A 57671-nucleotide genomic window follows, 5' to 3' on the forward strand; every position below is an offset into this window, starting at 1 on the left:
TTACTGGAATCCGCCAAGGGAGATGTTCTCCCAGAATCTGGCGATGAGCTTCTTATTTATATTGAAGCGGTCGAAAGCTCAACTGAGCCCTTGAGCACCGAGCCACCTGTACGACCGTTTGCCGGCAATCAAGGGCTAGCGGATCTGGTCATTGCAGTGGATCGGTTAAAAAAAAGGGAAGTAGCTGCCCCGGTTATTATCTACGATTATGAATTCGGAGGAGGCTGCCATGCTATTAAACTCAATCGATAAGCAAGCATTCTATCAGGCGTTGATTTCAAACTCAGCTGAGCCCTCTCAATTGGCAATGAAATTCTCTTCTTCCGTAACGTACGGGCAGCTTTTCGAGGAAATCGAAAGTGGGCGGCTGCAGCTAGCGGAAGCAGGCGTCAAGGAAGGGGATCTCGTTGCGCTGCAAATCAAAAGCTCCCTGACTTTTGTTTTTTTGTTATTTGCCGTATGGAAACAAGGAGCTCAGGCGATGCTGCTGGACAGCCGTTTGAAACAGACGGAAACCGAGGCGTTGCTGCAGGAATATGGGCCACACTATTATATTTGCTCAACCGATCAGAGTCATCCGCTAGCAAGCTTTGCCGAAAAAGTTTCCTTCGAAATCGTGAAGCTCCAGCAAAGCAAAGGCTGCGAGCCCGAATGCGTGCTTCATTTGTTCACATCGGGCTCTACGGGCAAGCCGAAAGCAATCGGCAGAACGGCAGAAGCGATCCTTGGCGATCTGCACAAATTGACAGCTGTACCTTTATTATCACGCGATGATCGTGTTTTGGCCTTGTCTCCGCTTACGCATACATTCGGTTTACTTAATGGACTACTGCTCACCTTATTCACGGGAGCTTGCTTATATTTTCCACGAAATCACCAGAGCCTATCTATCCTTCAGACACTCCGGGAGGAAAGGATTACGGTGATGTATGGCGTTCCGTTCCACTATCAATTATTGGGACAAGCGCCTGGGCCTGAGCCGCTCCCTGAGCTTAAGCATGCGATTTCTGCAGGGGAGGCTCTTTCTCTAGAGGTGTATCAAGCTTTTTACGAGAGATATGGCGTCACGATCGGTCAGCAGTACGGGACAAGCGAGACCGGAGTTCTGACCATGGATTGGGACGGCAAATATCCGGAGAGCGTCGGTCGTCCGTTACCGGGAGTAAGCTTGCGAATTGAGAACGATGAGGTGCTGGCAGAATTGCTGGAATCTCCTTATCTGCCTCGCACCGTGAACGAAAGATGGAGCAAGGGATGGTTCAACACATCGGATACCGGTTCCATCAACGAGGAGCAGATTTTATATTTAGCCGGGCGTTCAGACAGTATCAAGATTATCGGCGGACTTAAAGTGAATCTCCAGGAGATCGAGCTTAAGCTGAAGAACCACCCCGAAATCCGTGATGTGCTTGTCTGTTTGTCAGAGGACAACCAGATTATTGAAGCTCATGTCGAGCGGCAAGAATCATTGCTGGAGTCCAGCTTGCTGGAATGGTGCCGAGAACACATGGCCGATTATAAAGTGCCTAGAAGGTTTTATTGGGCAAGGAAGCTTCCAAGAACATCGACTGGCAAGTTGATTCGGATGAATCCCCATTCGCTGAATCGTGAGGAGGAACGGTTGCAGAAGCAGCTGTACCAAGAACCTCAAAAGGTGTCCCTGCTGCTGGATCTCGGATCCGTGTTCGAAAAGCAAGGCCGGCTGCTGGAAGCCAATGATCTCTATAGGAGAGCGAAACGTTTTTCAGTCTCTAATGAAGATTTGTTGAAGATTGAGAAAGAGCTTGCGCGTATTCACATCCTTATGGAGCACGCTGCATTCACGAAGAAAGACTATGCGGCTTCATTAAATAAAATGGTTAGTGTTTATTGCTACGGGAGAAGCGGCACGCATTTGATGAAAAGTCTGCTGGACGGCCATCCGAATATTATATTAACGATGTTGAACGGCGTGGAAATTTTCAAGCTGTGGCAATCAACGATCAAACCGCGTGAAGGGCGCATGGACCACCAGGAAATCGTTGATGCCATATTCAAAACGTTCCCTGGCGAGTTCAACGAAGGCTGCATACTCGAAGAACCGAAGCAGAACGGGATGTGCGCCTTAGGTGAAGGCAGAGATCAAATTTTCGCGATTGATCGAGCCCGATTTAAGACGGCATTCCTGGAAATTACGGAGACGGCTGATCTGATGGACATGACTTTTTTCTATCAAGCCGTACAGCTAGCGGCATCCTGCGCGTTGGGAAGAACCTATGATTTTAACTCAGAGCTTCCGGTCATTATTGAAGGGGGCATTCACTTCGGCACGAGCGTCGCGGAGACCGAGCAGTTCATTGAGCTTTTTCCCTACGCTAAATTATTTCATATGATTCGAAATCCTGTTATTGCGTTTGCTTCCGCATTGAACTACCAATTGCATGCAGGCAAAGCGAGTGTCTACAACTTATGCTTTCAACTGCAAGCTTTGTTCCATGGTGTCCCTGTAACGGAACGCTGGACAGACCGGACGTATTTGGTGAAGCTAGAGGATTTGCATGTAAAGCCAAAGGCTACTCTTGAGCTGATATGCAAGCATCTGGGCATTGATTGGGATGAAAGTTTGCTTCACAGCACGTTTGGCGGGATGAAATGGTGGAATTCATTAACATCCGAGGTTGTATCCGGATTTAATACACGCACCATCTCGAAATCTTATGATGAGTTATTGTCTTCTTTCGACAAATTCAGGCTTGAGAGCATGCTTCGGATTAAATACCGGGCATGGGGATATCCCGGACACGACTATTACAACTACGATAACCTGATGGAGCTTTTGGCATTCCCGTTTAAGTTTGAGAAGCAATATGGAGAGTTCGTAGAGAACTCTGCCATTCTTCGTACGATGGTCCATCGTCTATGTATGAAATTACTCGCAGAAGAGCATGAGCTTGGCGACACCGACAGATTGGAATATCAAGTCCAATTATTGTCTGAGCGTCAAGCGGACCATGCAGTGCGATAAGGGAGCTGGGTGAGAGTGGGTTGATCCTATTCGGTACAAAATCAGAAACGTTGGAGAGGCTTGAGAGACTAGTCAAGTGTGCAATCGTTCTGCCCCAGCTTCAATTTACCGCATATGAGTGGCGTTATCGCCAATCGGATATTTTAAACAGCCTTAAGCAGCTTTCATGGTCGGGGGCGCCACTCATTGTACGAAGCAGTGCGGCTTGGGAGGATGGGATTGCCGCTTCCTATGCAGGGCGTTATGATTCCGTTCTTGATGTGAATGGAGAAAGCGAAGCCATACAGGCCGTTAACAGGGTGCTTGCATCCTATCAAGACGAGGATCCTATCCATCATGTATTCATACAGCCGATGCTTCCATATGTCGCGATAAGCGGCGTCGCTTTTGGCGTCAACCCTAATAATGGCGGCAATTATATCGTCATCAACTACGATGATGTCAGCGGCGCAACCGATGCTGTCACCTCGGGCACTACCAATCATCTCAAAACCTATCATTATTTCAAAGGCTCGCCACTGCCTGCAGTGAGGCCATTGGATCAAATTATTGATTTGATGGATGAACTGGAGCACATATTCGAAACACCAAGGCTGGATATTGAGTTTGCAGTGGACAAGTCGGGCAAGCTGTACCTTTTTCAAGTTCGGCCCTTGTTATTATCCTGCGACTTGGCAAGCCTTGACCATCAATCCGCGATACTAAAACGGATCTATGACAAAGTAGGGCAAGGTCAAGCGAGGCAGCCTTACCTTTATGGTCACAAAACGGTCTATGGTGTCATGCCAGACTGGAATCCAGCTGAAATCATCGGCATTCGGCCTCGGCCGCTCGCACTATCGCTGTATAAAGAATTAGTGACGGACAGCATATGGGCCTATCAGAGGAGCCGATACGGATATAAGAATGTCAGGAGCTTTCCTCTGCTCATCGATCTGGGAGGATTTCCATATATCGATGTAAGAGTCAGCTTTAACTCCTTTTTGCCAAAGGAGCTGGATGCCGAATTAAGCGAGAAGCTCCTGAATTATTATATGCAAAGCTTGATTGATAACCCCCAGAATCATGACAAGGTCGAGTTTGAGATCATATTTTCTTGTTTCACCTTCGATCTGGATATCAGGTTGGAGATACTCTATGAGCATGGATTCACAAAGCCGGAATTGAAGCAGCTTAGTCTTTGTCTGAAGGATCTCACGAATCATATCGTATGTACGGAAAATGGCTTATTACAAAATGATCTGAGTAAAATCAATGAGCTGGAAGCAAGGCGGTCGGAATTGCTGGACAGCTCAATCGACAAGGTTTCGAAAATTTATTGGCTGCTGGAGGACTGCAAGCGTTATGGTACGCTGCCATTCGCCGGGCTGGCAAGAGGAGGATTCGTAGCGGTACAAATGCTTCGATCCCTCGTCTCCATTGGTATTCTGTCGGAAAGCGACTACCATCATTATATGAGCAGTCTGGAGACGGTCAGTACACAAATCAGTATAGATTACGCTCAGCTAGACATGGAGGAATTTCTAGCGAAGTATGGACATTTACGGCCTGGAACCTATGAAATCTGCTCGCCTCGTTATGACGAAGCGCCGGATCAGTATTTTGAATTTTCTTCTTCGCGCGAGCTTAACCGTGTAATAGAGAAGCCATCGTTCTTTCTTTCGCTTGCTCAATATAAACGGATTCAAGCTTTGCTGACCGAGCACGGTCTGTTAGAAGGCAATGTGCTTGGACTATTCGACTTTTTTAAGACCGCGATTGAGGGAAGGGAATATTCCAAGTTTGTATTTACAAAAAGCTTGAGCGAGGCGATTCGGCTATTCGGCCAATTGGCGGAGGAATACGGTATCTCGAAGGAGGAGGCTTCCTTTGCCAATATCGAGGTGATCAAACGGGCTTACGAGTCAGATTGCGATATACAGGGCTTGCTGCTGGATAGTGTTAAGGCTGGCAAACAACGATATGAGGCGACCTTGCAGCTGGAGCTGCCGCCATTGATTACCGAGCCCGCTAATGTATGGTTTTTCAGTCAACCGGAGCTTGAGCCGAATTTTATTACTATGAATCAGGTAACCAGCAAGATTGCATTCTCGCATGAAGATCATGAAAGCTTGCGGGGAAGCATTTTATTCCTTCCGAGTGCCGATCCCGGTTATGACTGGATTTTTTCCAAAGGAATCGCTGGCCTTGTAACGATGTACGGAGGCGTCAATTCACATATGGCTATTCGTGCTGGCGAGCTGTCGATTCCCGCGGTAATTGGAGTAGGAGAAAATTTATATAACCACTACGGCAATGCCAAGATGCTTGCCATCGATTGCGCGGGAAAAAACATGAGGATCATCCAATGATTATGATTGGCCTTACGATGCGTGTCGAAGAGGTAGCGAGCCATGGTGAGCGAAGAGACGCTATTGACCAAAGCTGGATCAACCTTTTAACCGCCTGCGGCTATACGCCGATTCTGCTGCCGAATCATTTGCCAACCGTTCAGGAAATGCTGCGTCGTCTGCCGATCAGAGGCATGATTATGACGGGAGGCAACGATCTTCTGAAGTATGGCGGGCGGGCAGCGGAGAGGGATGAGGTAGAGCGATTTCTCATTCAATATGCATGCGACAGCGGCATGCCTTTGCTGGGCGTGTGTAGAGGCATGCAAATGCTTCAGGATTTCTGGGGCATTGAACTTGCGAGAATGGACGGCCACGTGGCGGTGCATCATGCTGTGCACACGAACGAAGGCAGCTTGAGCAAAAACAGCTATCACCGCTACGGAGCCCTAAGGTCTGTGGAGGAGCTCGTTGTAACCGCAAGGGCTGCCGACGGGACCATTGAGGCGGTAATGCACAAGCATGCCAGCATCAAAGGAATTATGTGGCATCCAGAACGGGAAATGCCGTTCGAGCCAAACGATATGAGCATGATAAAACAATTATTTGGAGGAGAATGAAAATGAATACGATGATGCACGGTGATTTTACTTTGCTGGCCAAACAATATGTCAACCGACCAGGTTATTCGGAGGATATTCTCCAGGCGCTGATGTCGCATACGGGAGCAGCTAGCGAGGGTTTTGTGGCAGCAGACGTAGGTGCGGGAACGGGGAAGCTAACCGAAATACTGGCCAAGCTCGGGATGAGGGGTATAGCGGTCGAGCCTAACGATGCGATGCGGGAGGAAGGGATTCGTCTGGATACTTGCAATAAGCAGTTTGCTTGGCAAAAAGGTTTTGCGGAGGAAACAGGCCTAGCGAATGATTCGGTAAACTGGGTGTTTATGGCCTCCTCCTTTCATTGGACTGATCAAAAGCAAGCGTTAAGCGAGTTTCATCGTATCTTGAAAGATGGGGGACATTTTACAGCTTTATGGAATCCGCGGGATGTAGAGCGAAATGAACTGCAACAGCAGATTGAAAGCATAATAAGACACTATGTCCCTAATTTAAAGCGTGTTTCATCAGGCTCGCAGAGCCACATGAGCGGCGTCGAGGATGTGCTGTTATCTACGGGGCAGTTCGATCGCTTAATATTTATGGAGGCTCCACATACCGTTGTTATGACAAAAGAACGTTATTTAAACGCTTGGCGTTCGGTAAATGATATTCAAGTGCAAGCGGGGCAGATTCTGTTCGAGAAAATTATGGATGAGATTAGCCTATGCCTAAGCCATATGGATGAAATTGAGGTGCCTTACAAGACAAGAGCTTGGACAGTCCAAGCGATATAGGAAGCGGGTTGCATGAGATGAAAGCTATTTTATTGGCGGCAGGACGTGGAAGCAGATTAGGCTCCCATACCCTGCATGAGCCGAAATGCCGTACTATGCTGCTAGGCAAACGATTAATTGATCGACAGCTTGAAGCGTTCCGCGAGGCATCCATCCGCGATATCGCGATCGTCCGCGGATATATGGCGGGTAGGATACAAGTGGCTGGAGCAACCTACTTCGAGAATAGGGCTTGGGAACGGACGAATATGCTTGCCAGTCTGTGCTGTGCTTCCGATTGGCTGGAGCGCGAGCCTTGCATCGTCAGCTATACCGATATTGTCTATACGTCTGATGTTATTGAGCTTATGCTGGGCGCAGATGAAGATGACGATATTGTCATTCCTTACAATACCAACTGGCTTCCCTTATGGGAAGCCCGATTCCCTAATCCGTTAAGCGATGCCGAAACGTTCAGGCTGGGGAGCGACAGCCGAGTGTTTGAAATCGGCGGTAGGCCAACTACTCTTCAGGAGGTGGAGGGGCAATTCATGGGGCTGCTCCGTATTTCGCCAAAGGGGTGGCGGATGATTCAGCAATTTCTCTCCATACAGGATCAAAGCCTAGTGGAGCGCATGGATTTGACGGCTTTGCTAGCCGGATTAATCGAACAGGGGGTTGCCATTAAGGCAATTCCTTATAACGGACTATGGTTAGAAGTTGATCACGAATCAGACCTGCTGCTCTATGAGAACGAGTATGGAGACAGGCTATAAAAAAGGAAGGAGGGAATTACGGTGTTCAAACTGGATTTTGTACCCTATAACACGAACCGAATTGATTGTTACTGGAATAATGTGATCGCCATTTTAATGACGAGGGATTCGGCATTCGAATGCCTGGTCCCTCTCATTACATCGCAATACGAAATAGAGATCCCGAGGCGTGAATTAATAACGGACGCAGCTTACAAGGAAAAACAAGAGAATGGGGAACTTGTCCCGTATATGACAAGGAATTTGCCAGACGAACTATACGATGAATATTTTCAGAAAGAAGAATTGTCACTCTATAGAGATACCGATGTAGTCGAACTCGTCAAAGGTTATTTGAATGAGGGCATGTATTGTATACTGCGATTGAATCGTTTCCATTTTCCCTTCTGCCTGGAATGCCGTAAAACGAATTTGATTCATCCCGTATTGATCTATGGGTATAGCGACGAGCTATCTACTTTCTATATGGTGGAAGACTGCATTCCACCAGGAAATATCATTAAGCATGAATTAAGCTACCAGGAATTTCAGCTTTCCTACGACTCGATTCCCGCAGATCAGTTGTTTGGATTGGGGCTGCGCGTTATTAAGGAGCAGCTGGATCCGCAATTTCCTTACAAAATCATCCAGTCGAACATCGAAAAACAGCTTTACGGCGAAACTGTCGTAACGGAGGAAAAGACGATAAAGAGAGGATTAGGTGTACTGGAATACCTTCGCGACCATTTTAGTGAGATTACTCTCTCTGCCAATGCTCTGAACTCCAGTGTGACTCATCGACTGACATACTCGTTATTTTATCAGGAACGCAATTTAATGCTTATTGACTATTTGCAAAAGCAAGGGATATTCGGTCGCAATGTTTATGAAGAATTGCATAAGGGCTTCACTGATCTGTACAACAATTGGACGTTAATCCGAACCAAGGTCGTTCAATATTATGTCAAGCCGGATCGGCCTGATGCGCAAGCCTATGCTATGGCTATGCGGCCTTATTTTGATGCTTGCATGAAAGAAAGAGAGCTTCTCATGCAGCTGCTCTATAACTTGAATAGAGCCGAGGAGGGAACAAGTTGAACGAAGCGGGCCGCGTTTATTGGATTACGGGACTTGCGGGCTCAGGGAAAACCACAATAGGCAAACAAGTGTATACTCGGTTGAAGGCACAAAGCGATGCGGTTGTTTTTCTTGACGGTGATATGCTACGAGAGGCTTTCGGCCATGATCTTGGCTACTCTATCGCTGACCGATATGCAAGTGCCATGCGTAATGCAAGGATGTGCCGGATGCTGGCTTTGCAAGGGTTGGATGTGGTATGCGCGACGATCTCTATGTTCCATTCCTGTCGGGCCTGGAACAAGGCGAATATTTCGCATTATTATGAAATCTACTTGCGTGTATCCAAAGATACGTTAATTACTCGTAATCAGAAGGAGCTGTATACTGGAGCTTTGAACGGACAGGTACAGGAGGTTGTTGGTATGGATATGGATTTTGAAGAACCATCGCAACCTGATCTAATTGTCGTTAATGAGGCATCTGCTTCTTTAGACGCGATTGTTAATCAAATCTTGAAGCTGCCTGAATAATCGGGATTTGGCGGAGAGACGGAGGAACAAGGTTATGTCGAAGATTCAATTCTATTCCTTAATATCTCAACAGTCGATTACGATAAACAGGAAGTCGCAACGTCCATTGCAGCTGATCCAAGGGGATCAAATTATGCTGCTGCTGGCGCTTAATCCAATGGAGCTTATGCAGGAGCAGCGATCCATTTCTTTAGGTAGAGAGGAGATTTTGCTTGCCGCCGGACCACTGTGTATCGCGCCGCAGCATGATCTTACGATTAGCTATAAAGGGATTGTCTACAATATAGAAGGTGATCCCTCAGACGAGAAAGCGGAGTGGACGATTTCAATTACCAAACCGGCTGATCGGGAACTGGCACAGCAGCTATTGAAAAAGCCTGTTCAGACTGAACAGGATATCCATGCATTAGAGCGGTATCTTCGATTATTTATCCAGTCGAATCCGGTAAGAAAAGTATGCGGAATGGAATCAGCCCGCAGGTCATATGAACAGGTCGACAAACGAATAAGTTTCGTTTATCGCTATATGCTGCTGCATTATGAGAAGCCGCTTACGCTTCACGATCTTTCGAAATTAGTAGGCTGCCATCCAGTCTATTTGAGCAGTGTGTATACGAGAGTGTATCAGGTATCCCCGATGCAGCATTTGCAGCAGATTCGTATGAGAAAGGCTAGCGTGTTTGTTCGAAGCACGACTATGAAAATGAAAGAAATCGCGCATTCGATAGGTTATGTATCCAGCTCCCAATTTGGCTCCATTTACAAACGTTACTATGGCGTTTCGCCGAATCGGGATCGCGTAGCAGCCATGATGAAGACGAATTGGATAGAACCCCATTATTGAGCCTTGCCATACGTCCCATGCCTATGGGGCGTTTTTTGTTGGAGCTATAATTTACAAAGCATAAACTATAGGCACTCATCTTTTCTTTATTTTCCATATTATATATAATTGATAAGGAGATTGGACGATATGTTAGACTGTCCGCAGAATGGGAGTGTTTTCTGTGAAGAAGATGAATTGGTATTACCGTATGATATTATCCTATACCTCTATTTTTTTTGTCGTCATTTCTTCCCTCCTATTTATTTTTTTTATGGTGCTGCATCATGATTCGGATAATAAATATATCGAGACTAATCAAGCCATTCTGGAACGGATGGTATCTAACACGGACGCCAGCTTAAAGCTGATCGAACGAAATATGGCCAGCGAGCTCTTATCGGATAAATGGCTGCAGAAATTTTACTCAGAACGTCCAAAGACAGCCTTTGACGATTTTGAGATTCAGAAAAAATTAACGGAGATGAAAGCATCCTTTCCATTACCTAATTCGATATACATCTATAATGAAGCTGAACAGCGAATCATTTCCGATTCAGGTACATACTCCCTCCAATCATTCGGAGACCGCTCCTTCATTCAGGCTAATTATGCGCAATCCACGACTGAGAAATGGACAGTTCCGCGATTAGTAGATAAATGGGGCTTCGACGAGAACTCGCAGAAGGTTGTTTCGCTCATGAAGCATTATTATCATGGGAATAAGAAGCAGGGCGCGATCGTTGTTAACGTGAAGGTTAACTCTATCTTGGATCATTTAAACAGCATAAGTGAAAGCGATTACAATTCGTTTGGATTAATCGTTAAAAGAAATTATGAGCTTGCAAATTCGAAGAAGGAGATAGCGGACTCCGCGAATATTGTTTATTCTGAATATACAGGCTGGGAGTACTATTCGAGTAGCGCAGCTGATAGAAGTTATGCAACGCTATCTGTTTTTTCCGGCAGATGGATGTTAATCGTGGTCATTATTATCGTATTGGCCCTCGTTGGTTTTACTCTAGTAACACATCTTTTATATAAACCGATTCAAGCCATCCTCAATAAGATGGGGCAATGCTTTATTAGAAAAAGTGAAGAGGTCGGCGTTAATCATGTGAAAAACGAATTCACGTTCATTGAAATGGCATTGGATCAGCTGCTTAAGAAGTCCTCAGACTATGAAAGCTTGTATAGGGAAGATAGTCTGCTTCGCCAGCAACGTCTATTCTACGATTTGCTGGCAGGGCATCAGACCTTGAGCGACAAGCAGTTCGAGACCCAAATGACTGTTCTTAACATGCCGTATCTATTCGATCGCCTCGGTGTCATCATCGTTGAAATGGATTATTATACGCGTTTCACGGAAAAGTATAAACCAAGTGATCAGCAATTACTCAAATTTATTATAGAAAACGCTTTTCACGATTTAGGACAGCAGTATAAGCTTTTTGTTTGGCATGCTTGGATGGAGCCGAATCGTATTGCGTTTGTTGTTCATCAATGCAAGTCAGAAGCATCGGTTTTGAAATCTACAGCAGAGCTTGCGAGTGAATTTCAAGCCTGGATTGGGCACAATCTGGAGTTGACGGTAACGATAGGAATTGGTGCCGATTCAGATAGCATTGAGACAATCGCGGAATCGTATCGCAATGCGAGGGAGAATGTTTCTTTAAAACCGGTTATTGGAACGAATACGGTGATTGATAATCGTGTGAGCTCAGGAAAAGTTAGTATCGACAATTATGCCTATTTGCAGGCTATAGAGAGTATTGTACATTCGTTCCGAAAGAATGAATGCGATTGGAATGAAAAACTGATACAGCTGTTCAAGCAGCTAAGAGAGATGAGATTTGACAAACCGGAGATGTCTGCATTCGTTCAAAGCTTTGTGTTGCAAATGGAGAAAGAAATCAACGTATTGTACCCGGGAATTCAACAAATATGGAAGAATGAATTTCTGTATAAGTTCACAGAGCTTTGTAATCAGCCGGAAACGCTGGACGAGCTTGAGAAAGACCTTATGGGCACAATGTCGGCATTCGAAGCGATTGCAGCTCAAGATCGTCAAGCTAGAAGGCATCATAGTATCGCTTTCCAAGCCAAAAGCTATATCGATACGCATTTCGCTGATCCCGTTCTTTCTCTTTCGGGGGTCAGCGCCTATCTTAAACTTCAGCCCAGTTCATTAAGCCAGCTTTTTAAGGAAGAGCTAGGCGAGAAGTTTATTGATTACGTTCTGAGAGTCAGGCTTGAATATGCGAAACGTTTATTATCGGAGACGGATGAACCGATTCAATCCATTGCGGAGCAAATTGGCTATCAGAACGTCATTTCATTCTATAGAGCATTCAAAAAAATTCAAGAAATTCCTCCAGGAGAATATCGAAACATACATCGAGCCCAATCGAAATAATGGAGAAAGCAATCTACTCTTCAAAAGAATTTAGCGGTCTGACGAAGCTATTTGCCTAAGAAATAGACAAAGTTGGACCAAATGGTTCACTTGTTCCCTAGTTCTGCCGATATAGGTATAAGAGCCTAATTTTGGGGTTGAATAGGGAGGACTAGAAACAGCAATGAAATCATTAAACCAGTCATCATGGAAAAAAAACATGCAGCGCACAGCCTTGGTCGGCGGAGCGGCAATTTTGCTGCTTAGCTCGGCGGGCGGAGAGACGGCCTACAATTTGGGCGGAGCGGCTTATGCTGCTGAAGCGCAATCGACAGTGAAAAATGTTGCAATCACATACCCGGCATCCGCCGTAACGGTTGCGCTGAATGAAAGGCTGCCGCTGCTCGCGAAGCTGAAGCTGTCAGAGCCGGTGGCGCTGCGGTATGAATCAGGCAACGGCGCGGTAGCGCGCGTGAACAGCGATGGCGTTATTATCCCTGTTGCTGCAGGGAAAACTAAAATCCGCGTTCATGTGACTTCCGCTTCCTATAAGGGAAAGCTTGAGCTTCCGGTAACGATCCGCGGAGCATCGGCTTCTTACAAGGCTGTGGCGGCTTCGAAGCGCGTATCCGCAGGGGGACGCTCCTTCAACGTTCAAACCGTAGCGATTCCGAAAGGGATGCCCGTAACAGCAGGATTGCCTAGCAGAACGGTCGGGTTAACGCAGGGCCTATCTGGAATTGCTTCATTGTACAATGCAGCGGCCGCAATTAATGGCACGTATTTTGAATCCTATGGCGGCATTCCTGAGCCTTATGGCAACATTATTAGCGATGGCGTTGTCGAGCATATTGGCAATACGGGAACGAGCATTGGTTTTCAATGGGACGGGTCGGCGCTAATGGACACGCTGCAGGTGAAGATAAGCGGCAAAGTAAGCAGTGCCGGGAAATCCTCGCAAAGCTGGTACGTGTATTTCGTTAATCGTACGCCTACTCCAGGCAGAACGGCAGCCATCATGTATACGCCGAAGCGCGGAAGCAAAATCGGCATGACCACAGGTTCTGCCGTAACGGTGAGCAAAGGTGTCGTCACGAAGGTCAGCAAAAATACAAATGCCGAAATTCCGAAGGACGGATATGTCCTCTTCTTTACAGGGGAGGAGGAGCATTTGGCGAGCCGTTTCCAAAAGGGCAGCTACGTTGATTACACCGTCAGCTATAACGATGTTTCCGGCAAAGCGATTGACTGGAGCGAGGTGCATACCGCAATTGGTGCGGGCCCACGACTAGTGAAGGATGGCAAGCTGGCTGTTGATCCAGCGAACGAAGGTTTCGTCAGCCCGAAAATTTTGACCGACTCTGGTGCTCGCAGTGGCATTGCGATTATGAATGACGGTTCGATTTTGCTAGTTACGGTTCCGGCTGCGACGATGAAGCAATGGGGACAAATTATGGTCAGCTTAGGCGCTAAGCAAGCGATGAACTTGGACGGCGGCGCATCTTCCGGCCTGTATGCGAACGGCAAGCAAATTACGCCAGCCGGACGCGAGCTCAGCAATGCGCTTGTATTCAGCTCCTTGCCGAAATGGTAACGACAGCTTCCAGGTAGTTTAATGGACAGCTTGACAGCACAACTATGGCAGCATAGTGTGAAATAAACTATGGCCTGTATTGAAGCGGCAATAGCCAAAAAAAGCGTTCAGCGAGACGAAGTCTCGCTGAACGCTTTTTTTTAGTTGCTCGTTGCTTGCCGGTTGTACGTAGAACTTATTGAACAGGCTTGAGCACAAATTAGCCGTCTCTAGCTCTGCTCTTCTTCTTCTGCCTCGGAGGAGAGCACAAATGCATCATCCGCTCCGGGATATTCACGTTTCAAATCGGCATGCAGCGAGCGGTTTTCATAGCTGAAACGGTTGTTAGGGCGCTGGTCTTGGCGCCATGGCGAGCTTTTGCCAAGCGGAAGGCCTGGCCGCTCCGCTGCGTAAGGCCCTTCCGGAAATTCCTCCGGAACGAGGTCATTTCGCTGTGATTCTACGGTAGAGACGTCGGTGGAGCGCTTGCGGTCTTCTTCGGTAAAACCGTCCATGTAGATCATCCTTTCCTAGTCCAACTTGCAATTGCAACTCCCGCGCTTTCATTGTTCCCTGTTCACAGGGCATCATGCAAAACATAAGGTTGCCGCCGTATATAAAAGCTTGTCAGATTGAAAATCATATGATACTATACTGCTAATCGAATATTTGAACGTGAGGAAGCACCTCTCTATTGCTCTGGTTGAGCTATGGGGAGGTGCTTTTTTTTATGTCCTTTTATTTGAAATTGAAGCAGACTGGGAGAGATGAGAAGATGCAAATTTTCTTTTTGAACACATTTGAAAAATCCTCGATGGAGGAGGGGGTACAAACTGCGCAATTGTCAATTTGTGAACATGAAGGCATTTGGTCGGTGCTATGGGCCGATGGCGAGCATACGGCAACTGCACCTGATGTCTGGTTTGAAGGCATCTCCTGGGAGGACATGCTGCTCGCCTTCCGCCATGGCGTGGCAGTACGAATGGGAGAGGGCTATACGCCCGTCATTGAATCTATGCTGGAAGGCCGGCGCAATACGGGAATGGGAAGCCTGCAAGCTATGGTGCAGTGTTATGGCGAGCTGAATGCGGATCAAGCCTTGTTTGAGCAATTAAGAGATTGGCGCAGAGCTAAAGCAGGAGGGGAGAAGAGGTCGGCTTACCTTATTGCAACGAACCGGATGTTATGGATGTTCAGCACATTTGTTCCGCATACGGCTGAGGAGCTGCTGCAAATTCCCGGCTGGGGAGAGAGCAAGCAAAATCGGTATGGGGCTGAAATTTTGGCCATTACAGAGAATCATGCCCGTGAAGCGGGCTTCCCGCTTGACTGGGTAGAGCAGCAGCTGGACAAGGCAGATTTTACGAGGTGGCTGTACAAACAGAAGGAAGTAAAATTCAAAAACGAGATGGACAAGCAGCTGCAGAAAAAACGGATTCTCAGCTGTTTGAACAGCGAGGAAACATTGGAGCAGCTCGGCGCAGGCCTTGAGCTGTCGCGCAGGGAAGTGATGGACAGAATCGAGCAGCTTGAGGCTGAAGGCTATGATGTTGAGCCGCTTATTGCACGAGAGCTTCTGCATATGCCAGAATCCGAGCAGCAGCTTGTCTGGGAAACGTTCGAGCAGTCGGGCGACCGTTACTTGAAGCCCGTGCTTCAGCAAGTATACGGGGCTGAGGGCATGAAGCATGAACAGGTGGATATGCTGTATGAACGGCTGCGGCTGCTTAGAATCCGTTACCGCAAAGCTCATGCAAACCAGGCGCAAGCTATATAAATTCAGTTTGTCCAAGGATGGCGGGAGAGAGCACCACCGAATGGGATTAATCAACGGGTGACGTGTTATTCGTTATTTGTCCGAAGGAGTCGGGAGCCCGCCATCTGGCCAAATGGGCTGCGCATAACGCATATGACCATTACGATCCAGAAAATAGCGCAAAGTAAAACCAATTACATAGCTTTCAGCAAGACGTTTGCTTCAGCCACGGCCAAAATCAATGAAAAACGAGGAAATCCGGGCCCCGGCAGCCCATGTTCAAACTATATCGCAGCGGCTTGGAAGCGATGAGCTCTTTTACCTCGTTCATCTAGTACTTTATGTCCGAAAATAATAGAGGTCCATTCGTTTCGCACGAAAAAACCTCCAAATTGGATTGTAAAGCATTTGAAAATGATCATAAACTCATAGGTCTTAAGGTTCAAAAATGATAAAAATAGTATACTTGTCCTATTTATGAAAGTATAATGAGGTATACAATAAATCGCGATCTTTGTCGAAAAGGAGCGTATTCCCGTTATGAAGGCAGAGTATATTAATCCGTTTCTTGAAGCGGCAAAAAGTGTAATTGAGCAGGTCATCCAGATAAAGCCGTCGACAGGGCAATTAGGCTTGAAAGATGTTAAATTCGTTGAAAATTACATTTGGATACAAATCGGCCTGAACGGACAAATGAATGCTGACATCGTTTTTGGACTAAGCGAATCGGTAGCGATGAAGATGATTTCGGCTATGATGGGCGGCTTCTCGATTTCTGAAATTGATGAAATGGGCAGAAGCGCAATTTCCGAGCTTGGCAACATGATTAGCGGCAATGCGAGCACAATGTTATCGAATCAAGGCGTCCATGTAGATATTACACCGCCGAAGGTCATTCAATCTGCTGCAGCTGCTGGCTTTACAACACAGAAGGCATTAACCGTTCCGCTCATTATGGAGGGAATTGGCGAACTGGACATACAGGTGCTGGTAGCATCGTAATTGGAATGACGAAAAACTCCTGCGGGAGTTTTTTTGTTTTTCATTTATAAGAACTGAATTTATCTTTTCATCTTATAGGAAGCAAAAGCTTTTATGGCTGGGGTAGGGGATTTAATGATTTGCCCATTTCCTGATGCAGCTCATAAAGCTCGAGTACGCTTACCGGCTTTTTGGATGCTTGCTCAATATTTTGCCCTTCGGCCGTCCATAGGTAGGGGAATATGGAGAAGGCCTGATCGCCTTGTATCGTTTGGGAGTCCACAATCCAGCTGTCCCAGCGCATCGTCTTGTAAAATAATTGGAGATCGCCATTCAACGCCCAGCCTATGAACTCGGAATAAGTACATTCGGTATCTTCCCATTCAAGCGTATCAGGCGCCATATAAAATACGGTTTTAAAATTGGAATGAATGGCGAAGAAGCCGCCAACTAAATCATAGGCCACGACTAAAATATTTTGAATGGGACTGTTCCAAGTTGCTAAAGAGCCTGAAAGCCGCTCATTTCCTGCACCTAATATTTTTAACCAGCCATAATCGACAAGTATTCCCCCGCATTCCAAGGCAATCGCGCCCAAATAGGAGCGATTCGTAACTTGCAGGTGCTCCAGCGTTTTTCTGCCATCATCGATCGAGCAGCTTGCTATAGTAATGGGATTGACGGCTTCGGCTACAAGGCTTTGAATTTCTCCCCATGCGTCCTCCGGCACCATTAATTCCTTGTAGGATTTCATTTTGTTTAACCTCCCTTTCCCTATTATTGTACGGAGGTAGAGGCCTATTGTCCAAAATCAAAAAATAGCGCAAGCCTATGCAATGTTTTGCAAAGGTTTCTTTGCTTAAAATGCCCTGATCAAGTAGAATTAGCTTTAGGTGATGACGGATGTTAAATGGCAAAGTTGTGCTTATTTCCGGCGCTTCCAGCGGGATTGGAGCGCTTGCTGCAAAGCAGCTTGCGCGGCGCGGCGCCATTGTGGTGCTGACCGGACGAAATGTGGAGAAGCTGAAAGCGCATGTGGCAGAAATCGGCAGCAATAGCTCCTATTTTCAGATGGATGTAACGAGCATGGAAGATGTGCAGCAGGTCATTCAATCAGTTGTGCAAAAGCATGGGCGTCTCGATATTTTGATTAATAATGCTGGATATGGACAGTTCGAATATTTTGAGACGATGCCGGTCGAGGCATTTGACCAGATGATGGATACGAATTATATGGGTATCGTTCGCTGCACGAAGGCAGTGCTGCCATATATGCTTTCCCAAGGCAGCGGCCATATCGTAAATATTGCCTCCCTCGCAGGCAAGATCGGCTCAGCCAAGTCAACGGCCTATACAGCAACGAAGCATGCGGTGCTCGGCTTTACCAATTCGCTGCGGATGGAGCTGCGGGGCAAAGGGATTGTCGTATCGGCGGTTAATCCCGGACCGATTGACACGCCTTTTTTCTCGCTGGCAGATCCGTCAGGCAATTATGTGAAAAATGTCAGCTTCTTTATGATGAAGCCCGACTATGTCGTCAAAGCCATCGTGCGGCTTATTGAGCGCAGGAAGGCGGAAATTAATTTGCCGAAATCGGCGGCGTTTGGCATTAAGCTGTATCAGCTTTTTCCACGTCTAATTGACCGAGTATTCGGCGGTATGCTGGATCGAAAATAGTGTTTTGAACAAGAGAGGACTCGAACATGAGTAAGCAAAATTGGTTGGATTTAGGTTTGAATGAACAGCTGGCGGAAGCGCTAGTTGAAGAAGGTATCCAGGAGCCTACTGCAGTGCAAGCAGAGGCCATTCCTGTCCTGCTCGGAGGGCAGGACGTTTCTGCGCGTTCGCAGACAGGAACAGGCAAGACGCTGGCGTATTTGCTGCCGTTGCTCCAGAAGCTAAATGCCTCGTCGAAAGAAATTCAAGGCGTCGTTATTGCTCCTACGCAGGAACTGGCTATGCAGATCGTACGTGTAGCTGAATTTTATGCGAAGCCGCTGGGCCTACGTGTGCAGCAGCTAATTGGCGGCGCAGCGCTCAAGCGTCAAGTAGAGAAGCTCAAGCTGCATCCGCAAATTGTCATCGGTACGCCAGGACGTATTCACGAGCTGCTTAAGCTGCGCAAAATCAAGCTGCATGCGGTCAATCAGGTCGTTATTGATGAAGTGGACCAAGTTTTCCAGCTGAGCTCGACGCGTGAAGTAGAGACGATTCTTTTTGCAATGGGACAAAATCGTCAGATCGCTTTTTTCTCGGCAACTTATCCCGAGCAGATGGCCCGCTTTGAAGGCCGCTGGATGAATGAGCCATACCGCATTCAGGTTGCCCCTGAGCATCGCGTATCCGAGACCATTACGAATTATTATTTCGTATGCGACAAACGGGACAAGCCGGATATCGCCCGTCGCATCATTCGGATGCTCAAGCCCAAATCGGCATTGCTGTTTCTGAATGAGACGGATACGATTTCAAACTGGGAAGCGAAGCTCAGCTATGAGGGTTTTACGGTAGAGGCGCTTTACGGCGATGCTGACAAGCAGCGTCGTGCTGCTACGCTTGCGCGCTTCCGCGAAGGCGCATGCCAGCTATTGCTTGCGACCGACGTTGCCGCGAGGGGACTCGATATTGAAGGCTTGCCGCTCGTTATCAATCTGGAGCCTGCGCTTGATGCCGATCATTATGTGCACCGGGCCGGCCGGACGGGCCGTATGGGCCGCACGGGAACGGTTATTTCCATTGTCACGCCGCAGGAGCATTTTATTATGGACAAGTTCCGCAAGCAGCTCGGCATTGATCTTCCAGAGAAGGCGATGTTAAGAGGCAAGTTGGTTACACCTGAGGAAGCGCGGAACGATAAAGCCTCATTCAAACGCTCGGATTATACGGGAGCACCGAAGAGCCGTCAGGCGTCGGGCAGCGACTACGCGCAAGGAGAGGCTGCGCGAAGCGAGAGGCCGCGTGGCGAGTTCAGACAAGGAGCCGGCGGGAAAGCGCCGCAAGGTGAGAGACGCCTAGGCGATGTTCAGCCAGGCAGCCGCAGAACGGATGCAGCAGGCTCAGCAGCGCAGGCAAGAACAGCGGGAAGCGGCGCTGCCGCAGCTAACGAGCCGCAGAAAGCGGCTGTTCAGGCAAAACCGAAGGCGAAGGTGCTGTCCAAGCAGGAGCGCCAGAAGAAGAGCAAGGACAAAGGTGCGCCGAAATGGCTGAAAGCGAAGCGCGAGTCGGGCGATACGAAGGAATAAGCCTTTAAGCAAAAATAATTTTTTAATGCAAGCCCCATTTCCAGCACAATGGAAGGAAGAGGCAAGCGAGCGTCCAACCATTATTTATGGGCGCTCTGCAAGCCGTTTTAGCTTCTGCCATTAGCGGAAGCAGGGGCTTTTTTTAATTATAAGCAAAGATCTGAAACGATTCTGAGACGGTACGAATGGGAAATTTTGAATTTTGCCTTGAAATTCGGTATGCTGAATAAGCGATATTAATTTTATAGTTATGAAGGTGAATGGATAATGATAGAGCCTGTATTGGAAGTTGCCGATTTGACAGGAGGATATAGCCCGCGCCGTCCTGTCCTGCATAATGTGTCGTTCCAGCTGCATCCGGGCGAAATGGTCGGCTTAATTGGCCTTAATGGCGCAGGCAAAAGCACGACGATTAAACATATTCTCGGCTTGATGAAGCCGCAGCAGGGTGAGGTTAAGGTTAGCGGCGTCAAGCTGGAGGATGATCCGGACCGCTACCGCTCCGCCTTTGCGTATGTGCCGGAAACGCCGGTGCTGTTCGACGAGCTTACGGTTGAGGAGCATTTGCGCCTGACTGGAATGGCCTACGGCGTTTCAGTTCAGGAATTTGATAAGAAGCGAATGGATTTATTGAACGAATTCCAAATGAATGCGAAAAAAGGAGCTTTTGCTGCCCATCTGTCCAAAGGGATGAAGCAGAAGGTCATGATTATGAATGCGCTGCTGTCCGAGCCGCCATTATATATTATTGACGAGCCGTTTCTAGGGCTGGACCCGCTCGGCATTCGCTCCTTGCTGGAACGGCTTGTAGAAGTGAAGCAGAATGGCTCGGCTATTTTGATGAGCTCGCATATTTTGGCTACGGTCGAAGCTTATTGCGACAAGTTTATTGTGATGCATCATGGGCGCATCGTTGCCAGCGGAACGCTTGCCGATGTATGTGAAGCGGCGGGCATGGCGATGCGCGGCGGAACGCTGGAGGATGCGTTCTATAAGCTCGTTGCAGGAGACAAGCTATGATGGCGAAATCGCAAGCAGCTAATCCAGAGCAGCATCGGCTGAAGGAACAGGCGATGCAGCAGTTGTGGAAAAAACGTGCGCGAAGCTTCCGCCAGGAGACGCTGCCGTATTTTCGCTATATGGGACAAAGCGGCTTCCCGCTGTTTCTCTCGTTGTTTGTCATTACCGGAGTGCTTAGCTATTTTAAGCTGATTCGGGACGTTCCTGCTGATTTTCCAACCACGCTGGTTGGCATAGCCGCACTAGTGCCCGTGCTTTGCTGGAGCCCCTTCCGCACCTTTCTGCAAGCGGCAGATGTCGTCTTCCATATGCCGCAGGAATCGGCGATGCGCCGTTATTGGGGGCTTTCCTTTAAGCGAAGCATAATCGCTATGCTCGCTTTATGCGCCTTCTTGCTGCTTGCTTATTGGCCTATATACAGGCAGGGTACCGCTCCAGCGGATATGTGGCTGCTGGTATTGGCTGCGGCTGTGCTTCGTTTTGCCAATACAGCCGCTGCATGGCGCGAGCGCCAGCTGGCCTGGAGCGGCATGAGGGTGCTGTTTCGAGTAGCTCGCTGGGGAGCGACGGCGCTTGCTTGGACGGGAATGCTCACCCGTGCGCCGTTGTATGCGGGAGGCTTTATTATTTTGCTTATCCTGCTATTTGCCTTGCTGTACAAGCTTCCGAGCCGATTTGTCATCCCTTGGGAACGGCTAGTCGAAGAAGAGTCGGCGACGAGAAGAAGGTATTACGTCTTTTTCGGTTTGTTTATTGATGTCCCTACGATGCCATCGCGAACAGCCGGCCGAAAATATCTTTCCTGGATCATGAACTTTATTCCGTATCGCCGCCGCTTTACTTACGATTATTTATATGCGGCTTCCATGCTGCGAATGGAAATGGGAGGCATTTTGCTAAGGCTGCTCGTTCTGTTCGCGCTTATTGCCTATTGGATGGCGGAAGCGGTCTGGTTGTCCGGTTGGGGGGCTGCCTGTGCCTATGCGGTATTTATGCTCATTGTCGGGGCCCAGCTCGGCGGACTTCGCCATACGCATCGTTATACGGTATGGCGGCATGTTTATCCGCTTCCTGATGCCCAAAGGCTGGAAAGCCTCATCCGGCTGGACCGCTGGACGATGCTCATCATTGCCCTGCTTATGTGGCTTCCTGCGTGCATTATGCTGCTGCGTGCCAATTGCCTGCTGGCTGCTGCTGCAGCGCCGATTGCAGCACTCGTCTATGTGCTTGCGATTCGCCCGCTGAGGCTGCGCCGCGCTTTTGCTGCTGATGCGGAAGAAGATTAGGGCGCTGCAATGGCCAGATGGTCCTATGGCATCTGGCTGCCTGCACTCTATAGATGGCAGCCCCGCTATAGCGGTGACAAAGCTGGCAAAAAACGTCCAAATCCACGAATAAAGGTGGGTTTGGACGTTTTTTAATGGTCATTTTCTGTTCGCTTAAGAGGTCAAGACGGCTGCACAAGAACAATCAGCAGTGGCAGCACGATAAAGGAGGCGAGCGTCGTCCATAAAATACAGCGGGAAACGAGCTTTGGCGATGCTTCGAACTGCTCCGCCATAATGACGGCGTTGACTGCCGTCGGCATAGAGGCGAGTATAAGCAGGACGGCGAACAGCATGCCCTTTACTTGCAGCAGCCAGAGCAGCAGTGCTGCAATGAGCGGAGAAAGCAGCAGCCGGATCGCGATAGCTGTCCAGAGCGGCTTGCTCAGGACCGAATCTGCTTGCTTGTTGCTGCTGCGCGCTCCGGCCATCTGTGCCCCTAGCAAAATCAGCACGACAGGCGCATAGGCGCTCGACAGCATCGATAGGCCTTCTGCGACAGCCGCAGGCATAATCATGCCGGTGAACCGGATAATGACGGCGAGCACAACAGCGTATAAAGCAGGAAGCTTGCATACCGATTGGACCGCTTTTTTCACCGAGAAATGGGAGCGGGCAGCGAAATAAACACCGACGGTATTGACAAGAATCATTTGCGAGATGACGTAGACGGATGCTTTGGCTAGCCCGAGCTGACCGAAGGCGAGCAGCACGAGCGGCAGTCCATAGTTGACACAGTTCGTAAATACAGACACAAGCGTGAGGCCGGCTTGATCTGCTGGAGAAAGCCGCAGCAGCCTAGAGGCAAGAATGGCGACGAGCCAGAGAGCGACCAGATTAATGATGCTGAATGCGCTCGTCTGAATAATATCAGCCATTGACAGCTTGGCGCTGATCAGCGTCTCCAAAATTAGAGCCGGACTGAGCAAATAAAGGGCAATGGCCGATAAGGGCTTCGTCTCAAGTCCCCGCCAGCGCTTCAAGGCTGCTCCTCCAAGCACAGGCAGCGAAATCGGCAGAAACACGCCATATACGATAAGCAAAAATGAATGCAGCATACGAATCAGTCCTTTGCCAAAATCAATATGCCTTATTTTTGCATAAAGCTTCTGTTAGCGTCCAAGACCCTTTTCCTATATACTCATAAGCTTTGGCTATATGCGCCTTTCCCCCTCGCCTACGTCAGCTTGAGATGCATATGGCGCAAATACCGCCAGCGAATCATGAGGAAATAGGTTAGCTGGAGGAGGAAAAAGCTAATATAGATCAGGAGTGCTGCCTTCAGCATTGAAATATCGAGCAGCAGCGCAATATTTATAAAAGCGACGATGCCATGCACAAGGGCAATCGCAAAGGGAAGGAAAAACATAAGAAGCAGCTGCCTTGTAACCAGCCGGTTCAGCTCCTTGCCGCTGAGGCCGATTTTGCTAATCATCTGGTATTGCTTCTCATCCCGCTCCAAATCGGCATACAGCCTAAAGTAGATAAAGCTGACGGCATAGGTGAAAAAGACGCCGCCCACAAGCACGCTAATAATGAGCAAAAGCCCGTTAAGCTGCTTGAATTCATACCATTCAAGCACGAGTGACCGTATATAATAATGGCCCTGCGTGTCCTGTGGTATTTCCTTCATAACGCTCTGCGCTACGCTGATGGTGTCGATCCAATTGGGAATGACATAATAATACGTGACCTGGTTCGTGTCGTCCTTCATGCGGATCATTGCTTGGAAATCGTCATCCGATACGACAAAAACATCATTGTAATTGTTTAATACGAAAGAAGGCAGCCTTTTTACCACAGTAAGCTTCCGCTGCTTTTCGTCCGGCGCAACGTTGCCTAAATCCACAACGGGCTCAAATGCCGTCACGTTCTGGGCACGGGAGACTTTGCCTGAGGCGAGAAAGGCTTCACTGGGCGCATGAAGCGACTCGGCGGAGAAGCCGAGTGCCGTGGCAAGCTGATTGTATTCGGACAGGCTCATGACCGACTGCCAATCTTCCGTGTATTTAATGTGCGAAGCGCCTTTCGTATAAGCAAAGCCGCCCTCTGATAGTCTATGTTCCAATAGCGCCAAATGCTGCTTCGTTTGCCTTTCATTCTGGGCTAGAGATTCACTATCGCCACCGAAGGATTCATAAATAAAGGCGTAGGGATTGTCTTTTTCTGACAGCTTCGGATCACCGATCGCCAGGCAGGTGCCCATGCCGCACAAGGCGACCGCCGTTACCGTTGCGACCATAAAAAACATGTTGGCATTGTCTCTCATTCGGTATGCGAGATCGGAGAGCGTCAGCAAATTGATTTTACGCAGCAATAAGCTTTCCCGTCCGCGCAAAGCACGAATCACATACACGCTGAGCTGTGTAAACAGAAAATAAGTCCCCAATATGACACAGCCAATGGCGGCTGCGAGCAGCGCCAGCGAGAAGGCGCGGCCTAATACAAAATAAAAGACCATTCCGTAGCCTGCAAGCAAAAGAATGGCAGCAAGCAGCGATAGCAGCACTGAAGCTTTTGGCTCCTTCTTCGGCTTCTCATCCGAACGAATCAGCTCAAGCAGCTGAGATTTTCGCCCTAGGCGCGACGCGAGTATGGACAGGAGCAGAAAAACGATGAAAAAAGCGCCTGCTGTTATAATCACGCTTTGGATGGGCACGAGAAATTCGAGTCCTTTTTGCAGCACCAGCAGTCGTTCGGTTATGAGCAAAAAAAGCTTGGTGAACAAAATGCCAAAGCCGATTCCAAAAACAGTGGAGATGAGGCCAATGATCATATTTTCCACAAAAATCAACCTGCGGTACTGCTTATCGGACATGCCCAGCAGCATCAAAATGCCGAATTCACGTTTACGCGCCTTCAGGAAGGCGCCAGCAGAATACATCAAAAACAGAAATGAAAAAATAACGATTAAATATTGCGAAATTTTCAGCCCCATCGTCCCAAGCATAGAGGCAGTTGGACTGCTAGCGGCGATTTCCCCCTGCAAATCCGGATGATACAGCAGCACCGAATAGATGAAAAAAATCATTACTGCGAACGAGCTGCTCATAAAATGTGCGGCATACGTCCGTTTGCGGCGCAGTACATTATTAAACGCGAACTGTCGGAAATTCATTTTCAGTCCCCCCAAGCAGAGCAAGCATATTAATAATTTTCTGATAAAAGGCCGCGCGGTTGTCGCCGCAATTCACTTCACTGTAAAACTGGCCATCTTTTATAAAAATAACCCGGTGACAGTAGCTCGCCGCCATTGCGTCATGTGTAACGAGCATCATGGTGGCATTGTCCTCGCGGTTGAGCTTGCTCATCAACTCCATCACATCACGCGCCGATTTGGAATCGAGGTTGCCGGTCGGCTCGTCGGCCAGCAGCAGCTTTGGGCTGTGGATAAGGGCTCGGGCAATGGCCGTACGCTGCGCCTGGCCGCCGGATATTTCATAGGTCCGCTTGTCCGCCAGCGCGGCAATGCCGAGCTTTTCCATAATGGAGGCGGCCCGAAGCTTCATTTCCACGATGTTTGTGCCGTCGAGCGTGAGCGGCAGCATAATATTTTCGCTGACCGTCAGCGTATCAAGTAAATTAAACGATTGAAAGACGAAGCCAAGCTCCCGCCGGCGGAAAAAAGCAAGCTTTTCCCGTGACAGCTCATAGGGATCTTGGCCCGCAATGCGCAGCTCGCCGGAAGTAGGCTTGTCGATGGTCGATACCATGTTCAGCAGCGTCGTTTTGCCGCTGCCCGATGGCCCCATAATGCCGACGAACTCGCCTTGCTGGATCGTTAAATCAATATTCGTCAGCGCTTTATAGGTTACTTTGCCGGGATAAATTTTGTTCAGATTCCGTGCAAATAGCAATTCCAATTTGATCTCCCCTTGCTTGTTTGTCAATAAACCCAGTATACCCCTCATGTGCGCCGGCTCCTATGAGCTTAGCTTTCATTTACCTTACAGCTTTGTAAGATAACGCCTGCCCGCTTTTGTACCTCTAAGGGGAGCGAGATCAATTCTCCTATCTAGTTCGTATACTGAACGCATGGAGGGGGATTATGGCCTTTCCTCATCAACGAAAGGAGCTGTTGGAATTGAGCGCATATCTCGTAATCGATATTGATATTTCCAACCCGGCAAATTTCAAGGAATATGAAAATCAGATTTTTGCTGTCATTGCACATTTCGGAGGCCGCCCAATCGTTCAAGATAGCAGCGTAACGACGATGGAAGGAGATTGGCAGCCGAAAAGACTCGTCATTTTGGAGTTTCCTGACAAACCGAGCATCGAGGCCTTCTACAATTCAAAAATGTACGAACCGTTGAAAAAAATCAGGTGGGCAAACTCTACCGGGAAAGCGATCGTCGTGGAAGGCTTGTAATTACGAAAAACAAGCAGATTGCCATCATAAGGGCAGTCTGCTTGTACGCTTAATGATCAACGGACTGAACAGCGGCAAAGGGGAAAATAATCCGCATTGTCGTGCCGCTGCCTTCCCCTGTTTTTGATTCAACCTCGATCTCATGATTCATTTTATCAAGCACGGTTCGGACGATATAGAGGCCCATGCCCGTTGATTCCTTGAACGCCCGTCCATTTTCCCCAGTGAAAAAGGCGTTGAAAATGCGGCTCAAATCAGAGGCAGGAATGCCGACGCCGCAATCGATCACTTCAAGGATGACCGAGCGCTCGCTGCGGTAACCATTAATCGTTATTTTTGCACCGCTGCCCGCTGAATAATTGACCGCATTGGCAATCAGCTGCTGCATAATAAAACGCAGCCATTTGCCGTCTGTCTCCACGACCAAATTTTCCTCGATTTGCATATCCGGGTATACGAAGCTGCGAATAAACAGCCGCCTGTTTTCCAAAATCACCTCGTTGGCAAGCTCCCGCAATTGCATTTTCTCCACCTGAAAATCCTGCTCGAACGTTTCCAGCCGGGCGACATACAGCACCATATCCAGCCCTTTGCGGATGCGATCCGTTTCTTCCCGCATGCTGTTATTGCGCGCGTCCGCATCCTCCGACAGCATGAGCTCCAGCACGGAGAGCGGTGTTTTCATCTGATGCACCCACTGATTCATAAAGGTCAGATGATTTTGCTGCTTGCGCTCGCCTTCAATGATCTGTTTCTGGTAATGGCGATATTGAAGCTGCAGCAGCTCGGCAAGCGACGCAGGGAGGGGGGCCGACTCCAGCAGCTGGATCGACTCCTCAAGACCTGCTTGCCTGCTGCTGAGCAGCGCATAAAATCGGCGATGAGACAAATAACGATAAGCTAAAAAAGCAATAAATACGCAAAGTCCAAGCAGCAGGGCATACGAGGCAATGGTCAAGCTTCTATAGCCGTCCAGCCAGAACACGGCGGTCACTACGACGAGCTGTATGAGCATAAATAACACAAGCGAAAGCTGGTCCCGTAAAAAAAGCTTCATCGGCGCTCACGCTGCTGCTCGCCATTTGCCCAGCTGTCGTTCAAGCGGTAGCCCGTGCCGCGCACCGTTTCCAGCGCTCCTTCAATGCCAAGCTCCGCCAGCTTCTTGCGCACACGCGACATATTGACGCTAAGCGCATTGTCATCGACATACGTATAATCATCCCACAGCTTTTCCAAAATCGTCTCCCGGCTCACGAGCCTTTGGCAGCGCTGGAGCAGCGTCTCCACGAGTACGGTTTCCTTTTTGGTCAGAGCTACAAATTGTCCTTGAAGATGAAGCTCCATTCGCTCGGGATACAAGATCAGTCCGGCATGCTCGACCATCCGCTCCCCGGCAGCTTGGGCATAATCGCCGTATACGCGCCTTAGCTGGCTGCGGATTTTCGCCATCACCACTTCATAATGGAAGGGCTTGGTCAAATAATCATCGCCGCCATTTTCGATGGCGCGCACCATATCCATTTCGCCGCTGCGGGCGGAAATAAAAATAATCGGGCAGGTCGAAACGGTTCGGATTTGCCGGCACCAATAAAACCCGTCAAAGCTCGGCAGATTAATATCCATCAGTACAATATGCGGCTTTACTTGTTCAAACTGCTCCATGACGCGGGCAAAATCCGTCGTCACAACTGCCGCGTTGCCATATTTCTCAATATGCGCCCGCAGCAGCTCAGCGATCTTCGCATCATCCTCGACTATCATGATCGTATATATCGTTATTCAGCTCCTCTTACAAAGCGTAGTTTCCATTTCTGCTGCCCTCATTTTATCATATAACAAAATAAACCCCTTGGCCGTAACCGTATTATACACGGCTACTTTCCAAGGGGAAAGGAATGAAATGCTGGAATAATTAAGCCAGCAGCTCGGTAACTGCTTTAAAAATGGTATCGTAAAGCGACTCCAGGTCTGCTTCCTCGATGCAGGAGAAAGCGACGCGAAGATCGGTCTCGCCAAGGGCAATCGTACCGATTCCATATTCTTCAAGCAGGCGGACACGAACAGCCTCAGCCGATACGCCGCTGAGCTTGAGGCACATGAAATAGCCGGAGTTGAACGGATAATACGCTAGCGTATCGCCATAACGGCCGCTATCGAGCAGCGCTTTGACTCGGTTGGCACGGCCCTTCATAATGTCGTACTTCTCTGCTTTCTGAGCGTCAAAATCAGGCGATTGCAGAGCTTTCAGTACAAACGTCTGCGAAGGATGCGGGCCGCTGGAAATCGTCGCCCGAATAATGCCAAGCGTCTTCTGTTCAAGCGCATTCAGCACTTTGTCGGAGGAAGCAGCATACGTAATGAAGCCGACGCGGAAGCCCCAGACATAATCCTCTTTCGTCGCACCGTCGATTTTGACAGCTAGGACGCGAGGGTGCAGGTCGGCAAATTTGCCGAACAGCGACTCGTGAACCGAATCCTCGAAAAATAAGCCGAAGTAAGCATCGTCGGTAACGACGACGACATTAATGCCTGCATCCGCCGCTTCCTTGACAGCGGCTACAATTTCTTCGCTTTCTTGCAGGCCTGGCGTGTAGCCAGTCGGGTTGTTCGGGAAATTAAGCAGGACGATGGCTTTGCCTTTGTCCTTCTGAGCGAGCAGCGCTTCGCGCAGGCCGTCACTGTTAAACGTATTGCTATCGTTAAGTAAAGGGTATTCCACAATTTCTGCGCCCCGGCGGATGCCAAAGGTCAGCTCGTAGTTTTCCCAGTTTTTATTTGGAATAATAACGGTATCGCCTGCTTCTGCGAACAGGTCGGCGACAATGCTCAGCCCATGCGTTAAAGCGTTCGTAACGATAGGATTGCTGAGACGCTTGCCCTCAAGTGAAGGGTTTTCTTTAAGCATTTTCTCAAGCCAAGCTGTGCGCAGCTCGGGTTTGCCCGCAGGTGGGGCATATTCATATAGATCCTTAGGATTATAAGCAGTGAGTGTATCCTGAATGACCTTAAGATGCATCGGCTGTCCGCCCTCGATCGCAATGCCGATTGTGGCATTAAACGTCTTGGCCTTCGCCTTCGCTTCTGCGGATTGGCTAAGTATGCCTTCCTTCGGGAAATAAATGGCTTTTCCTAAAGCTGACAACATGGCATGGACGTTCGGGCTTTCTGCGGAGAGCGTCTCATTCAACTGCTGAGCAAGTGGGTTCATGAACTTCATTCCATCCTTCCGAAAAATCAATTCATTTTCTGATCATACTTATCGGGAGCTATTATATCATTTTTTAACGTGCCGGAACCATTTCATTTTCAAATTTTTTTGGAAAATGTGACGACTGCCAGCTGGGGTTGCGCGAAAGTTTCGCGCTGGTGTATGATGACGGCATAAGCTTACGTTTCAGGAGGGTTTTATGCTGCATTTAACACCCGATGCCTATTTACTGCTGCCGCCTTTCGCGAAGATCGTTTGCGAGCCGAATTGGAAATGGCAGCGCCGTGAAAAACCGATGGCTAATTTCGATTTATTTTATGTGTGGAGCGGTGAAGGAGAAGTCGAAGTGGGGGGCATTCATTACCCAGTGGGTAAAGGAAGCTGTTTCCTGTTCCGTCCAGGCGACTATACGAGCGCAACCCATAATCCGCAGAAGCCTCTAGTCCTTACTTACATACACTTTGATACGGCGGAAGAGCCGGAGCTGGTGCCGGAACGGTACCGCCAGCTGATTGATACGGTAGATTTTGAATATATGCTGTCGCGTTACGTGCGGCTGTTTTTGGTCAAAACCTACGCGGCGGAAATTGAAGCGCGCCTAGTGCTGAAGCAGCTGATGATTCATCTGCTGCGGGAGGATCGTGCGACAAAACAATCGCCAGTGGAGAAAAAAGTGAGCAATCAGCTGACCGAAGCCATTCATGAGGTCGCCAACTATGTCCGGCAAAACCCCGGCATTGCCCACCGGGTCGAGGATCTCGCGATGCGCGCCCAGCTGTCGCCGCGCTATTTTTCGATGAAGTTCAAGGAACTGATCGGCATGTCGGTCCAGACGTTTATGATCAGCACCCGGATCGATCGTGCCCAGCATCTGCTGATGCACGTGGGCATGAATGTGACGGAGGTGGCGGACGCGCTTGGCTACCGCGATATTTTTTTCTTCAGCCGCCAATTCAAGCAATACACCGGACGGAGCCCGTCGGAAATTCGTTAAGTTCATAAAAAAAGCCGGTGCGGCCTTGATTCCCGACAACAAAGGGGGGAGAGGCGCTCGGCTTTTTTGATAGAGGAGAATTTACAAATGTCACATTTGCAAATGAATCGCGTATAGTTAGTCGCCCGGATGAGCGTTTTCGTTATGGTGTGGGCAGTATCGGCGCATAAGGTCGACCGTCTCTGCATCGAGCTCCCGTCCGCGTGCAAGCAGACCGTTTGTAATCGCTTCACGATTGTTCTCATCGGCATTTTGGCCGAATTTGAACTTCGCGTTGATTTGCTGCGGCTCAATTTTTACGACGGCAACTCCCTTGAGCCTGCCCCTGTAAGCAGGATCATCCCCGGCAATCGGCAAATGCCCGCCTTCTGGCTGGAGCTTGGCCATCAGCGCCTGCAGCGCCTCGCCCTTCTCCATCAAATCCTCGACGACCGACGCGGTGCCCTCAATAATGACCGATTTGAAAAAGGCGGAGGCCGGACAGGCCATCAGCGGATCGGTAAAATGGGAAGGAATAATCGCATATTCCTTAGCTACACAGAAGGTGACCCGCGGATCTGTCCCGAGCAGTTTCATTTTATCTCCTGCACGGCTGCCGTGAAAATAAATGTTTCCGTTCAAATAAATGTAATTCAGCGGAGTAATGGAAGGGGCGCCATCCGCTCTAGCTGTTCCTAGAAAGCCGTAGCTCATTTCCTCCAAAAAGGCGGTAATCTCTTGTTCATCTTCGCTTCCGATTGCAAATTCTTTTCTGCGCATAGCGGACTGCTCCTTTCGTAACAATAGCGATAGCTTGAGTAGGGGATGTGCCAAGCGTTCAGCTCGTTAATTGCAAGTGTAATCGGAATATTGACATATAAAAAGATCCACTTTACAGTAATTTTATTGAACCACTTTTGCAGGTGAAGGGAATAGGCGGAAGAAGTAGGCAACAGGATAGTCATAGGAGGTTGAATGATGGAGGATCGCTGCCGTGCGGCTTATGAGCGGTATTATGAGGAGATGGGGCGCAAGGCGGATGCGCTGTTTCTGGCGCTGCGCGAAGCTATTGTCGCGGGAATGCTGGAGGATGGGGAGCAGCTCGCCTCCAGCAGAAGGCTGGCCGAAAGCTATGGCATGTCGCGCGGTTCGGTGAATGCAGCGTACGATATGCTGTATGCGGAAGGTTTTGTTCGGCCGGGAAGGGGGAGCGGCACCTATGTTTCCTATAGCAAGCCGCCAGCTTCCGAAGCGGGTGTTGAGGTGGAAGGCAAGGCGAGTACACTTGCCTTATCCGCTTGGGCGCAGCGGCTGCCGCAGATTAAAGGGTATACGAAGCGGCCTGTACACGAGGAGAATTGCATTGCGTTTGATGTAGGCTATGCGGATGTCGAGCTGTTTCCGCAGGATGAATGGAAGACGGCCATGTTCGCGGAGGTTAGAGGAGTGCTGGAGCGCCAGTATGAGGATTATGGAGTGATAGAAGGACATTTGCCGCTGCGCGAAGCGATTGCCAGCGAGCTGCGCCGCGAGCGCAGCATGATCACGAGCGTAGAGCATTTATTTATTACGAGCGGTTCGATGTATGGCATTGCCCTGCTCGCCCAGCTATTGATTAACCCTGGTGATCAAGTCGTGGTGGAAAACCCGTGCTACCCCGGCATTAGACGGGCAATTGCAGCTGCGGGCGGCGTCATTATAGATGCGGATGTCGACGATTATGGCATTATTCCGCAGGACTGGGATGCAAAGCTGCTGTTCGTGACCCCGACGCGCCAGTATCCTACCGGAGTCCAGCTTGCGCCTGAACGCAAGCTGGAGCTGCTGCAATGGGCTTCCCGGCATGGGGCTGTCATCATCGAGGACGATTATGACAGCGAATTTCGCTGGGGCGGGCGCCCGGCGGAGCCGCTCAAGACGCTCGACCACGAGGGGCGGGTCGTGTACGTCGGCACTTTCTCCAAGACGATGTATGCCGACCTGAGGCTTGGCTATGTCATTACGCCGGATGCGCTGCGGGAACCGCTGCGGCAGGCGAAGTTTCTGCTTGAGCCAAGCCCAAGCTCAATCGCGGAGCAGCGGGCGCTCGCCGTGTTTATGGCGAGCGGGCAGTATGTTCGGCATTTGCGGCGGATGAGGCGCAGCTGCGGACGGCGCCTCAAGCTCTTTAAGGAACAAGCCGCGGAGCAGCTCGCGGGCTTGTTCCGGTTTACGCCGTCGGATGCAGGCTTGCATCAGTACGGCGTGTGGCTTGGGACAGCCGCGGATTATGAGCGGCTGATTGAGCGCTGCCAGCGGGAAGGCGTTAGCTGGAACCGCGGAGAGCGGCTGTGGCGGCAGCCGGAGGAGCAGCGCGCTCCGGCAGCGCTGTTCGGCTTCGCGCATTTGGCCGAAGCCGATATTAAGGAGGGCATGCGGCGAATTGCGGCATGCTGGGAGGACGTTCAGCAGCAGCGCGGCTGAAGTGCTGGCAACAGCAGCTTTGCTGTAACTGCTGCAACTGCTGCTGAAACAAACAAAAGCTCGCTGCCTGGCGGAGATTTCTCCGCACGGGCAGCGAGCTTTTTTTAATTAGTCGTTTAAGATGTAATTTCGCTCGAATGGCGAGCGAGCGGGTTAACGCGGCAGCAAGCGGCCAAGCGCCTCGCCCATTTTTACTTTTTGGCCGAGCTTTAAGTTAGGCAGCGGGGTGAAGGTTTTATTTTCAGTCAGCAGCACGACTGTAGATCCGAACTCAAAATAAGCAAGATCGCCCCCCTTTACCGTATGCGGCGGCAGCGGGTCAACGTAGCGGATGCTGCTGACGTTCATGGCGCCGACTTTCACGACAGCCGTTTCGCCGCCATCATGTTTAATATACGTAATGAGCCGTTCATTGCGGCTGAGCACCCGGCGCATTTTGGTTAAACCGAATTCATTGACCGGATACACCTTGCCGGGAATATGCTCGCTCTCCACGATTGTGCCATCCACAGGAGCATGTATCCGGTGGTAATCGGTCGGGCTTAAATACAGGACAAAATAATGGCCGTTACGGTAGTTTTCCGCTCTTGGCGAACGGTTCAGCAGCTCTTCAATCGTGTAGTCCTGCCCTTTTACATTGACAATTGTTCCATCTTCTATTGGGCCAATGCCTGTAATAAGAGCGTCAACCGGACTTACAAGGCTGTCTGCACTCATGTCTATTTGTCGCATGCCTGGTTTTAATCGACGGGTAAAAAATTCATTTAGCGTTGCGTATTCATTTAGCGGTTTCTCGGCTTCTGCCACCTTAATTCCATACATGGAAGCAAAGCGCGGAATAAAACGGCGGCTCGCTCTGGATTGCGCAAAACGCCCAGTCAACCTCGAAATCGACTTGCGTGAGCTTAATTCCGTCATGGCACGAAGTAATCCATCTAGCATGCTCGTACCGTCACGTCCTTTCTTGCTTCGAATGGTGGTGCTTGTCCCAAACAGTGTGCCACAACCCGCATCACAAAGCAATAGGTTCGATTCGCGACCTTTACAGGTTGGGAAACAACAATGGCCGATTCAAAGCATAAGGAACCGCAGCATGCGAGTTTTGCTGAGAAACTGCTATTGTTGAAACTGCTGTTGCTGAGCCCACAAGATTCGAGATGTTCCCTCGATTTTTGGAGGACACAGCTTCCGCTATTGTGGCATTTTCTACAATTTCTGGCCGTACGCGGACAGGAGGTCCGTTATCGCCTTAATCTTCCCTCCAAAATGGCCATTTGCAGCGCATTACCGGATTCTGAGTCCGCAGCCTGTCCTAAACCCATGATTCTGTTGAAATAGCTGCTGCTGTGTCCGCCAAACCTATCTTGGTACTGGGAAGATAGGTACTGGGAAGATAGCATCTGACAAGAAGAGCATGAATCTGGCGTGCTTACGCAGCGAGGGAAATACTAATACAAGTGAAATGCAATAAGAAAGATATCTTGTTTCTAAACCATGAATGATCTGAATCCAACAATATGGAAAAATATGTTGTTACGTGTGAACAGGTACATGCTGAAGCTCAAAAAAATTCTAATTGATTTAGAAAGCATATTATAAAAATAAGGGTGATATTTTAATGGAGAACCTGAAGAACTAGAAAGGCTTCCTGGTTCGACTCGAATTCCTATTATTTCCAAGCAGCCTCTGCACTAATTAGAATACTCACAGAAGGCGATGGAGTTTTTCCAGATACAACGTCATAAGCATCTTGAGGTAACAGGTTAAGAGTTGCCTGATAATACTCTAATAAATAATTACGATTATTATTTTTCTGTCACCCTTCATAGGGAGAGTGACAGAAAAACGTACCCGACTCCGTTATCACAGTTAGGGCGAACTGTTTCTCTCCCCCTCCCTTTATACTCGCACTACCCGCGCAGCCTGCGCAGCTTCAACACCAGCAAAAACACAATAAACAAAGCGAGCACAATCGTAACAGCGAGCGTGCTGAATACGATGGCATCATGCTCCTGCTGCTTGACGATAATGGCGATGAACGCCCAGACGAAGACTGCGGCGAAAGCGGCATCGCGGTAGCTCCAGCCGATGATTAAGGCGAGCAAAGCAGCGACCGCCAGCAAAATAATCGTCCATCCCGTCTCGGACAGCCCAAAGCCCTGCCAGCCTGACTTGTACAGCGCGGAGGTAATGTTGACGATGGTCGCGACGCTAATCCAGCCGAGATACAAACTAAAGGGCAGCAATATGAAAAAGCGTTCGCCAGCCGTTGCCGTCTGCCAGCCGGGCGTTCTGGCACGCGTGTAGATGGCGATCAGCGTGATCAGCAGCGCGAGCATAATAAATACGCTGGCGTACACCTTCTCATATTGCCAAGCAAAAATCCAAGCCGCATTAAACAGGCAGCTAACAAAAAACAGGATGCCGATCTGGGCAGGCAGCCTGCTTGCCCTTCCTGACGGCAGAAAGGAATAAATGACAAATCCGGCAAGCAGCAAATAAATCAGGCTCCATATGGAGAAGGCATAGCCAGCGGGCATGAACAGAATCGGATATTGCGCCGCAAGCTGGGCAGTCGTTTTTCCTCCAAGCGGTAAGGTGACGGCGAGTGCATTTGCGACAATGACGATTAGCAGTCCACAAGCGTTTAGCCAGCGATAGGCAGTATTCATCTTATTTTTATCCTCTCCTCGTGCATCTATATTGTCTTATTCACCATGCCTTGCTTTTATTTCACGCCTTCCCGTTTATTTCTTGCGCAAAAAGCTCAAGCTTCATGTAAGAAAACCCAAACTGAGAAGGGGGAATTGCTTAAGTGACCATGACCATCTCGATCACGCTTATACTTGCGGCCTGCTGTCTGGCAGCAGGATGGACCGGCTTCCGCAGCCGGAAGGCGCTGCTTGTTATGGATGCGCTGGCAGCTATTTTGCTTTTTGTAACGTTTGTTTCCATCGCTTCAGCTATAGCGAGAACGATGCTTCGCGACACGGTGTTTATGACGGAAATTCATGCTGTGCTGCTTAATCCTGTATTTATTATAGGAGGGGCTTATTTAGCTATCTATACACCTGCACGAATGGCCATAAATGTGCTCCGGCCCTCCAGCTAGCGGCAAGCTAGTGGCAATTTGCGGAAATGGCGCGTATGCTATCGCAAACTTATTGTCATTTTAATGCGCTAGGAGGCAGTTGAACGAAATGACGCTTGCCAGAGTGGCGTTTGTTACGCCAGGGTCATTTCCGATCCCATCCACAAAAAGCAGCTCGGTCGAACGGGTAGTCGAAAAATTTGTTCCACTTCTGAAAAATCGGATTCATCCCCGCATTTACGGGCGGACGACAAAGGGGCTTAAACGCAACGGGCTAGTCCATGGCGTCGCCTGCGTCAGATTTCCAGCGGTAAACAAAGCCAGCTATATCGCCGCTGTTGGCCGTTCCTTAGTTGCATACAAGCCGCATGTTATTCAGGTGGAGAATCGTCCGCATAACGTGCTTGCCCTGAAGAAGAAGCTGCCGTCCGCCCGAATTTGGCTGAGCTTGCATTCCTCTACTTTTCTAAGTCCCGGTCATATAACGCCAGCCAGTCTGCACCGAAGCCTGCAAGCGGCTGATCGCATTATTGTAAACAGCGAGTTTTTGCGCCGCGTCGTTGCGACGAGGGCGCCTGAAGCGGCAGCGAAAATAAGGGTTGTCTACCCCGGCGTGGAAACGGGGCTTTTTCCATCGCGATTTACCGAAGAAGGGCGAGAGAAGCGGCAGCGGGAGCGGCAGGCGAAAAAGCTGGAGGGCCGCGAGGTCGTTATTTTTCTCGGCAGGCTCATTCCGCTTAAGGGCGCTCACCATCTTCTGCATATTATGCCTGAGCTGGTAAAAAAACATCCGAATATGCTGGCTGTTATCGTCGGCAGCCCCTTCTACGGCTCGCATCGCTCCACCGCTTATTCCCGCAAGCTCCAGCAGCTCGGCCGTGCTTATCCGAATCATGTGCGCTTCGTTCCTTATGTGCCCTATACCGAAGTGCCAGGCTGGTTTTTGGCCGCAGATATGGCGATCGTCCCTTCGGGACAGCGTGAAGCTTTCGGTCTCGTGAACGTCGAAGCAATGGCTACGGGTCTTCCGGTAGTGGCTACACGGGCGGGCGGCATGAAGGAGATTGTACGGGATGGCGTCACCGGTTATTTGATTTCGCAGCAAAATCTGGAGAATGAGCTGAGAGCCAAGCTGCTTGCTCTACTCGCTAGCTCCGAGCTTAGGGCGAGCATGGGAAAGAAGAGCCGCGAGCGGGTGGAGCAAAGCTTCACTTGGCAGCATACGGGACGCAGCTGGATGAATGTGCTGAATGAACGGAAATTGCCCGGCTTGGATTGACAACCAGTATATGGGAGCGGTATAGTCTAACAAGGAAATCCACTAGGGGCGCCTTCATGGCTGAGATAAAGCGAGTGAGCTTTGGTCCCTTTGAACCTGATCTGGGTTATGCCAGCGTAGGAAAGTGGGAAAGTGAGTTCATCGCGAGCAGCTTCGTTTTGCTTTTTTTTAGCATGGGAAGCTCTATTATTCGCGTATGTTTGCACATTCTGCCGCTTCTTCGCCGGAGCGGTTTTTTTGTTGCCCTCTGGTTGAATAAGCATGCGAGCAAGCGGAGCGCCTCTTGGCGTATTTGCTTGTGGGGCGTTTATCTTGCCTAATAGAATGGGAGCAAAGGAACAGGCGCCGGGCGCTGCATTTTCCAACTGAATTTACGTCTAAAGGCCTCCTGGTGGATCTTCATAATGCCATGGGAGGTTTTTTAGCATATGACGATCTTTATGAATCCGCTGCCGGGCAGCAGCAAGGTGTACGAGTCGGGATCAAGCTTGGATATTTGGGTGCCAATGCGCGAAATTGAGCTCGAAGCGAGCACAGGCAGAAACGGAGAAAAAATACCGAATGCGCCGATTCGCGTGTATGACGCGAGTGGGCCATATACCGATAGCGCTTATGAGGCGGATATTTACAAAGGGCTGCCGCATGTAAGGGGAGAGTGGATTGAAGGGCGAGGAGATGTAGAGCGGTACGACGGGCGCAGCGTAAAGCCGGAGGATAACGGCTTTATGTCGGCCGAGAAGGCGAAAGAGCGCGGAGCGGAGCTTTTTCCAATAACGACGCGGCCGCTGCGGGCGAGAAAAGGGCATAATGTCACCCAGCTTCATTATGCGCGCCAGGGAATCATCACGCATGAAATGAAATTTATTGCGATAAGAGAAGGGATGGACCCTGAATTTGTCCGCTCGGAGATTGCATTTGGGCGTGCAATCCTACCAGCTAATATTAATCATCCCGAGATCGAGCCGATGATTATTGGGCGGCAATTTCATGTGAAAATCAATGCGAATATTGGCAATTCAGCAGTAGCTTCTTCTATTGAGGAAGAGGTAGAGAAGATGACATGGGCGACGCGCTGGGGTGCAGATACGATTATGGATTTGTCCACAGGCAAAAATATTCACACAACGCGCGAATGGATTATACGCAACTCCCCGGTTCCGGTCGGCACGGTGCCGATTTATCAGGCGCTGGAGAAGGTAAATGGCAAAGCAGAGGATTTATGCTGGGAGGTATTCCGCGATACGCTCATTGAGCAGGCGGAGCAGGGGGTTGATTATTTTACGATCCATGCAGGCGTATTGCTTCGCTATATTCCGCTAACAGCCAAGCGGGTGACGGGCATCGTGTCGCGTGGCGGGTCGATTATGGCGGCATGGTGCCTGGCCCATCATCAAGAGAACTTTTTATATACGCATTTTGAGGACATTTGCGAAATTATGAAGGCTTACGATGTTTCGTTCTCGCTAGGCGATGGCTTGCGTCCAGGCTCGATAGCCGATGCCAACGATGCAGCGCAGTTTGCCGAGCTGGATACGCTGGGCGAGCTGACAAAAATCGCCTGGAAGCATGATGTCCAAGTGATGATTGAAGGACCGGGACATGTGCCAATGCATTTGATTAAAGAAAATATGGACCGCCAGCTGGAGGTGTGCGATGAAGCGCCTTTCTACACGCTGGGGCCGCTGACAACGGATATAGCTCCCGGTTATGACCATATTACATCGGCTATTGGCGCCGCTATGATCGGCTGGTTCGGAACCGCGATGCTCTGTTATGTGACGCCGAAGGAGCATCTGGGTCTGCCGAATCGGGATGATGTGAAGGAAGGGGTTATTACGTATAAAATAGCGGCCCATGCCGCCGACCTGGCCAAGGGCCATCCTAGCGCTCGCCTGCGGGACGATGCGCTGTCGAAAGCGCGCTTCGAGTTCCGCTGGCGCGACCAGTTCCACTTATCGCTGGATCCTGAGCGCGCCATGGCGTACCACGATGAGACGCTGCCAGCAGAAGCGGCTAAGTCCGCGCATTTCTGCTCGATGTGCGGACCTAAATTTTGCAGCATGCGCATTACACAAGATATTAGAGAGTACGCCGAGCAAAATGGGCTGGAGACGACGGAGGCCATTGAAGCGGGAATGAAGGAAAAGTCCGAGGCGTTCAAGGAATCGGGGAGCCACATATATGTTAGCGGGACATAGGAGATTATAGCCAAAAGGCTGCTATAAGCAGGGAGAGGCAGGCGCTGTTAGGCTAACTTTTCCCCGAGCTGCTTCACCTTCGCAAGCCAGCCTTGCCTTTTGGCGAGCGATGATTTTCTGACCTCATACAGCGACGTAAAACGGACGGATTTGACGCCGCAAAATTGCAGAATGTTGATTTTCATCATTTTGTGGCCAGCCATGCCTTGGAAAAAACGATAGTACCAGCCCGGCGAGTCCATCGTGACGATGATCCGGGCTGTTTTTCCTTTGAGCAGCTGCTTGGGAAGATCCTTGCCTTTCACATATTTATAAGCAAAGTCGGGCAGAAAGACGCGGTCAATGAAGCCTTTGAGCAAAGCGGGAGGTCCGCCCCACCAGGTTGGATATACAAAAACAAGATGATCAGCCCATTTGATATGCGCCTGTGCGTTCTGAAGATCCTGCTCTAGTGGCGCTTTGTTATTGTAGCCTCCGACCAGGACGGGATTGAATTCGAGCTGGGACAAATGAAGGGTACGGACCTCGGCGCCAGCGGCTCCCTCAGCATAAGCGGCTGCCAGCGCCTCGCTGTAGCTTTCTTCAGCGGGATTGCATTGAATAATTAAAATGTTTTTCATCGTTTTGAAACACTCCTTGAGTTTTAGTTAATGAACACTAACCAGTAGATTAAAAAGAAAAGGTCACGAATGACCTATTAAAGCTAATAGATGCCGCTTAATTTGCTCGGCGTCCGGCGCAAGCTGTGCGGGTAGATCGCCATGCATGCTGGATACGGCTAGCTGGGTTATAATGCCGATCGCCATGACAGCCGACAGGCGGGCATTTTGCTCTGGAAGCTCGCCGCGCTCGATGCCTTGCTCTATAAAATCTATTAATGCATCAAGCGGCTGCCTGAGCTGCCCTTCCATCCTCGCTGTATAAAACAGCTCATGCTGCTGGGAAAGAAGCAGCAGTCCATACTGGTCCTCATCGTGCATTTGCAGTACCTCGTCGATTAATTGGCAAAACCGGCTGGCGCTGCTGCCATCCTTCTGCACATAATAATCGATTAAAGCGGTATAGCTGGCACAATCCTGCTCAAAGATTTCCAAAGCAACGGCATCCTTGCTTTTAAAATGCTTGTAAATCGCTGCGTCCGTTACGCCGGCAGCCTGTCCGATTTCTTTGACGGAAACGCCGTCAACACCCTTCGTGGCAAACAGCAGCATCGCCGCCTGCAAAATATCCTTTTTTTTACTATCGGCATGTGATTTTTTGTTCATGCTTGTATTGTAAGTGAACACTAACTAAAAATCAAGAGGCAATAAAAACAGAGATGATGGATTTTTAAGAGGATACTATTCTTTCATTGAATTAACAAACAAACTTTGGTATATTTGAAAACGAGAATCGTTATCATGAAGCCATTTTATTTGGTATGAAGGGAAAGGTAGCTGCATCATGTCGTTGAAACAGGAGCAAAAACAGGAATTGAAGCAGATGAGGCAGCGTTCAAGGCCCCTAGTAGCGAGCATCATTCTGATCGTTGGCACAGCTGCTGTGTTATTTGGCCTTGCTTTATCTATTTCAGTCGGAGCAGCTAAAATTAGCTTATCCACGGTTTGGACTGCCGTCTTTTATTTTAATCCAGATATTACCCAGCACCAGATTATTCAAGAGCTGAGGATGCCAAGGGCACTTGCAGCTGCACTTATAGGAGCGGCCTTCGCGGTATCAGGCTCCGTTATGCAGGGGATGACCCGAAATCCACTCGCTGATCCGAGCTTGCTCGGTCTTAATTCGGGTGCAGGCTTTGCGCTTGCGCTGTGCTTTGCTTTTTTCCGTGGCATGTCTCATTTGGAAATTATGATTATTTGTTTCTTTGGAGCGGCGCTTGCTGCGGGTATCGTTTACGGTATCGGCTCGCTCGCCAAGGGCGGTTTGACGCCTGTCCGGCTGACGCTTGCGGGGGCAGCTATTAGCACGTTGTTCATGAGCTTGTCCGAAGGAATTCAAATTCACTTTCAAATTGGACAGGATATTGCTTTCTGGTACGCAGGCGGCATTGCCGGTACAAAATGGTCGCAAATTGGCATTGTTGCCCCTTGGATTATCGGCGGCATATTGGCAGCCATTGCGATTTCGCGCTCCATTTCTTTGCTCAGTCTAGGTGATGATGTTGCTTCGTCCCTCGGACAGCGTACGAAGCTGACGAAGACGATCGGCATTATTGTTACGCTAATTTTAGCCGGTGCATCGGTATCCGTTGTCGGAGCGGTCGGCTTTATCGGACTTATTGTTCCCCATGTGGCCCGCTATTTGGTTGGCGTGGATTACCGCTGGATTATTCCTTGTTCCGCTGTGCTTGGTGCGCTTCTGCTCATTGTAGCTGATATTGTAGCGCGTACCATTAATAGCCCTTATGAGACCCCGGTTGGCGCTCTGATTGCTATTATTGGTGTTCCGTTCTTCCTTTATCTTGCGGTTAAGCAAAGGGGGAATTTGTAGTTATGAGCACCGCTACTTTAATTTCAAAAAGCGAGCAGCGCAGAACAAGACGAGCCATAATCGTCATGTCCATTATGGGTGTCCTTATTGTTACTGCTTTTGTGATTAGTATGAATACAGGTTTTATTAAGCTAACTCCGCTTGATGTGTTTAAAACGTTATTCGGATATGGAACGGCGAAGCAGGATCTGATTCTATTTGATTTCCGCTTGCCGCGTATTGTCATTTCCGTCTTGATCGGCGCAGGATTTGCCGTTTCTGGCTGTGTGATGCAAGGGCTGTTCCGCAATCCGCTGGCCGATCCTGGCTTGCTCGGTATTAATGCTGGAGCAGGGCTGATGGTTATTTTGTATGTTTCTTTTTTCCGTGATAACCAGATGGCGTCGCCATTTTTTATGCCGATGCTTGCCTTTTGCGGGGCTGCGCTAACTGCCTTGCTCATTTATACATTATCTTATAAACGTTATCACGGGCTGCTGCCTACACGGATGATTCTCGTCGGCGTTGCGGTTCAAGCCGGCATAAGTGCGCTTGTCATTGTACTCAGCCTAGCGCTTGATCCGAATGACTTTCAATTCGTTCAAATTTGGCTTGCAGGCAACATTTGGGGAACCAACTGGAAGTTTGTACTTGCTGCTCTGCCATGGATTTTATTATTGATCCCTTATGTTATGTTCAAGTCGCGTTCGATGAATATTTTGAATCTTGGCGAACAGATGGCAACGGGACTGGGGTCGCCGGTTGAGAAGGACCGGATGAAGCTGCTTGCAGCAGCGGTAGGTCTGGCTGCAACATGTGTGGCCGTTGGCGGCGGTATCTCCTTTGTCGGACTAATTGGTCCGCATTTGGCTCGTCGTCTTGTCGGACCGACGCATCAAATTCTCGTTCCGGCTTCCGCGATGGCGGGAGCATTGCTCGTCATTGTGTCCGATACGCTGGCTCGCTGGGCGTTCCAGCCTTCGGAAATTCCGACAGGTATCGTAATCGCCGTTATTGGCGCTCCTTATTTCCTTTACTTGCTGTCCCGTTCCAAATAGGCGGTTGCAGCTCCATTTATAATCGTTTGCTCAGGCCTTTCGAAGCGCTATGCGTTTTCGGAAGGCCTTTTGCTGTATAAAAGTGAAACGGGCGCTGACGTGAGAGAACAGGAATGTCCTTTTGAGCTTGTGCGTAATGGCTGGGGGTGTCTTCTTTAATGTGAACGGCTATCTGTCATGTTTCTGCTTGGCAGCCTTAGAAAATCAAGTAACGAGCCCATAGGTTTGTGCATATATTGCCTAAGACAAATCAGGTGGAAGAAGGAGAGGGCAATGGCGAAAAGCAGAAAACCAGGAAGCTCAAGAAGAAAAAGGCCGCTTTTTTACGTTGATAATCCGAATGCTTCTGAATTGAAATGGCTCGATGAATTAAATAGCAAAAAGGCGCAAGCCCAAGCAGCCCAGAAGCAAGCTGAAACTAAGCCAGCGAATGCTGGGGAGACAAAGTCGGTAAGCATCAATGCGATTGCGGCACCGGAAAGGCTGCCTAGAGTACCATTCCACACTGACCTGCTGGAAACTGAAAAAGAACAGCAGCTGCCAGACGAGGGTGCAGCAGAAACGCAAAGCATTCAATTGGATGGGCTGCATGGAGGATTGCCGTCGCAAACCTTGAAGCAAGAGGCGTCGTTGCAAGACGTGCAGGAGGAAGTGCCTTCAAGTGTACAACAGCCAATTGAGGCTGCAAATGCCAGTGAAGATGAAGAAATGGAAGAAAATGCCGAACTGAGCTATGAAGAGAAGCTGGCGTTGGCAGCCGAGAAGCAAAATCCGGAGCTCGGCGGGCCGAATCCGTTTATTTATACCGACGATTTAGTGGATGGTTCGGTTACGGGCGACAAAATTGCCCCAGCTTCTATTGATTCCTCAAAGCTATGTGCGGGCAGCGTAGATTCAGCAGCGGTGCAGGATTATGCGATTGAAACGATTCATATTGCTAAAGGAGCTGTATCCGGCAGCAAAATCGCACCAGAAGTAATCATATCTGAACATCTGGCGAACAATGCTATCGCTGGAACTAAGCTGGCAGATGGCTCCGTTACGGGAGAAAAGCTGCAAAATAACAGTGTTACTTCCGATAAGCTGGCCGATCGTACAATCACCTCGGACAAATTTGCCGACGGCTCAATTGAAGCACGGCATTTGAAACGGTTATTTGTAACGGAAGAATTGCTTGGACAGCAATCTGTCACCGCTAGCAAAATTAAAAGCGGAGCCGTTCGTCCTGAGCATCTTTCGAATGATGCAGTAAACAATTCGAAGCTCGCCGATGGGGCAGTAACCCGCTCCAAGCTGCGTGATGGCGCCGTGCATACGGAGAAGCTCGCCGCAGGGTCCATCGAATCCGTGCATATTAAACCCGGCGTATTGCTCGCAGAGCATGTTGCCGTTGGAGCCATACTGGGAAAGCATTTGGCCCCAGGCGAAATAAGCGCCCAACATCTGGCAGTCGGCGCGGTCGGAGCAAGGGAATTGCAGCCGGACGCAGTAGACGCCGAGCGTCTAGCAAACGGAGCGGTGTCCACCGCGCATCTGCAGGCGGGGGCCGTTCTGGGGCAGCACATTTCACCGCGCCAAATCGAAAGCGGACATCTCGTTGATCAAGCCGTAACGGCTTCTAAGCTGATGGATCAATCGGTATCGACGATCAAGCTGGTTGATCATGCCGTTACCGTTTCCAAGCTTTCGGAGCAAAGTGTAACCGCGCCGAAGCTTGCTGATGATGCGGTGCAAGCACGGCACTTGAGCCGTCTGAGCATAACGGCTGAGAAGGTAGCGGACGGACAAATACACAATCGCCATTTGGCGGTAAATACCGTATCCGGCGTCCAGCTGCGGGAAGAGGCGGTTGGTACGGAGCATTTGCGCAGCAGTTCGGTCACAGATGAGAAAATTGCGCCAGGAGCGATTCGGGTGCAGCATCTGACGGATGCGGCTGTGGGCAGCAGACAGCTTGCTCAGCAAAGCGTTACCTCAACGAAGCTTGCCGCAGGAGCCGTAACTGCTGCACATCTTGCAGATAATTCGGTGGATACAAGGCAATTGCGCGATGAAGCTATAACGTTTCACAAAATCGCGCCGGAAGCGCTGCGGGCATACCATTTTTCAAATGGAGCTGTGACGGGGGAGGCCGTGTCGCCTGAAGCGATAGCTGCTAATCATTTGCAGCCGCAAATTATTCAGGAGAAGCATGTGGCGGATGATACCGTTACAACTCGTACGCTCCATGATGGCGCCGTAACGAGCGCAAAGCTTGCTTATGAAGCTGTGACAGAAAGATATATTGCGCCGGGTGTTGTATCTTCCCATCATTTGGCAGATCATAGCATTAATTCTCTTAAGCTGTCCCCGGAAGCGGTGACGTCAGATAAGCTGGCGGATTTCAGTGTAACGGGAGCAAAGCTTGCTGAAGCCAGCGTGACGGGAACGAAGCTTGCTCCAGAAACGGTTCAAGGCGAGCATATCGCCCCAGCCGTTATTGAAGGCAAGCATATTCAGATAGGCTCGCTTGCGAGAGAGCATCTTCAAAATGGGCTTATTGCGGCCTCTCATTTGCAGCCGGGAGCGGTTGGAAGTGAGCAGGTTGCTGATTTGGCGATTCACTCAGCGAAATTGGCGCTGGATGCTGTGAAGCCGAAGCACATTGCGGGTGAAGCGATTCACAGCCGTCATTTATCCAATGGGTCGGTGCTGGGCATTCATGTGCAGGAAGGCAGCATCCGCGATATTCATTTAGCGGAAGGAGCTGTGACGGCGGCGAACCTCGCGGAAGCTAGCGTTGCAAGCGAGCATATTCAGGAGGCGGCAATCACCAGTGCAGCGCTCCAGCCGCTTATTATCAGTACGGAGCATTTGCAAAATCAGGCAGTGACTGCTGAACAGCTGGCCCCGCTTTCCGTAGGAGAAAAGCATATTCAGCCTTATTGCATCAGCGAGGAGCATTTGGCTATAAACAGCGTTGCCAGCGCTAATTTGCAGGATGGCAGTGTGACTGAGGCAAAGCTTGGCAAGGATTCCGTATCTGGCGACCATTTGCAGCTGGAGACTATAGCCGGCAAGCATCTTCGTGCCGAAACGGTGCAGGGCTATCATATTCGTAAAAACTCGCTATCTATAGCGCATCTCGCAGCCGATATTATTACGGTTGACCGTGCCGAGGATGAGAGCATTTTTGGAAGCAAGCTCAAAAATGGCTCAATCCGAGCCGAGAAGCTGGCGGATGGCTGCGTCACAACGGGAAAATTAGGTGAAGCGAGTGTGACGGCGTCGAAGCTGGCCTTTGCGAGCGTAAGCAGTGAAGCGCTGGCGGAAGGAACCATAATCGCCGAACATCTGACAGCAGAGAGCGTAACGAGCGATAAACTAGCAGACGGCAGTGTCACGACGGAAAAGCTGGGCGAAGCGAGCATAACGGGGTCGAAGCTGGCCTTTGCGAGCGTAGATAGCGAAGCGCTGGCGGAAGGAGCCGTGAAGTCGGAGCATCTGTCGGCAGAGAGCATAACGAGCGACAAAATCATGTATGGAGCAGTTGCCGCCGAGCATTTGGCGACGGATAGCGTGACGAGCGAAAAGCTGGCAAATGGCAGTGTCACAACGGAAAAGCTAGGCGAAGCGAGCATAACGGGGTCGAAGCTGGCCTTTGCGAGCGTAGATAGCGAAGCGCTGGCGGAAGGAGCCGTGAAGTCGGAGCATCTGTCGGCAGAGAGCATAACGAGCGACAAAATCACGTATGGAGCAGTTGCCGCCGAGCATTTGGCGACGGATAGCGTGACGAGCGAAAAGCTGGCAAATGGCAGTGTCACAACGGAAAAGCTGGGCGAAGCGAGCATAACGGGGTCGAAGCTGGCCTTTGCGAGCGTAGATAGCGAAGCGCTGGCGGAAGGAGCCGTGAAGTCGGAGCATCTGTCGGCAGAGAGCATAACGAGCGACAAAATCACGTATGGAGCAGTTGCCGCCGAGCATTTGGCGACGGATAGCGTGACGAGCGAAAAGCTGGCGGATGGCAGTGTCACGACGGAAAAGCTGGGCGAAGCGAGCATAACGGCATCAAAGCTGGCCTTAGCGAGCGTAGATAGTGAATCGCTGGCAGATGGAGCCGTGAAGTCGGAGCATCTGTCAACAGGCAGCGTAACGGGTGACAAAATCACGTATGGAGCAGTTGCCGCTGAGCATTTGGCGACAGATAGCGTGACGAGCGAAAAGCTGGCAAATGAAAGTGTCACGACGGAAAAGCTAGGCGAAGCAAGCATAACGGGGTCGAAGCTGGCCTTTGCGAGCGTAGATTGTGAAGCGCTGGCGGAGGGAGCCGTGAAGTCGGAGCATCTGTCAACAGGCAGCGTAACGAGTGACAAAATCACGTGTGGAGCAGTTGCCGCCGAGCATTTGGCGACGAATAGCGTGACGAGCGAAAAGCTGGCGAATGGCAGTGTCACGACGGAAAAGCTGGGCGAAGCGAGCATAACGGGATCGAAGCTGGCCTTTGCGAGCGTAGATAGTGAAGCGCTGGCGGAAGGAGCCGTGAAGTCGGAGCATTTATCGGCAGAGAGTGTAACGAGTGACAAAATCACGAATGGAGCAGTTGCCGCCGAGCAATTGGCGACAGATAGCGTGACGAGTGAAAAGCTGGCGAATGGCAGTGTCACGACGGAAAAGCTGGGCGAAGCAAGCATAACGGGGTCGAAGCTAGCTTTTGCGAGCGTAGGCAGTGAAGCGTTGGCGGAAGGGGCCATAATCACCGAGCATCTGACGGCTGAGAGCGTAACGAGCGATAAGCTAGCAGATGGCAGTGTCACGACGGAAAAGCTGGGCGAAGCGAGCATAACGGAGTCGAAGCTGGCCTTTGCGAGCGTAGGCAGTGAAGCGCTGGCAGATGGAACCGTGAAGTCGGAGCATCTGTCAACAGGCAGCGTAACGAGCGACAAAATCACGTATGGAGCAGTTGCCGCCGAGCATCTGTCAACAGGCAGCGTAACGAGTGACAAAATCACGTATGAAGCAGTTGCCGCCGAGCATTTGGCGACGAATAGCGTGACGAGCGAAAAGCTCGCGAATGGCAGTGTCACGAAGGAAAAATTAGGTGAAGCGAGCATAACGGGGTCGAAGCTAGCTTTTGCGAGCGTAGGCAGTGAAGCGCTGGCGGAAGAAGCCGTGAAGTCGGAGCATTTATCGGCAGAGAGTGTAACGAGTGACAAAATCACGAATGGAGCAGTTGCCGCCGAGCATTTGGCGACGGATAGTGTTACGAGCGAAAAGCTGGCGAATGGCAGTGTCACGACGGAAAAGCTGGGCGAAGCGAGCATAACGGGGTCAAAGCTGGCCTTTGCGAGCGTAGGCAGTGAAGCGCTGGAAAATGGAGCCGTGAAGTCGGAGCATCTGTCAACAGGCAGCGTAACGAGTGACAAAATCACGAATGGAGCAGTTGCCGCCGAGCATTTGACGACGGATAGCGTGACGAGCGAAAAGCTAGCGAATGGCAGTGTCACGACGGAAAAGCTGGGCGAAGCGAGCATAACAGCGACGAAGCTGGCCTTTGCGAGCGTAGGCAGTGAAGCGCTGGCGGAAGGAGCCGTGAAGGCTGAGCATCTATCGGCAGAGAGCGTAACGAGCGAAAAGCTGGCAGATGGCTGCTTCACAACAGAAAAGCTGAGCGAAGCGAGCATAACGGGATCGAAGCTGGCCTTTGCGAGCGTAGGCAGTGAAGCGCTGGCAGAAGGAGCCGTGAAGTCGGAGCATCTATCGGCAGAGAGCGTAACGAGCGAAAAACTGGCGAATGGCAGTGTCACGACGGAAAAGCTGGGCGAAGCGAGCATAACGGGGTCAAAGCTGGCCTTTGCGAGCGTAGGCAGTGAAGCGCTGGAAAATGGAGCCGTGAAGTCGGAGCATCTGTCAACAGGCAGCGTAACGAGCGAAAAGCTGGCAGATGGCTGCTTCACAACGGAAAAGCTGGGCGAAGCGAGCATAACGGGATCGAAGCTGGCCTTTGCGAGCGTAGGCAGTGAAGCGCTGGCGGAAGGAGCCGTGAAGGCTGAGCATCTATCGGCAGAGAGCGTAACGAGTGAAAAGCTGGCGAATGGCTGCTTCACAACAGAAAAGCTGGGCGAAGCGAGCATAACGGGATCGAAGCTGGCCTTTGCGAGCGTAGGCAGTGAAGCGCTGGCGGAGGGAGCCGTGAAGGCTGAGCATCTATCGGCAGAGAGCGTAACGAGCGAAAAGCTAGTGGATGGCTGCTTCACGACGGAAAAGCTGGGCGAAGCGAGCATAACGGGATCGAAGCTGGCCTTTGCGAGCGTAGGCAGTGAAGCGCTGGCGGAGGGAGCCGTGAAGGCTGAGCATCTATCGGCAGAGAGCGTAACGAGCGAAAAGCTGGCAGATGGCTGCTTCACAACGGAAAAGCTGGGCGAAGCAAGCATAACGGGATCGAAGCTGGCCTTTGCGAGCGTAGGCAGTGAAGCGCTGGCAGAAGGAGCCGTGAAGTCGGAGCATTTGTCGACTAACAGCGTAACGAGTGACAAAATTACGCACGGTGCTGTCACCGCCGAGCATTTAGCACCTGCCAGCGTAACGGTATCGGCTCTTGCTTTTTCGCCAATCGTTGGTCGGAGCGGCAGCATGAGCAAGCAGCAATTTGGGTTATGCCCGTACAGCTTTCCTCCTGAGAAACAGCAGCTAGAGCAGGTTATTCTTTTTGACGAACCGTTCTCAAGCAATCAATATGTGCTGACAGCAACGACCGATCACCCGGCCTGCTATATATGCATTCAAGCGAAGGAGCCGGGGCAAGTCATCCTATCCATTAATCGCCGATTTTTCAGTGAGGCTTTCATTGGCACCATCAACTGGATTGCAATCGGACAATAATTCTTGCTTAAAATGCCATCAGCGATTTGCTGATAAGCCGCTATCATTCAGCACGGAAAAGAATTCCTCTCACGCAAGGCGCGAGGGGAATTTCTTTTTTTTTGCTGTTAACCGCCTACTGCTGTTGATATGGGTGCGGGACAGACATCTTGGGAGTTGTACATTTGCCGTTGCGCAGATGATGGAGGTACATACAATGTGGTGTAATTGCGTTGCAGCACCATTTTGAACTATAGGCGTATACCGAGGTGAACAAAGCGGATGAAGAAAGCGAAGGGTGCAAAGGGGAAAAAAGCCCGGAATTTCCGCGCTGTGAAAAAGCCGCATCCCGCCCAGAGCGGTGCGGCCGCAGACGAGTATGCCGGAGAAGCGCAGCCGATGCAGTCTCCAGTCGTATCCGTTATTATTCCCGTTATGAATGAACGGGCTACCATCCGAAGGGTCATAAGGGAGGCGGCGGGTGTCCATCCCCGGACTGAAGTTATCGTCGTTGCAAATGGCTCGACGGATGGTTCAGCCGAAATTGCCAGGCGAGCAGGGGCACGAGTGCTCCGTTATGAAAAGGCGCTTGGCCATGATGTTGGACGAAGCGTTGGAGCGCGGGCTGCCCTAGGTGAAGTGTTGCTGTTTGTGGATGGTGATATGGTCATCAGCACCGCAAAAATGCGGCATTTTGTCTATGCAGTACTGCATCGCGGAGTAGATGCTGCTTTAAATGATTATACCGGCCCTGTGGACAAAACCGCTGTGCACAGCGTCGTGCTTGCGAAGCACACGCTCAATATTGTGCTGGAACGCCCAGATTTGAAAGGAGCTTCCTTCACAGCAGTCCCCCATGCCATAAGCAGGCAATGCCTGTCTCTAATCGGAGCAGAGGCGCTGTGCGTCCCGCCGCTTGCCCACGCGAGAGCGATTCGGTTTGGTTTGAAGGTTGAAGCTGTGCATACGGTCAATGTTGGCAAAATAAACAGGCGCAGGCCGCAGCGCGAACGGCGCAGCCCGCTGGAGCATCTCATTGTGGGGGATCATTTGGAAGCGATCCACTGGCTCATTACACAATCTAATGAACGTGGCGGCTTTGAGGATTACCGTCGCTGTCGCGAGTTTGCGCTTTAGGCTATGGCTAAAGCGGCATGGAGGTTAAACCGTGAAAGCAGTCATTTTGGCAGGAGGAACAGGGACGCGGCTAAAACCGCTGACTACATTAATGAATAAGCATATGTTACCCGTAGGCAAGCATCCTATGATTTTCTATGGCATCGATAAGCTGCATCAGGCAGGCATTACAGAAATGCTGCTCGTGACAGGACGGCAGTCGATAGGTTTGTTTGCGCAGTATTTGGGAAGCGGCCGCGAGCTTGGTGTCTCGCTGACTTACCGTATTCAGGAGGAAGCGGGCGGCATCGCGGAAGCGCTGGAGCTGGCGCGCGATTTTATACGGAATGATGAGAAGTTTATCGTGCTGCTCGGCGACAATTTGTTCGAGGATAATTTGGCTCCTTATGTGCGGAAATTTGCCCAGCAGCAGGAAGGCGCAATGGTGCTGCTCAAACAGGTGCCAGACCCGCATCGTTATGGCATAGCAGTTTTTCAGGAGGCGGGACAAATTGCTTATATAGATGAAAAACCAGCTGAGCCGCTATCGGATTTATGCGTAACGGGCATTTATATGTATGATTCCAGCGTTTTTGCAGCGATTGATCGGCTGGAGCCGTCAGGCCGCGGCGAACTGGAAATTACCGATTTGAACAATATGTATGCCCGTGCGGGAACTCTTGCCTCCCATACACTTGCAGGATGGTGGACCGATGCGGGCACGTTCGAATCCTTGCATGAAGCGGCCGCGAGGCTGTTGAAGGAGACGGGAGAATGAGAAGAATAGCGGCAAGAAAGCGGCCCCGCACTACAAAACAATCTCGCGTGCGGCAGCAAGCGTCGTATGCCCAAGGTGTCGAGCAAGGCTATCAGGATGGGCGGCAAGCGGGACTTACTAGCTATAATGAAAAGTTTCAAGGAACGAGCATCATTATCCCGAGCTATAATCAGCTCCAATATTTGAAGCTGTGCATTGAAAGTATTGTAGACCATACGGACCTTGCTTATGAGATTATCGTCATTGACAATGCTTCGACCGATGGGACGGGAAGCTATTTGGCCCAGCTTGATGGGCAGGTGCGCTACCGGGTTTTAAGCGAAAACTATGGCTTCGCTGGGGCAGTCAACAGAGGCATGATGATGGCTAAAGGCACGATGATGCTTATATTGAACAATGATACACTCGTAACCGACAATTGGCTGGACAATATGTTGGCCTGCTTGAACAGCAATCCGCAAATTGGCATGGTCGGGCCTGTCACCAATTATATTGGCGGGGAGCAGCTGATAGAGGTTCCCTATACGAACGTGGCGGATATGCCGGACTTTGCTAGACTTAATAATGTGCCAGATGCCAAACGCTGGCAGCAGGTTGAACGGCTGACGGGCTTCTGCCTATTGCTCCGCAGAGAACTGTGGGAGAAAATTGGCTATTTTGATGAAGGCTTTGAAATTGGCAATTTTGAAGATGATGATTATAACATTCGAGTGAAGCTGCTGGGGTATTCGCTTGTCATTGCCCGCGACTCGTTTATCCACCATTTTGGCAGCGTCAGCATCAAAGCGCTAGGTGCACAGCTTGAAGAGGTTAATAACCGCAACCTGCAGCATTATATGAATAAATGGGGCAACCCGCATGAACTGGTCAGCGTTATGAAGCATCGTGCTGCCGAGCAGCCTGCCCTGCAGGCCGAGCTGGCGGCACTTGGGGAAGCCGCTTATTACCCGGATAGCATTGCGGTTACTTCATTAACTGGTAGAGCGTATTGGATTGAAGGCGGCAGCAGGCGCCCTGTTGAAGGCGAGTTTAGCGGAGAAGCCGTCCGCATCGGACAAATTGACATCAGACGCTGGCCGCTGGGCTCGCCGATATCTAGCGAGGAAGCTCATGCCAAGTGGCAGCAAATGCTAGCGATGGAAGGCAGCGATCTTCATGGCAAAACCGTTAGCGGGTTAGATGGCTTTCATTATTATATGCAGCAGGGCCTGAAGCGGAAAATGATAACGGAAGCTGCTTTTGAAGGCTGGGCGCTTAAGGCAAGGCCATCCGTCCAGCTTACATTGGAGCAGCTGCATGCGATTCCGGAGGGACTGCCGATTATACCAACTGTCAAGCTTCGCCAACAACTATAAAATGGTTTTTCGGCCACTGTTTGACGCCAAGTATCACTGTGTATTGCCGTGCATATGCTGTAAATAGCTGCACCAATTCAAATGGCGGCACAGGGCCAAGCCACAGCCAGAGGGAGGATCGTTGGCCATGCAGCATATCGTAACCGAAATTATTGAGCATTTATCCCATTCCAACAGCCAGATGGCACGAATGCTGGAGGCAAAGCGCCATGTCACGGTACGTATGGCCGAAATTGTGAAAAGCCTCCCCGATCATCAACCGAATTTTGGAGGCGTAGACGATCTGCTCGGGGAATCGCAATCGCTGTTCGGCAGCGTTATTGCTTATTTAAACAGCATGGCTGAGCTGCAGGAGACGCTGGCATCTCAGCTGTCTTATATGATAAAAGAGCTGAACCCGGGCGAGGAAGAATGACGGAGCGAAAAGGGGAGCGCATGTCATGGACCGAGAGCAAGCCTATATGCGCATGTTGGGCGCTACAGCCAATATGCAGTGGAACGTGGCACTAATTCTGGAAGCGAAAGCGGAGGAAGCGGAGAAGGCCCGCAACTGGATATGCAATCATGTTCATACGGGCACGTTTCCAGGCGACCGTACGCAGCTTAAGCAAACGTTAGTTGTACATGACCAGATGGTCGAGACGATTGAAGGCATTACTAAAATGAGCCAAGGCATCGTATCCGTGCTCAAAGCCGTATTGCAGAAGGATGGAGGGGAAAGCGATTCTTCGGGATCGGATTTCCACTTTGGCGGCGGCTTCGGAGGCGGGAATTGAAAGAAATGGTGCGCCGCGAGCGAGAGGTTAAATTGGAGGTGCTGGCTTCGATTGCGCGGAGCCAGCTCGCGCTTGCCCGCATTTTGAACAGCGTGGCTGATGTAGCGGAGCTGGCACCTCAAACAGCCAAGCGAATTGGTGAAAATGTACGCCTGCTGACCAATATGCAGGAGCAGCTAGCGGAAAGCGTGACGGGTTGGCCAGTGCGCAGCTACCGGGTAAAGAAGGGCAGCCCGCCCAAGCCATGGCTCCGTAACGAGCTGCGAGAAAAGCAGGTGCGGTGGCATCCGCAAGTGAACAGGAGGAATTGGAATTGAGTATAAAAAAACGCGTGTCTGTCCGCAAACGGGCAACGAAACGCTCTGCCAGCAAAGCTGTAACACGCCGCCCAAAAAGCTCGCGTAAGCGCAGGGCTACCGGAAAAAAAACAGGAAGCAGCTCATCGCTGCGCCGCCGCAGGAAGGTGCTCAGACAACGCGTGATAGAGCCGGAGACCTTTAATGAGGGCTTCAACCAGACGTATAATTCCGGCTATAATGCTGGATTTGCGAAAGGCTTTGAAGATGGGCATCAGTTGGCGTATGAGCAAACGCCGTAACCTGTACGGACCTGGTCATGCTTTACGGAAGTATGCGAACAATATATTTAAATTAGCTCTGCCCGCTTGATGGTTTATTCCGCCATCAGCAGGTTAGAGCTTTTTTGGAATATTGGCCTGAGGACAAGCTGTATTCCTATCCATATAGGGCATAAATCTTGGCGGAAAAAGCAGGTTAAACGCCAATTTTTGCGATGCAGGGATAAGTGCCGCTTAGCTGGTCTGTTTTTTGACATATACATATGGGAAGCGTGTTGTGCAGCGATTGAAATCGAAGCAAGGCGGTGCAGCAAATGGTGGCCAGAAAAAATAATTCCCGCAAGCAAGTACGGCAAAGTGGGTATGAAACCGGCTTTCATACCGGCTGGCGAGACGGCGCTTGCGAAGCGGTAAGCGGACTGTTGCCTCAGCCGGAGCTGACGCCTGTTCCAATGCGAATGCTCTATATTCCGCAAGGATTTGAGGCCATTGACACGGGCCTTATTGAGGCGCTGCAAGCGAGTGTAACCGAGCTTCATGTCGGAAGCGCAGAACAGCTTGCCGAGCAAGCGGCAGCAATTTCCCCCGACATCGTGCTTGTGATGAACGGCCTGCATACTTTTCCAGACAATCATCTGCAGCAGATCGGCGAGGTTAAGCAGCGAGGCATCCGGACAGCGGTATGGTTCGTAGATGATCCTTATATGACGGAGAAGACGGTTATAGCAGCGCCGCATTATGATGTCGTGCTGACGCATGAGCTTGGGACAGTTGAGCTGTATCGCAGCATTGGCTGCACCAATGTACATTATTTGCCTCTGGCGGTGCATGCCGGCTTGTATCGGCCGCAGCGAACGGATTCAGCTTTTGCCAGCGATGTTTGCTTTATTGGGCAAGGATTTTGGAACCGAATCGGGCTTCTTGATGCCATTAGCGAGCGTTTGCTGGCAAAGAGGCGCAAAATCTTTTTGTCCGGGGGGCTATGGGAGCGTTTAGCGGCCTATAAGAGGCTGCAGCCATTTATTCATACCGACTGGTTAAGTGCTGAACAGACGATCCCTTATTATAACAGTGCCAAAATCGTCATTAATATTCATCGAACGACGGAGGTAGGCTCAGACAATTTTAATGCTTTACAAAGCCCGGGGCGCTCAATCAATCCGCGAACGTTTGAGATTGCCGCTTGCGGCGCTTTTCAACTAACGGATATTCGTGAAGACTTGCCGTATTATTACACGCCTGGACAGGAAATTGAGACCTTTCAAGATGCTGAGGAGCTCGCGGCAAAAATTGATTTTTATTTGGAAAATGAGGAAGCCCGCAGCCGGATCGCAGTTAATGGTCTGCGCCGCACGCTGAGGGACCATACATTCCGATCACGTACCGTGCAGTTATTACAGCTTTTTATGAGGGAGGGAGAGCCGAATGGCTAAACGATCGGCTTTGCGGCAAAGGCAGGTCCCGCCTACTGAAGTGGAACTAGGAAGAGCTGCAGGCTACCATGCAGGCTGGGGGGACGGTTATTGGATTGGCCAATGCGAATCAGTAATAAGCCGTATCCCTCCAGTAGTAGGAGTATGGCCTGTACATGTCATGTACGTGTCCACAGGAAAGGGATTTCCTTATTCGCCGCTTGATGAAGCGGTAGCCGCTACATTATCGGGAATGGTCGCTCAGCTAACTGTCGTGAAGACGGGGGAGCCAGTAGCAGAAATCGCCGCGCAAGTTCGTCCGGACTATGTTATTGTGCTGGATGGGCTGCAGTTTGATATAGCGCAAATTGATGCCATGCGCGCTTTAGGCATTCGCACAGCTATCTGGTTTACAGATGACCCTTATTACGCGGATATCACGACAACGCTTGCCCCGCATTATGATACCGTGTTTACGCTTGATCGAAATTGTGTAGCGCTTTATCAGGAACGCGGTTGTGCCAATGTGCATTATTTGCCGTTCTGCGTCATGCCTGCCCAATTCAGGCCGATGAACCCGCAGCGCAGCAAACGCAAGGAGATCAGCTTCATCGGCTCGGGCTATTTGAACAGAGTTCAATATTTTAACGAGGCGGCTTCCTATCTGGCCACCAAAGATACTCTCATATCGGGGATATGGTGGGATCGGCTGGAAAATTTCGATAGGCTGCGATCTAAAATCAATCTTGGAGAATGGATGACCCCGCAGGATACGGCGCTTGCTTATAATGCGTCCAAAATCGTCATCAATATGCACCGTGCTTATGATGATGCCTTATTTAACAGCAATAGTCTAGGAATAATGGCGTCATCGCCAAATCCGCGCACGTTTGAAATTTCAGCCTGTGCTGTACTCCAGCTAACGGATGTGCGGGAAGATTTGGCCTCTTTCTACACGCCGGGTTTGGAAATTGTAACGTATGAATCTCCGCAGGAAATGGTGGAAAAGCTGGACTATTATTTAAATCATGAAAATGAACGCAAGGAAATTGCCATTCGCGGCATGCATCGCACGCTGAGCGAGCATACTTATGCCCATAGGCTGCATGCGATGCTGTCCATTTTATTTTCATAATGAAACTTGGGGCATGCTGCTTTGGCTGCGGCTGCTTAAATAGACCACCGCATAATAACGCCAGATTGCGTAAGTCCGCCTCCAAAACCATATAACAGCAGCAGATGACCGGGCTTCACTCTGCCGTCTTTGACGGCTGCATCCAGCGCAAGCGGAATGGAAGCGGCAGAGGTGTTGCCATAATGCTCAATGCTGGACAGCGCCTGCTGCTCTTCAAAACCGATACGTTCGCATAAAGCATCTATAATTCGCTGATTGGCATTGTGCGGAACGAACCAGTCAATCGTCTGAGCGGTGTGGCCGCTGCCGTCCAGCAGCTCTTGAACGCCTGTTGCTACGCGGCTCAATGCCCAGCGATACACTTCCCGGCCATTTTGGACGAGCA

Annotated in this window: 49 protein-coding genes and 1 riboswitch (2 of these 50 cut by a window edge); of the genes, 35 read left to right on the forward strand and 14 right to left on the reverse strand. The window is 50.1% G+C overall.

Annotated features, from left to right (window positions below; translation table 11 throughout):
- From BBD42_RS18555 to BBD42_RS18605, 11 genes are all read left to right on the forward strand, one after another.
- Window positions 1-252, forward strand: the 3' portion of a protein-coding gene (locus BBD42_RS18555; protein ID WP_099519369.1) for a hypothetical protein. It extends 573 nt beyond the left edge of the window; only the last 252 of its 825 coding nucleotides appear in the window; its start codon lies off the left edge, out of view; the stop codon is at window positions 250-252.
- Window positions 230-3004 (forward strand): AMP-binding protein, encoded by a 2775-nt coding sequence (locus BBD42_RS18560; protein WP_172455550.1) that lies wholly within the window; start codon window positions 230-232, stop codon window positions 3002-3004. Before BBD42_RS18555 ends, BBD42_RS18560 begins: the two co-directional genes overlap by 23 nt.
- 20 nt (window positions 3005-3024) lie before the next feature.
- Entirely contained in the window at window positions 3025-5355 is a 2331-nt protein-coding gene (locus BBD42_RS18565) for a PEP/pyruvate-binding domain-containing protein (RefSeq protein WP_099519371.1), read from the forward strand.
- Window positions 5352-5954 carry a gamma-glutamyl-gamma-aminobutyrate hydrolase family protein gene (locus BBD42_RS18570; RefSeq protein ID WP_099519372.1) on the forward strand — a complete coding sequence of 201 codons (603 nt, stop codon included), beginning with the start codon at window positions 5352-5354 and terminating at the stop codon, window positions 5952-5954. The genes BBD42_RS18565 and BBD42_RS18570 overlap by 4 nt, the downstream gene beginning before the upstream one ends.
- Before the next feature lie 2 nt (window positions 5955-5956).
- Window positions 5957-6730: a class I SAM-dependent methyltransferase gene (locus BBD42_RS18575; protein ID WP_216364851.1), complete on the forward strand. Its 774-nt coding sequence runs from the start codon at window positions 5957-5959 to the stop codon at window positions 6728-6730.
- 17 nt (window positions 6731-6747) lie between these two features.
- Window positions 6748-7485, forward strand: a complete 738-nt coding sequence (locus BBD42_RS18580; RefSeq protein ID WP_099519373.1) for a phosphocholine cytidylyltransferase family protein — start codon at window positions 6748-6750, stop codon at window positions 7483-7485.
- 21 nt (window positions 7486-7506) lie between these two features.
- Window positions 7507-8562 (forward strand): hypothetical protein, encoded by a 1056-nt coding sequence (locus BBD42_RS18585; RefSeq protein WP_099519374.1) that lies wholly within the window; start codon window positions 7507-7509, stop codon window positions 8560-8562.
- Entirely contained in the window at window positions 8559-9074 is a 516-nt protein-coding gene (locus BBD42_RS18590; protein ID WP_099519375.1) for an adenylyl-sulfate kinase, read from the forward strand. Before BBD42_RS18585 ends, BBD42_RS18590 begins: the two co-directional genes overlap by 4 nt.
- A gap of 34 nt (window positions 9075-9108) precedes the next feature.
- A complete protein-coding gene (locus BBD42_RS18595; protein ID WP_099519376.1) occupies window positions 9109-9918 on the forward strand; it encodes a helix-turn-helix transcriptional regulator in 810 nt (269 codons plus the stop codon).
- A 679-nt stretch (window positions 9919-10597) separates the two neighbouring features.
- Window positions 10598-12313 carry a helix-turn-helix domain-containing protein gene (locus BBD42_RS18600; RefSeq protein ID WP_237163144.1) on the forward strand — a complete coding sequence of 572 codons (1716 nt, stop codon included), beginning with the start codon at window positions 10598-10600 and terminating at the stop codon, window positions 12311-12313.
- 163 nt (window positions 12314-12476) lie between these two features.
- Complete coding sequence (locus BBD42_RS18605; protein ID WP_237163145.1) at window positions 12477-13886, forward strand: phosphodiester glycosidase family protein; 1410 nt, start codon at window positions 12477-12479, stop codon at window positions 13884-13886.
- Between the two features lie 209 nt (window positions 13887-14095).
- On the opposite strand, the gene BBD42_RS18610 is transcribed toward BBD42_RS18605, so the two are convergent.
- Window positions 14096-14380, reverse strand: a complete 285-nt coding sequence (locus BBD42_RS18610; RefSeq protein WP_099519378.1) for a hypothetical protein — start codon at window positions 14378-14380, stop codon at window positions 14096-14098.
- A 215-nt stretch (window positions 14381-14595) separates the two neighbouring features.
- On the opposite strand from BBD42_RS18610, the gene BBD42_RS18615 reads away from it, so the two are divergent.
- Both BBD42_RS18615 and BBD42_RS18620 read left to right on the forward strand, forming a co-directional pair.
- Complete coding sequence (locus BBD42_RS18615; RefSeq protein ID WP_237163146.1) at window positions 14596-15642, forward strand: HRDC domain-containing protein; 1047 nt, start codon at window positions 14596-14598, stop codon at window positions 15640-15642.
- Between the two features lie 519 nt (window positions 15643-16161).
- Entirely contained in the window at window positions 16162-16623 is a 462-nt protein-coding gene (locus BBD42_RS18620) for a chemotaxis protein CheX (protein ID WP_099519379.1), read from the forward strand.
- Window positions 16624-16714: 91 nt separating this feature from the next.
- Here BBD42_RS18620 and BBD42_RS18625 read toward each other — a convergent pair whose 3' ends face one another.
- Window positions 16715-17356 (reverse strand): DUF2625 family protein, encoded by a 642-nt coding sequence (locus BBD42_RS18625; protein WP_099519380.1) that lies wholly within the window; start codon window positions 17354-17356, stop codon window positions 16715-16717.
- A gap of 149 nt (window positions 17357-17505) precedes the next feature.
- Here BBD42_RS18625 and BBD42_RS18630 point away from each other — a divergent pair, with 149 nt between their 5' ends.
- From BBD42_RS18630 to BBD42_RS18645, 4 genes are all read left to right on the forward strand, one after another.
- Window positions 17506-18279, forward strand: a complete 774-nt coding sequence (locus tag BBD42_RS18630; RefSeq protein WP_099519381.1) for an SDR family NAD(P)-dependent oxidoreductase — start codon at window positions 17506-17508, stop codon at window positions 18277-18279.
- A gap of 26 nt (window positions 18280-18305) precedes the next feature.
- Complete coding sequence (locus tag BBD42_RS18635; RefSeq protein ID WP_099519382.1) at window positions 18306-19844, forward strand: DEAD/DEAH box helicase; 1539 nt, start codon at window positions 18306-18308, stop codon at window positions 19842-19844.
- Between the two features lie 267 nt (window positions 19845-20111).
- On the forward strand, window positions 20112-20864 hold the full coding sequence (locus BBD42_RS18640) for an ABC transporter ATP-binding protein (protein ID WP_150131570.1): 753 nt from the start codon (window positions 20112-20114) through the stop codon (window positions 20862-20864).
- The gene (locus tag BBD42_RS18645; RefSeq protein WP_099519384.1) at window positions 20861-22150 is read left to right on the forward strand and encodes an ABC transporter permease; all 1290 of its coding nucleotides are present in this window, start codon (window positions 20861-20863) and stop codon (window positions 22148-22150) included. The genes BBD42_RS18640 and BBD42_RS18645 overlap by 4 nt, the downstream gene beginning before the upstream one ends.
- Window positions 22151-22311: 161 nt before the next feature.
- Here the strand turns inward: BBD42_RS18645 and BBD42_RS18650 are convergent, their stop codons facing one another.
- From BBD42_RS18650 to BBD42_RS18660, 3 genes are all read right to left on the reverse strand, one after another.
- On the reverse strand, window positions 22312-23247 hold the full coding sequence (locus tag BBD42_RS18650; RefSeq protein WP_099519385.1) for an AEC family transporter: 936 nt from the start codon (window positions 23245-23247) through the stop codon (window positions 22312-22314).
- A 119-nt stretch (window positions 23248-23366) separates the two neighbouring features.
- The gene (locus tag BBD42_RS18655) at window positions 23367-25307 is read right to left on the reverse strand and encodes an ABC transporter permease (protein ID WP_099519386.1); all 1941 of its coding nucleotides are present in this window, start codon (window positions 25305-25307) and stop codon (window positions 23367-23369) included.
- Window positions 25282-26052 carry an ABC transporter ATP-binding protein gene (locus tag BBD42_RS18660; protein WP_056032841.1) on the reverse strand — a complete coding sequence of 257 codons (771 nt, stop codon included), beginning with the start codon at window positions 26050-26052 and terminating at the stop codon, window positions 25282-25284. Before BBD42_RS18660 ends, BBD42_RS18655 begins: the two co-directional genes overlap by 26 nt.
- A 221-nt stretch (window positions 26053-26273) precedes the next feature.
- Between BBD42_RS18660 and BBD42_RS18665 the strand changes: the two genes are divergently transcribed.
- A complete protein-coding gene (locus BBD42_RS18665; protein ID WP_172455552.1) occupies window positions 26274-26561 on the forward strand; it encodes a DUF1330 domain-containing protein in 288 nt (95 codons plus the stop codon).
- 49 nt (window positions 26562-26610) lie between these two features.
- Here BBD42_RS18665 and BBD42_RS18670 read toward each other — a convergent pair whose 3' ends face one another.
- The 3 genes from BBD42_RS18670 to BBD42_RS18680 form a co-directional block, all read right to left on the reverse strand.
- A complete protein-coding gene (locus BBD42_RS18670) occupies window positions 26611-27618 on the reverse strand; it encodes a sensor histidine kinase (RefSeq protein WP_099519388.1) in 1008 nt (335 codons plus the stop codon).
- Window positions 27615-28334, reverse strand: coding sequence for a response regulator transcription factor (locus BBD42_RS18675; protein ID WP_099519389.1), 720 nt, complete (start codon window positions 28332-28334; stop codon window positions 27615-27617). Before BBD42_RS18675 ends, BBD42_RS18670 begins: the two co-directional genes overlap by 4 nt.
- Window positions 28335-28473: 139 nt before the next feature.
- Window positions 28474-29769 (reverse strand): aminotransferase class I/II-fold pyridoxal phosphate-dependent enzyme, encoded by a 1296-nt coding sequence (locus tag BBD42_RS18680; protein WP_099519390.1) that lies wholly within the window; start codon window positions 29767-29769, stop codon window positions 28474-28476.
- 199 nt (window positions 29770-29968) lie between these two features.
- Here BBD42_RS18680 and BBD42_RS18685 point away from each other — a divergent pair, with 199 nt between their 5' ends.
- Entirely contained in the window at window positions 29969-30763 is a 795-nt protein-coding gene (locus tag BBD42_RS18685) for a helix-turn-helix domain-containing protein (protein ID WP_056030343.1), read from the forward strand.
- Between the two features lie 117 nt (window positions 30764-30880).
- Here BBD42_RS18685 and BBD42_RS18690 read toward each other — a convergent pair whose 3' ends face one another.
- On the reverse strand, window positions 30881-31522 hold the full coding sequence (locus BBD42_RS18690) for a pyridoxamine 5'-phosphate oxidase family protein (protein ID WP_099519391.1): 642 nt from the start codon (window positions 31520-31522) through the stop codon (window positions 30881-30883).
- Window positions 31523-31717: 195 nt separating this feature from the next.
- Here BBD42_RS18690 and pdxR point away from each other — a divergent pair, with 195 nt between their 5' ends.
- The gene (pdxR, locus tag BBD42_RS18695) at window positions 31718-33205 is read left to right on the forward strand and encodes a MocR-like pyridoxine biosynthesis transcription factor PdxR (protein ID WP_237163147.1); all 1488 of its coding nucleotides are present in this window, start codon (window positions 31718-31720) and stop codon (window positions 33203-33205) included.
- Between the two features lie 153 nt (window positions 33206-33358).
- Here pdxR and asd read toward each other — a convergent pair whose 3' ends face one another.
- Window positions 33359-34147 (reverse strand): archaetidylserine decarboxylase, encoded by a 789-nt coding sequence (gene asd, locus BBD42_RS18700; protein WP_099519392.1) that lies wholly within the window; start codon window positions 34145-34147, stop codon window positions 33359-33361.
- Between the two features lie 968 nt (window positions 34148-35115).
- On the reverse strand, window positions 35116-35877 hold the full coding sequence (locus tag BBD42_RS18710; protein ID WP_099519394.1) for a tryptophan-rich sensory protein: 762 nt from the start codon (window positions 35875-35877) through the stop codon (window positions 35116-35118).
- 143 nt (window positions 35878-36020) lie between these two features.
- Here BBD42_RS18710 and BBD42_RS18715 point away from each other — a divergent pair, with 143 nt between their 5' ends.
- The 3 genes from BBD42_RS18715 (at window position 36021) to thiC (ending at window position 39773) form a co-directional block, all read left to right on the forward strand.
- Window positions 36021-36317 (forward strand): transposase, encoded by a 297-nt coding sequence (locus BBD42_RS18715; RefSeq protein WP_099519395.1) that lies wholly within the window; start codon window positions 36021-36023, stop codon window positions 36315-36317.
- An 88-nt stretch (window positions 36318-36405) separates the two neighbouring features.
- Complete coding sequence (locus BBD42_RS18720) at window positions 36406-37575, forward strand: glycosyltransferase family 4 protein (protein WP_099519396.1); 1170 nt, start codon at window positions 36406-36408, stop codon at window positions 37573-37575.
- Window positions 37576-37609: 34 nt separating this feature from the next.
- Window positions 37610-37715, forward strand: a riboswitch (TPP riboswitch).
- Between the two features lie 288 nt (window positions 37716-38003).
- A complete protein-coding gene (thiC, locus tag BBD42_RS18725) occupies window positions 38004-39773 on the forward strand; it encodes a phosphomethylpyrimidine synthase ThiC (RefSeq protein ID WP_099519397.1) in 1770 nt (589 codons plus the stop codon).
- Between the two features lie 47 nt (window positions 39774-39820).
- On the opposite strand, the gene BBD42_RS18730 is transcribed toward thiC, so the two are convergent.
- Window positions 39821-40393, reverse strand: a complete 573-nt coding sequence (locus BBD42_RS18730; protein ID WP_099519398.1) for an NAD(P)H-dependent oxidoreductase — start codon at window positions 40391-40393, stop codon at window positions 39821-39823.
- A 63-nt stretch (window positions 40394-40456) separates the two neighbouring features.
- Complete coding sequence (locus tag BBD42_RS18735; protein WP_099519399.1) at window positions 40457-41038, reverse strand: TetR/AcrR family transcriptional regulator; 582 nt, start codon at window positions 41036-41038, stop codon at window positions 40457-40459.
- A 178-nt stretch (window positions 41039-41216) separates the two neighbouring features.
- Here BBD42_RS18735 and BBD42_RS18740 point away from each other — a divergent pair, with 178 nt between their 5' ends.
- The 12 genes from BBD42_RS18740 (at window position 41217) to BBD42_RS18795 (ending at window position 57286) form a co-directional block, all read left to right on the forward strand.
- Window positions 41217-42263, forward strand: a complete 1047-nt coding sequence (locus BBD42_RS18740; RefSeq protein ID WP_099519400.1) for a FecCD family ABC transporter permease — start codon at window positions 41217-41219, stop codon at window positions 42261-42263.
- 2 nt (window positions 42264-42265) lie between these two features.
- Entirely contained in the window at window positions 42266-43300 is a 1035-nt protein-coding gene (locus BBD42_RS18745) for a FecCD family ABC transporter permease (RefSeq protein ID WP_099519401.1), read from the forward strand.
- Between the two features lie 273 nt (window positions 43301-43573).
- A complete protein-coding gene (locus tag BBD42_RS18750) occupies window positions 43574-50158 on the forward strand; it encodes a WIAG-tail domain (protein ID WP_172455553.1) in 6585 nt (2194 codons plus the stop codon).
- Window positions 50159-50536: 378 nt separating this feature from the next.
- Window positions 50537-51274 (forward strand): glycosyltransferase family 2 protein, encoded by a 738-nt coding sequence (locus BBD42_RS18755; protein ID WP_099521683.1) that lies wholly within the window; start codon window positions 50537-50539, stop codon window positions 51272-51274.
- A gap of 31 nt (window positions 51275-51305) precedes the next feature.
- Window positions 51306-52031 carry a sugar phosphate nucleotidyltransferase gene (locus BBD42_RS18760; protein WP_099519403.1) on the forward strand — a complete coding sequence of 242 codons (726 nt, stop codon included), beginning with the start codon at window positions 51306-51308 and terminating at the stop codon, window positions 52029-52031.
- Entirely contained in the window at window positions 52028-53386 is a 1359-nt protein-coding gene (locus BBD42_RS18765) for a glycosyltransferase family 2 protein (protein WP_099519404.1), read from the forward strand. The genes BBD42_RS18760 and BBD42_RS18765 overlap by 4 nt, the downstream gene beginning before the upstream one ends.
- 127 nt (window positions 53387-53513) lie before the next feature.
- Window positions 53514-53801, forward strand: coding sequence for a nucleoside-diphosphate sugar epimerase (locus tag BBD42_RS18770; RefSeq protein WP_099519405.1), 288 nt, complete (start codon window positions 53514-53516; stop codon window positions 53799-53801).
- Between the two features lie 25 nt (window positions 53802-53826).
- Complete coding sequence (locus BBD42_RS18775; protein ID WP_099519406.1) at window positions 53827-54162, forward strand: alpha-helical endospore appendage domain-containing protein; 336 nt, start codon at window positions 53827-53829, stop codon at window positions 54160-54162.
- A complete protein-coding gene (locus BBD42_RS18780) occupies window positions 54159-54479 on the forward strand; it encodes a hypothetical protein (RefSeq protein WP_099519407.1) in 321 nt (106 codons plus the stop codon). Before BBD42_RS18775 ends, BBD42_RS18780 begins: the two co-directional genes overlap by 4 nt.
- Complete coding sequence (locus tag BBD42_RS18785; protein ID WP_099519408.1) at window positions 54476-54760, forward strand: hypothetical protein; 285 nt, start codon at window positions 54476-54478, stop codon at window positions 54758-54760. The genes BBD42_RS18780 and BBD42_RS18785 overlap by 4 nt, the downstream gene beginning before the upstream one ends.
- A gap of 293 nt (window positions 54761-55053) precedes the next feature.
- Complete coding sequence (locus BBD42_RS18790) at window positions 55054-56172, forward strand: CgeB family protein (RefSeq protein WP_099519409.1); 1119 nt, start codon at window positions 55054-55056, stop codon at window positions 56170-56172.
- Complete coding sequence (locus BBD42_RS18795) at window positions 56165-57286, forward strand: CgeB family protein (protein ID WP_099519410.1); 1122 nt, start codon at window positions 56165-56167, stop codon at window positions 57284-57286. The genes BBD42_RS18790 and BBD42_RS18795 overlap by 8 nt, the downstream gene beginning before the upstream one ends.
- Before the next feature lie 35 nt (window positions 57287-57321).
- Here the strand turns inward: BBD42_RS18795 and BBD42_RS18800 are convergent, their stop codons facing one another.
- A protein-coding gene (locus BBD42_RS18800; RefSeq protein ID WP_099519411.1) for a ketoacyl-ACP synthase III crosses the window boundary here: on the reverse strand, window positions 57322-57671 show its final stretch. Its footprint extends 694 nt past the window's final position; 350 of the gene's 1044 nt are visible here — the last part of the coding sequence; its start codon lies beyond the right edge, outside the window; its stop codon occupies window positions 57322-57324.

This window comes from Paenibacillus sp. BIHB 4019, assembly GCF_002741035.1.
Taxonomy (GTDB): Bacteria; Bacillota; Bacilli; order Paenibacillales; family Paenibacillaceae; genus Pristimantibacillus.

Coding starts and splice junctions, on each gene's coding strand:
- BBD42_RS18685 (WP_056030343.1), top strand. CDS start 29,969: ATGCTGCATTTAACACCCGATGCCTATTTACTGCTGCCGCCTTTCGCG.
- BBD42_RS18765 (WP_099519404.1), top strand. CDS start 52,028: ATGAGAAGAATAGCGGCAAGAAAGCGGCCCCGCACTACAAAACAATCT.
- BBD42_RS18680 (WP_099519390.1), bottom strand. CDS start 29,769: ATGAACCCACTTGCTCAGCAGTTGAATGAGACGCTCTCCGCAGAAAGC.
- BBD42_RS18750 (WP_172455553.1), top strand. CDS start 43,574: ATGGCGAAAAGCAGAAAACCAGGAAGCTCAAGAAGAAAAAGGCCGCTT.
- BBD42_RS18570 (WP_099519372.1), top strand. CDS start 5,352: ATGATTATGATTGGCCTTACGATGCGTGTCGAAGAGGTAGCGAGCCAT.
- BBD42_RS18645 (WP_099519384.1), top strand. CDS start 20,861: ATGATGGCGAAATCGCAAGCAGCTAATCCAGAGCAGCATCGGCTGAAG.
- BBD42_RS18575 (WP_216364851.1), top strand. CDS start 5,957: ATGAATACGATGATGCACGGTGATTTTACTTTGCTGGCCAAACAATAT.
- pdxR (WP_237163147.1), top strand. CDS start 31,718: ATGATGGAGGATCGCTGCCGTGCGGCTTATGAGCGGTATTATGAGGAG.
- BBD42_RS18635 (WP_099519382.1), top strand. CDS start 18,306: ATGAGTAAGCAAAATTGGTTGGATTTAGGTTTGAATGAACAGCTGGCG.
- BBD42_RS18690 (WP_099519391.1), bottom strand. CDS start 31,522: ATGCGCAGAAAAGAATTTGCAATCGGAAGCGAAGATGAACAAGAGATT.
- BBD42_RS18755 (WP_099521683.1), top strand. CDS start 50,537: ATGCAGTCTCCAGTCGTATCCGTTATTATTCCCGTTATGAATGAACGG.
- BBD42_RS18735 (WP_099519399.1), bottom strand. CDS start 41,038: ATGAACAAAAAATCACATGCCGATAGTAAAAAAAAGGATATTTTGCAG.
- BBD42_RS18615 (WP_237163146.1), top strand. CDS start 14,596: ATGTCCTTTTATTTGAAATTGAAGCAGACTGGGAGAGATGAGAAGATG.
- BBD42_RS18710 (WP_099519394.1), bottom strand. CDS start 35,877: ATGAATACTGCCTATCGCTGGCTAAACGCTTGTGGACTGCTAATCGTC.
- asd (WP_099519392.1), bottom strand. CDS start 34,147: ATGCTAGATGGATTACTTCGTGCCATGACGGAATTAAGCTCACGCAAG.
- BBD42_RS18720 (WP_099519396.1), top strand. CDS start 36,406: ATGACGCTTGCCAGAGTGGCGTTTGTTACGCCAGGGTCATTTCCGATC.
- BBD42_RS18670 (WP_099519388.1), bottom strand. CDS start 27,618: ATGAAGCTTTTTTTACGGGACCAGCTTTCGCTTGTGTTATTTATGCTC.
- BBD42_RS18630 (WP_099519381.1), top strand. CDS start 17,506: ATGTTAAATGGCAAAGTTGTGCTTATTTCCGGCGCTTCCAGCGGGATT.
- thiC (WP_099519397.1), top strand. CDS start 38,004: ATGACGATCTTTATGAATCCGCTGCCGGGCAGCAGCAAGGTGTACGAG.
- BBD42_RS18580 (WP_099519373.1), top strand. CDS start 6,748: ATGAAAGCTATTTTATTGGCGGCAGGACGTGGAAGCAGATTAGGCTCC.
- BBD42_RS18740 (WP_099519400.1), top strand. CDS start 41,217: ATGTCGTTGAAACAGGAGCAAAAACAGGAATTGAAGCAGATGAGGCAG.
- BBD42_RS18655 (WP_099519386.1), bottom strand. CDS start 25,307: ATGAATTTCCGACAGTTCGCGTTTAATAATGTACTGCGCCGCAAACGG.
- BBD42_RS18560 (WP_172455550.1), top strand. CDS start 230: ATGCTATTAAACTCAATCGATAAGCAAGCATTCTATCAGGCGTTGATT.
- BBD42_RS18640 (WP_150131570.1), top strand. CDS start 20,112: ATGATAGAGCCTGTATTGGAAGTTGCCGATTTGACAGGAGGATATAGC.
- BBD42_RS18605 (WP_237163145.1), top strand. CDS start 12,477: ATGAAATCATTAAACCAGTCATCATGGAAAAAAAACATGCAGCGCACA.
- BBD42_RS18625 (WP_099519380.1), bottom strand. CDS start 17,356: ATGAAATCCTACAAGGAATTAATGGTGCCGGAGGACGCATGGGGAGAA.
- BBD42_RS18650 (WP_099519385.1), bottom strand. CDS start 23,247: ATGCTGCATTCATTTTTGCTTATCGTATATGGCGTGTTTCTGCCGATT.
- BBD42_RS18610 (WP_099519378.1), bottom strand. CDS start 14,380: ATGGACGGTTTTACCGAAGAAGACCGCAAGCGCTCCACCGACGTCTCT.
- BBD42_RS18795 (WP_099519410.1), top strand. CDS start 56,165: ATGGCTAAACGATCGGCTTTGCGGCAAAGGCAGGTCCCGCCTACTGAA.
- BBD42_RS18595 (WP_099519376.1), top strand. CDS start 9,109: ATGTCGAAGATTCAATTCTATTCCTTAATATCTCAACAGTCGATTACG.
- BBD42_RS18770 (WP_099519405.1), top strand. CDS start 53,514: ATGCAGCATATCGTAACCGAAATTATTGAGCATTTATCCCATTCCAAC.
- BBD42_RS18745 (WP_099519401.1), top strand. CDS start 42,266: ATGAGCACCGCTACTTTAATTTCAAAAAGCGAGCAGCGCAGAACAAGA.
- BBD42_RS18790 (WP_099519409.1), top strand. CDS start 55,054: ATGGTGGCCAGAAAAAATAATTCCCGCAAGCAAGTACGGCAAAGTGGG.
- BBD42_RS18620 (WP_099519379.1), top strand. CDS start 16,162: ATGAAGGCAGAGTATATTAATCCGTTTCTTGAAGCGGCAAAAAGTGTA.
- BBD42_RS18600 (WP_237163144.1), top strand. CDS start 10,598: ATGAAGCATTATTATCATGGGAATAAGAAGCAGGGCGCGATCGTTGTT.
- BBD42_RS18775 (WP_099519406.1), top strand. CDS start 53,827: ATGGACCGAGAGCAAGCCTATATGCGCATGTTGGGCGCTACAGCCAAT.
- BBD42_RS18730 (WP_099519398.1), bottom strand. CDS start 40,393: ATGAAAAACATTTTAATTATTCAATGCAATCCCGCTGAAGAAAGCTAC.